Consider the following 53,328-nt stretch of genomic DNA (forward strand, 5'->3'; position numbering starts at 1 on the left):
GAAGTGGCCCTGACTTCGGGTCGCCTTTCTTTGCTTACTTTCTTTGGCGAAGCAAAGAAAGTGAGGCGGCCGCCGGGCCGCAATCCCGGCCTCCGCCCTTCAACAAAGAGCAGAACGATCAGAGCGAAGCGGCAGCACAGCCCCTTCGCAAGCCCGCCCGATCCCGTACCCGCTTGCCCCGTGGGGCAGGGCCGAGCAGCGGAGTGACAGGGGGATAAGGGCTCGCGTCTGTTTGAGCGAAGCGAGTTTAGCGAGACCCCACCTGGCGCGAGCAGCGCAGGGAACCACGAAGTGGCCCTGACTTCGGGTCGCCTTTTCTTTGGCTACTTTCTTTTGGCGAAGCAAAAGAAAGTGGCTCGGCCGCCGGGACGAACCCCCGGCCTCCGCCCTCAACCAAAGAGCAGAACCACCAGAGCGCAGCGGCACCAAAAAGCCACAAGCCAGTGGACAAGGCACACCCACACCAGAGGCCCCGCACCTCATCGCCAGATGAAAAATCCCCTCCAAGCCCAACCACGTCACAACCCAACGGCACAATGCACTCATGCCGTATTTACCTCCCTTCATCGCCCCGACCCGCCATCTCAGCGCCGAATCGGCGTTGCAACAGGTGCACACCATCTACGACCAGCAGATCGCCCACCTGCGCGACAGCATGCAGCGCTTCGTGCAGGGCGAGACCCTGCCGGGCCATGTGCGGGCCTGCTACCCCTTTGTGCGTATCCACACCGAAACCGTGTCGCGCAGCATGCAAAACCCCGAGATCGCCCACCTGGCCTATGGCTTCGTGGCCGGCCCCGGCCACTTTGAGACCACCCTGACCCGGCCCGACCTGTACCACGAGTACTACCTGGAGCAGTTCACCCTGCTGCTGCAGAACCACGGCGTCGAGCTGGAGGTGGGCACCAGCAACCAGCCCATCCCGGTGCACTTCTCGTTCAGCGAGCACGACCACGTGGAAGGCCAGATGAGCGCCGATCGCCGCCAGCTGATGCGCGACGTGTTCGACCTGCCCGACCTGGCCGCCATGGACGACGGCATCGCCAACGGCACCTGGACGCCCAAGCCCGGCGAGGCCCTGCCCCTGTCGCTGTTCACGGCGCCGCGGGTGGATTACTCGCTGCACCGGCTGCGCCACTACACCGGCACCTCGCCGCGCGCCTTCCAGAACTTCGTGCTGTTCACCAACTACCAGTTCTACATCGACGAATTCGTGCGCCTGGGCCACGAAGAGATGAAGAAGCCCGACAGCGAATACATCGCCTTCATCGAGCCCGGCAACGTGGTGACGCGCCGCGTCGATCTGAGTGCCGAACCCGGCGACGAGCTGGGTGCCCCGCCGCCGCGCCTGCCGCAGATGCCGGCCTACCACCTGGTGCGCGCCGACCACAGCGGCATCACCATGGTCAACATCGGCGTGGGCCCGGCCAATGCCAAGAACATCACCGACCACATCGCCGTGCTGCGCCCGCATGCCTGGATCATGCTGGGCCACTGCGCCGGCCTGCGCAACAGCCAGCAACTGGGCGACTACGTGCTGGCCCACGGCTATGTGCGCGAAGACCACGTGCTCGATGAAGAGCTGCCGCTGTGGGTGCCGATCCCGGCGCTGGCCGAGATCCAGCTGGCGCTGGAGGCCGCCGTCAGCGACGTGACCCAGGTGGCGGGCCCCGACCTGAAACGCTTCATGCGCACCGGCACCGTGGCCAGCACCGACAACCGCAATTGGGAGCTGCTGCCCGACAACCAGCCGCAGCGCCGCTTCAGCCAGAGCCGCGCCGTGGCGCTGGACATGGAAAGCGCCACCATTGCCGCCAACGGCTTCCGTTTTCGCGTGCCCTACGGCACCTTGCTGTGCGTGAGCGACAAGCCGCTGCACGGCGAGATCAAGCTGCCCGGCATGGCCAACCACTTCTACCGCGAGCGGGTGGACCAGCACCTGCGCATCGGCATCCGCGCGCTGGAGATCCTGCGCGCCGAAGGCATGGCCCGCCTGCACAGCCGCAAGCTGCGCAGCTTTGCCGAGGTGGCGTTCCAGTGAAACCGCCCGCAGGGGCCCCGCGCCCCTGAGGCCACTGTCTTGCGCTGGCGCAAGGCCGGCCGGATCAGGGGTTTTGCGGGCACGCCAAAGCGGTCACAATGCGCCCATCCGGCCATTCACGGAGGACACCATGGGGACAAGACAAAGCACCATCGACCACCTGCTGGACCAGCTCGCCGCCGCGGGCCCGGTGTCGGTGCGCAAGATGTTCGGCGAGTACTGCCTGTACCTGGCCGGCAAGCCGGTGGGCCTGGTCTGCGATGACCAGTTGTTCCTCAAACCCACCGAGGCCGCGCGCCCGCTGCTCAAGAGCGCCGACGAAAAGCCCCCCTACCCCGGCGGCAAGCCCTACTTCCACATCGATCCCGACCACTGGGACGAGCGCGAGTGGCTGGTCGACCTGGTGCGCACCACCGCACTGGCCCTGCCCGAACCCGCGCCCAAGCCGGCGCCGCGCCCCAAGGCGGGTTGAGAACGGCCGACCCGCAGCGGATGCTTGTTGCGCGGGCCCAACCGGCGCTCGACCTGGCAGTCACACGGCGCGGCCGGGCTTGTGCGCAGGCCACCGGACGCAGATGAACGCCCTGCTGCCTTGAGGCCCGCTGGCGCCGACCAGACGTCAGCACGGCCGCCCGGTCGTTTGCTAGGCTGCGATGACGCCACAGGACCTCGCCATGCCCGTCAGCCCGCACGCCCACCCGACCGCCCTGCCCACCATCCACCCCAGCCCCCGGCCGCCCGCAGGCCACGCCCGGACCTTGCGCTGGGACATCGGTGCCCACCGTTTCGAGCCCCACTTTCACGAGCATTTCTTTGTGGCGGCCATCACCCAGGGTGAATGCCACTTTGACTGCGCCGGGCAGGCCTGGACCGCGCGCCAGGGCGACCTGGTGGTGATCGCCCCGTTCCAGATCCATCAGGCCCTGAGCAGCGAAGGCAGCCGCTACCAGGCCCTGTACCTGGCCGAATCGGACCTGGGGCCGCCGGCGCCCCAGCCTGCACCCGAGCGCCAGCCGCCCCCCTTGGCCTCACCCGGGCTGGCCTGGTGGGGCCAGCCGGTGCTGCCGGCCCACCCCCTGGCCATGGCCCTGGCCCAGGCGCTGGATCTGCAAGACCTGGGCGCCGCCGTGCGCATGGCCCAGACGGTGCTGGGCACGGGCCTGGGCTGGGCGCGCCGCAGCGGCCTGCCGCCCCACCCTCTGCAAAGGCCTGAGTTGCGCGCCTGGCTGGACGCCACGCACAGCCAGCCCACCCTGGCCCTGGGGGCCCGGGGCCTGCAAATGAGCCCGGCCGCCTTCAGCCGGGCCTTCCGCCACACCTTTGGCATGCGGGCGGTGTTCTTCCGCAACCAGATTCGGCTGCAGCAGGCCGAAGACCTGTTGCTGCAGGCGGTACCGGCCGGCCAGGTGGCGGCGCACTGCGGCTATGCGGACCAGGCCCATCTGACGCGCGAACTGAAGAAGTTCCGGGGCGTGACGCCCCGCCACTACCCGCGGCACTACCAGGCCATCCCTGGCCAGGCGCTTGAAGGGCCCGCCGTGGAGTGGCCGGCCGCTGAGCCGGGTGCCCACGCCCGGTTGGCCGATCCGGCAAGAATGTTCAAGACCTGAGCCGACGGGACTGACAACACTGCTCCCCAGCCGCCTGGCCCACGGTGGGCCCGGGCACCAGCCCAGGGAGACAGCCCATGCACACCCCCGCCCTCGCCTCCACAGCCCGGGCCCACACCCCTCAGCACCGCCCCCCACCGGCGGCCAACGCGGCCCTGCGGCCCACCAACGCGCCTGTGGGTGGGCTGCCCAGCAGCGGGCCGCCGTATCCCGGGGCGCTGTACCCCGGGCCGCTGCACCGCCGCCTGGCCACCCTGGGTGACGAGGGTGCCGAGCTGACCTGCAGCATGCACGTCGCCCGGCGCTGGGGCGGCGCCCGCGAGACCGTCGGCTGCGCCTCGTTCGAGGCCGCCCGCGAGCTGCTGCGCACCGGGCAAGCCGACGCGCTGCTGGTGCCGGCCGCCTACCCCCGGCTCAACACCTTCATCATGGACGCGGCGCTGCGCGCCAGCCAGGTGTTCATCATGCCCATTCCCGCCCTGGTGCTGGGCACCCGCGCCGGGCCCGCCGCGCCTCGGCTGCAGCAGCTGATCCACCACGCCGCGGTGGCCCCCTTGCTGCCCGAACTGGGCCTGAGCTGGGAGCAGGCCCGGCAGGCCGGCTCGAACGCCGAGGCCTGCCGGCTGTTGCTGGCCGCCCCCCAGCCCTCGGCCTGCATCACCAATGCCTTGTGCGCCGCCCACTTCGGCCTGAACGTGGTGCGTGAGCTGCGACCGAACCTGGCCATGCCCTGGATCTGCTTTGTGCCCCAACAGCCCGTGGACGCGCATTCGACGCCCGGCCCCACGGAGGCCGGAGCATGAGCGGCAGCGGCATGGGCCACAGCGCCGACAGCGACCGCAGCGAATCAGACCCGATCCGCGGCGACGCCCAGGCCACCCCCGCCCCCTTGCAGCCCTGGGCCCTGCTGGGCTTGACGCTGGGGGTCACGGCCATCGGCGTCGAGGGCCTGGTGATCTCACCCGTGCTGGGCGACCTGGCCAGCACCTTTGAAGCCAGCCCGGCCCAGGCTGGCTGGGCCGTCTCGGCCTACGGGCTGGCGCTGGCGGGGGCCGCCCCCATCGTGGGCCTGTGGGGCGACCGGGTGCCGCGGCTGACCCTGTTGCGGGCTGCGTTGGGGCTGTTCGTGCTGGCGGGGCTGCTGTGCGCCCTGGCCAACAGCCTGGGCGCGCTGGTGGCCGCGCGGGCCCTGTGCGGTGCGGCGGCGGGCGCCTTTTTGCCGGCCTGCTATGCCTATGTGGGCGACTGCACGGCCTTTGCCGACCGGGCCCGGGCCATGGGCCGGGTGATGGCGGGCTGGTCACTGGCCCTCACCCTGGGCATCCCGGTCGGGGGGCTGATCGCCCAGTGGTGGGGCTGGCGCCTGTCCTTTGTGGCCGTGGCGCTGCTGGCGGCGGTGGCGGCCTGGCGGGTGAACCGCATGCCGGCCGCCCCTTTGTTGCGCCCTTTGTTGCGCCCTTCTTCACCCCTTTCACCGCCTCCGGACGCCGCCGCGCCCCCCCTCTCGGCAGCGGGTTCGGGCCCGCCCAGCCGCCCACGGCTGGACCGCGCCGCCCTGCCGCTGCTGGCCCTGAACTTCTTTGACATGCTGAGTTTCTACGGGGTCTACACCTTTCTCGGGGTGACGGTGCAGGCCCGCTTGCAACTGGGCAGTGGCGGCTTCGCGCTGTTCGTTGCCTGCTATGGCCTGGGCCTGATGGCCAGCACGCTCAATGCCGGCGTGCTCGACCGCTTTGGCAAGACACAGGTGCTGCGCGGGGCCTTGCTGCTGCTGGCCTGCCTGCTGCTGTTGCTGGCCCCGGCCACCGGGCACCCCACCACCCTGGCAGCCGCCATGCTGTGCTGGGGGGCACTGCAGGGGCTGGCCCAGACCGGCACCGCCACGCTGGTCACCCAGGTGTCCGAACGCGCGCGCGGCCTGGCCATGGCCTGCCTGAGCTGCACCACCTACCTGGCGGTCAGCCTGGGTTCGTTCGGCGGTGGCTGGGTGTTGACCCACCACGGCTTTGACGCCCTGGCCCAAGGCGCCGCCCTGTGCGCCCTGCTGGCAGGCCTGCTGCTGCAGGGCTGGGTGCGCAAGGCGGCTTGAGCCCCGGGGGCTCCCCAGCCGCCCCCGCACAGCGCCCGCATCAACGCTCACAGCCCCAGTTCGGCGGCCTCGGCGTCGGTGAACACGCGCGAGCGCGTGAGAAACGCCTTTCCCGTGGGCCCCTCCAGCGAGAAGGTGCCGCCGTGGCCCTCGATCACGTCGATGATGAGCTGGGTGTGCTTCCAGTACTCGTACTGGTTGGCGCCGATGTAGAACGGGATGCCGCCGATCTCGCCCAGGTACACATCGCCCGCACCGAGGGTCAGCTCGCCGGGCAGGTAGGCGTTGGCCGCGCTGTTGTCGCAACAGCCGCCCGATTGATGGAAAAAGAAGCTGCCGTGCTCGGCGCGCAGTTGCTCGATCAGCGCCAGCGCCGCGGGCGTGGCGATCACTTTGTCAACCATGGAACACCTCCGTGTCACGAAACAAAAAGCGCCCGGGCACCCGGCCAGGGCCGGGTGACGGGGCGCGTCAAGGAGAGAGAAGTTTCAATCCAGCGTCAGCCGGATCAGAAGAAGCCCAGCTTGTTCTCGCTGTAGCTGACCAGCAGGTTCTTGGTCTGCTGGTAGTGGTCCAGCATCATCTTGTGGGTTTCACGGCCGATGCCCGATTCCTTGTAGCCACCGAAGGCCGCGTGCGCCGGGTAGGCGTGGTAGCAGTTGGTCCACACACGGCCCGCCTTGATGGCGCGGCCCATGCGGTAGGCCACGTTGCCGTTGCGGCTCCACACGCCGGCGCCCAGGCCGTACAGGGTGTCGTTGGCAATGGCCAGGGCTTCGGCTTCGTCCTTGAAGGTGGTGATGGCCAGCACCGGGCCAAAGATTTCTTCCTGGAAGATGCGCATCTTGTTGTGGCCCTTGAACAGCGTGGGCTGCACGTAGTAGCCACCGGCCAGGTCACCGGCCTGGTGGGCTTGTCCGCCACCGGCCAGCACTTCGGCGCCTTCTTGCTTGCCCAGATCCAGGTACGACAGGATCTTGGTCAGCTGTTCCTTGCTGGCCTGGGCACCGATCATGGTGTCGGTGTCCAGCGGGTTGCCCTGCACGATGGCGGCGACGCGCTGGAGCACGCGCTCCATGAACTTCTCGTAGATCGATTCGTGGATCAGGGCGCGCGAGGGGCAGGTGCAGACCTCGCCCTGGTTGAAGGCGAACAGCACCAGGCCTTCGATGGCCTTGTCCAGGAAGGAGTCGTCCTTGTCCATCACGTCGGCAAAGAAGATGTTGGGCGACTTGCCGCCCAGCTCCAGCGTGGCCGGGATCAGGTTGTTGGCCGCAGCCTGGGCGATCACGCGGCCGGTGCTGGTGCTGCCGGTGAAGGCGATCTTGGCGATGCGGCGGCTGCTGGCCAGCGGCATGCCGGCTTCGCGGCCAAAGCCGTTGACGATGTTGAGCACGCCCGGGGGCAGCAGGTCGGCGATCAGCTCGACCAGCACCAGCAGGCTGATGGGGGTGGACTCGGCGGGCTTGAGCACCACGCAGTTGCCAGCGCCCAGCGCCGGGGCCAGCTTCCAGGCCGCCATCAGGATGGGGAAGTTCCAGGGGATGATCTGGCCCACGACGCCCAGGGGCTCGTGCAGGTGATAGGCCACGGTGTTTTCGTCGATCTCGCTCAGGGCGCCTTCCTGGGCCCGCACGCAGCCGGCAAAGTAGCGGAAGTGGTCGACGGTCAGCGGAATGTCGGCGTTCAGGGTTTCGCGGATCGGCTTGCCGTTGTCCACGGTCTCGGCGTAGGCCAGCAGCTCGAGGTTGGCTTCCAGGCGGTCGGCGATCTTCAGCAGGATGTTGGCGCGGTCGGCAGCGGGCGTCTTGCCCCACTTGTCGGCGGCGGCATGGGCCGCATCCAGGGCCAGTTCGATGTCTTCGGCGCTCGAGCGGGCGGCCTGGGTGTAGACGGCGCCCGAGATCGGGGTGATCACGTCGAAGTACTGGCCCTTGACCGGCGGCACCCATTGGCCACCGATGAAGTTGTCATAGCGGGGTTTGTAGACGATCTTGGCGCCAGCGGCGCCGGGTGCAGCGTAAATCATGCGTGTCTCCAGCTGTTGTCAGAAAAAAGTCGCCGGCCCATGCCTGGCGGACAGCACTGCTTCTCAAGAGCTGTGCCACCGGGTGCCGAGAGCGTGCCAAGACCCCGCAAATGCCTGCCCACCCGAACCGCAAGCCCTTGATTGACAATGATTTTTTCCAGCGCTTAAGGACAAACCCGAAGCCTCGAAAAACGGCCCGGACCGCCGTGCCATGCGTCAAAAATCGACGCCCGCGGACAACTCGCGGACGTTGCATCCCAAGACACCTGTCCAAAAATGGAACACTTGGCCCGCGCAAACCCTGGCGTTGTCACACAAACTGTCACACCGCCTAAACTCCATGCCCAGAAGCGCTGCAAGCGCCCAGGAGACAGATGACCATGGCGACCACGCACCCCGTTCCCGGCCCTGTGCTGCGCGAGGCCCGGCTGCGCCTGCAGCAAGGCGGCACCCTGCCGCTGGAGGCGGTGGATGAACGCGTGGCCCGCTCCTGGCAGCGCAGCCTGGCGGCGGGCCTCACGCCTGCCAGCGGCATGCACCATGTGGACCACCTGAGCGGCAGCGAGCTGCGCCAGTCGCTGGCCTGCAACATCGACCTGATCAACCACTCGCAACCGGTGATGGAGTACCTGTTCGAGCAGGTGCGCCACAGCCACAGCATGGTGGTGCTGGCCGACCGCCATGGCACGCTGATGCACACCCTGGGGGACGCCGACTTTCTGGGCAAGGCCGAGCGCGTGGCCCTGCAGGCCGGGGCCTGCTGGCACGAAAGCCAGCGCGGCACCAACGCCATCGGCACCGCCCTGGCCGAGTCCTGCGGCATCGAGATCCACGGCCCCGAGCACTACCTGGAGCGCAACGACTTCCTGACCTGTGCGGCCTCGCCCATTGTCTCGGCCACCGGCGAGCTTCTGGGCATCCTCGACATCTCGGGCGATCAGCGCAGCCACCACCCGCACACCCTGGGCCTGGTCAACACCGCGGCGCGCATGATCGAAAACCGCCTGTTCGCCACCACCTGCCGCCACAGCACCTGCCTGCATCTGCACCCCCAGGCGCACGGCATCGGCACCCTGGCCGAAGGCGTGGTCGCGCTGTCCGAGGATGGCTGGATCATGGGCGCCAACCGGCAGGCCCTGGCCTGGCTGGGCCTGCGCCACCAGGACATCGGCGCCACCCCGATCGCGCGCGTGCTCGACACCCGCATCGACGCCCTGCTGGCCCGCGCCGCCAGCCAGCACGACAGCCCCCTGGTGCTGCACCGCAAGGACGGCTCGGTGCTGCACGCCCTGGTGCGCGCCCAGCCCGGACAGCGCGTGGCGATGCGGTCTGCCTCGCCGCCCCGGCGCAGCACCGGCCCGGCCACGCCCCCCGAGCAAGACGCCCTGGCCCAACTGGACACCGGCGACGCCGCCTGGCGAGCCATTGCCGACAAGGCCCGCCGCGTCTGCGGCAAGCCCATCCCGCTGTTGCTGCATGGCGAATCGGGCGTGGGCAAAGAGTTGTTCGCCCGCGCCGTGCACGACAGCTCGCCGCGCCGCCACCGCCCCTTTGTGGCCATCAACTGCGCCGCCCTGCCCGAGCACCTGATCGAGTCCGAGCTGTTCGGCTACAGCCCTGGGGCCTTCACCGGCGCGCGCAAGGAGGGCAGCCTGGGCCGCCTGCGCGAGGCCGACGGCGGCACCCTGTTCCTCGATGAGATCGGCGACATGCCCCTGGCCCTGCAGACCCGGCTGCTGCGCGTGCTGCAAGAGCGCCAGGTCAGCCCGCTGGGCGGCGGCGCTGCGGTGGCGGTCGACTTTGCGCTGATCTGCGCCACCCACCAGCCCCTGCGCGAGGCGGCCGAGGCCGGCCGCTTCCGGGCCGATCTGTACTACCGCCTCAACGGCCTGACCCTGATCCTGCCGGCCCTGCGCCAGCGCAGCGACTTCGAGGCCCTGACCCGCAAACTGCTGCGCGAGTTGGGCGGCGAGCCCCCGCTGGACATCGCCCCCGATCTGCTGCAGGCCCTGGCCGCCTACCCCTGGCCCGGCAACCTGCGCCAATACGCCAGCGTGCTGCGCACCGCCATCGCCCTGCTGGACGCCGGCGAGACCACCGTCGACTGGCCCCACCTGCCCGACGACATGCTGGCCCTGCTGCGCCCCACCGCCCCCAGCCCCTCTGCACCGGCATCAGTGCCGGCCCCTGCAGCGACCGCCGTCGCGATGGGCAGCGACCAAAAGCTGGCCGACATCTCCCGCGCCGCCGTGCAGCAGGCCATCCAGAACGCCCGCGGCAACCTCTCGGCCGCCGCCCGCCAACTGGGCATCAGCCGGCAAACGCTGTACCGCAAGCTGGGGTGAGGCGGATTGAAATAACACCAGGAAACAGCTGTCATCGGAACGCTCCAGCCGGCCATCGAACGACAGGGCAGAGTCCAAGGCAACACCCAACAATCATCGAATTCATGGAGGCATTCGATGATTGCGTTGGACCGATATCCCTACTTCCCGATGCTCCGGACGCGGCAGGCTGAACTCAAAGGCCTGGAACACCTCCGTCCGGAACAAAAACAGGCCATGCTGCCCATGCTGACCCTGGGCAGGTGGCCCAAAGCCACAGACTTCTCCAAAGGCGCCGAAAAAGCGGCCCAGGTCATGGCCGGCGCACCCTACTGCCTGGATCTGACCCAGGACCTCACCCATCTTCCCGATGTCCAACAGCGCTTGCGCAGCCCGCAGCACGGTTTCAAAGCTTGGCGAGACTTCGTCAAGGATTGGCCCCAAGCCCTGCCGGTACTTCAAACCCACCCAGAGGCCTCATTGCGTGACTGGCTGCAACAGGCACGTGGGCTGGAACAACAGGCCGGCCAGGTGGCCTTCCGAATCACGGACTTCGAGCATCATCCCCCGTTGGTCATCCAGGCCCTCAGCGCCATGGACGATCCAGCAGGCGCGATTGTCTTCATCGATGCCCAGTTCATCCGCGCAGCGCTGCCAACGTACGTTCAAGCCACACTGCTCACAATCAACCACCTTCGAGCAGCCTTTCCGAACCTGTTGATCGTGGTCAGTTCGACCAGTTTTCCAGCCTCGGTCCTGCCATTTGCCGACCCCACTCAAAGCGCGGGAACCATCGACATCCTGGAGCGTGAATTGCACGCACGCATCGGCGGCCATGCCGTGGTGGGCTACGGTGATCATGGGTCAATCCACTCGGTGGTCTACGATGAATCGAGCGCCATGCGCTGGGCAGCCCGTGTCGACTACCCTGGGGAGTTGAGCTGGGAATTCGCACGCAGCCCGAAAGATCACTCCCGCCAGGGCTACATCACTGCAGCACAAGCCATCGCGGCCTCTGACCCCAGCCTGGGCACGCGGGGTCTGTGGGGTGAGGACATGATTCTGCAGGCAGCTCAGGGCCATCCGCACGGGGTCGCTCCTGTGTCGTGGATCGCGGTGCGTGTCAATCTCCACCTTGCGCGGCAGTTGAGCCTGTCTCAGCGCCTGCTGCAAGCCATCGATCAAACGGACGACGATGAATGAGCCCCTGAAACCTGTCTGACCAAGGCCTGCGTCGGCACGGAGAAGCGACTGAGGAAGGCCTGCAGACGGGCCTCGGGGGTGGGTGCCACGAGTCTGCCTTGGCGGGCCTCGGCCACGGCGAGTTGCTGAGCCCGTCGTGGCGCCAATCGATCTTCACGGGCACGCAGGCTGTTCAGCACATGGGCCCGCACCAAGGTCTTGGGCAGGGTGCTGGCCTGGACAAGCAAGGCCTCTCTGGTTCCGTGCACAGGCCGATCTTGGGATCGCAACAGGCGACGCAGCTCAGGCACGGGCAGAAAACTCAACCAATCTTCGAGCCGCTGGCCCCGCAACAGGCGCGGTGAGCGCACCACCTTGAAGCCCTGCTCGGCATCCACTGTCCAAAGCCCCACCTCAGCCGGGGCTTGTGACTGCACAGCGGCCAGGTGCCGCAAGGTGCACACCACCGTGACACGTTCAAAAAAACGGCAATAGCTGTCGAGTTGCCCCGGCAGCCGGGTCAGGCGGTCTCGGTCGCTCTTGATTTCGAAGGCCGCCAGCCGGCCCCCCACCTGCACCAGATCAACGCGGCGGTCAAAGCGGTCAATGCACAATTCGGAGATGTAGGTGGCCGATACCCCCTGCGCCTGCCGACGCAACCGGTCGATCAGCCCCTGACGGATCTCAGCCTCGTTCATCACTGCTGCGCCTGATCTGGATCAGACCCGCCCAGCCCGCTCAAGCCACCCGCGGCTTGACCTTGGAGGCGGCCAGCTTGGCGGTGGCGCGGGCCTGGTCGGTGTCGGTGCCGCGCGCCAGGGCCACGCCCATGCGGCGCTTGACGAAGCTCTCGGGCTTGCCGAACAGGCGCAGATCGGTGCCGGGGATGGCCAGGGCCTCGTCCACGCCGTCGAACACGATGCCCTGGGCCTCGACGCCGCCGTAGATCACGGCGCTGGCGCCGGGGTTGCGCAGGCTGGTGTCCACCGGCAGGCCGAGGATGGCGCGGGCGTGCAACTCGAACTCGCTCTGGTGCTGGGTGCACAGGGTGACCAGGCCGGTGTCGTGCGGGCGCGGGCTGACCTCGCTGAACCAGACCTGATCGCCCTTGACGAACAGCTCGACGCCGAACAGGCCCTGACCGCCCAGGTTGTCGGTGACGGCCTTGGCGATCTGGCGCGATTTTTCGAGTGCGGCCGGGTGCATGGGGTGGGGTTGCCAGCTTTCCACGTAGTCGCCGCTGACTTGCACGTGGCCGATGGGGTCGCAGAAGCTGGTGACGATCTGGCCGTCGGCGCCCACCGAGCGCACGGTGAGCTGGGTGATTTCGTAGTCGAAGTCGATGAAGCCTTCGACGATCACGCGGCCGTGGCTCACGCGGCCGCCGGCCATGGCGTAGTCCCAGGCCTTTTGCACGTCGGCCGGGCCGTCGATCTTGCTCTGGCCCTTGCCCGAGCTGCTCATCACCGGCTTGACGATGCAGGGGTAGCCGATGCCGGCGTCAATCGCGGCCTGCAACTCGGCCAGCGAGTCGCAGAACTGGTAGGGGCTGGTGGGCAGGCCCAGGGTTTCACCGGCCAGGCGGCGGATGCCCTCGCGGTCCATGGTCAGGCGGGCGGCACGGGCGGTGGGGATCACGCGCACCACGCCGGCGGCCTCCAGCTCTTCGAGCATGGGGGTGGCGATGGCCTCGATCTCGGGCACCACCAGGTGCGGGCGCTCGGCTTCGATCAAGGCCTTGAGCTGGGCCGGATCGCTCATGGTGATGGTGCGGGCGTGGTGGGCCACCTGCTGGCCCGGGGCGTTCTCATAGCGGTCGACCGCGATGGTCTCGACGCCCAGGCGCTGCAGCGCGATCAGGACTTCTTTGCCGAGCTCGCCGGAGCCGAGCAGCATGACTTTGGTGGCCGAGGCCGACAAGGGGGTGCCGAGAGTGGTCATGGTTCTGGGGCGCTGTGCGCAGGTAGGGGTTTGAAAACAGAAACTGAAGGGGCGCGATCAAGCCGGGCTGGCGGCGCTGTGGCCCATGGCCTCGCCCATGCGGATGGCGCGGGCCGGGGCCCAGTCGGGGTTGAAGGACAGGGTGTCTTTGGGGAACAGCATCACCACCGTGGAGCCCAGCAGGAAGCGGCCCATCTCGGCGCCCTTGGCGATCACCACCTCTTGCGTGTCATACCGCCATTCGCGCACCGTGCCCGGGCGCGGCGGGTTGACCACGCCGTGCCACACGGTGGCCATGCTGCCCACGATGGTGGCGCCCACCAGGGTGAGCACAAAGGGGCGGCGGGCCTCGTCTTCGAACACACAGACCACGCGTTCGTTGCGGGCGAACAGGCCCGGAATGCCGCGCGCCGTGGCCGGGTTGACCGAGAACAGATCGCCCGGCACATGGATCATGCGCAGCAGCCGCCCGGTGCAGGGCATGTGGATGCGGTGGTAGTCGCGCGGGCTCAGGTACAGGGTGGCGAATTCACCGTCGTCGAACTGGCGCGCCAGCGCGGCATTGCCGCCCACCAGGGTCTGGGTGCTGTACGAATGGCCCTTGGCCTGGAAGATCTGGTCGCGCTCGATGCGCCCGAACTGGCTGATGGCGCCGTCGACCGGGCACACATAGGCCGCATCGGCCTGCGGGCGGGCCCCCTCGCGCAACGGGCGGGTGAAGAACTCGTTGAAGCTGGCGTAATCGCTGGGCTGGCTGAGCTGGGCTTCGGACAGGTCCACGCCGTAACGGGCCACAAAGCGGCGGATGATCCAGTGCGTCAGGGCGCCGGCCCGGGCGCTGGCGACAAAGCCGGCAAATCGGGTCAGGGCCAGCTTGGGAATCAGGTACTGCGGCAGCACCACTAGACGGTCGGACAAGTTGGCCCCTGGAAGTTGATGGAACGTAACCTGCCATTTTATTCAGCCCCGGGGCCGGGTCACGGCGCAGACACGCGCCGGAGCCCCGACTGGGCCACAATGCCCCCATGCAAGAGCCCCTGTTCGAGGCCCAAGGCCTTCAAAAACGCTATGGCGACACCACCGTGGTCGACCAGCTCAGTTTTGCCATCGCCCCGGGTGAATGCCTGGGCGTGATCGGGCCCAATGGCGCCGGCAAGACCACCACCATCCGCATGTGCCTGGGCCAGGTGACGCCCGACGCCGGAGGCATCCGGGCCTTCGGGCTGGCCATGCCGGCGCAGGCACTGGACATCAAGGCCCAGCTCGGCGTGGTGACCCAGTTCGACACCCTGGACCCCGATTTCAGCTGCCTGGAGAACCTGATCGTGTACGGGCGCTACTTCGGCATCCCCCGGCGCACGATGCTGGAACGCGGGCCGCAGCTGCTGGAGTTTGCTGCCTTGTCGCACAAGGCCGATGCCAAGCCCGGCGAGCTGTCGGGCGGCATGAAGCGGCGCCTGAGCCTGGCCCGCGCCCTGGTCAACAACCCGCGCCTGCTGATGCTGGACGAACCCACCACCGGGCTCGACCCACAGGCCCGCCACCTGATGTGGGAGCGCCTGCAGCGCCTGATGCAGCAGGGCAAGTCGATCCTGCTGACCACCCACTTCATGGACGAGGCCGAGCGCCTGTGCCACCGCCTGCTGGTGCTGGACCATGGCCGCAAGATCGCCGAAGGCGCTCCCCGCCAGCTGATTGCCGAGCACCTGGAGCCCGAGGTGGTCGAGGTGTATGGCGCCGGCGCCACCGCCGTGGCCCAAGGCCCACTGGCCACCCTGGCCAGCCGCACCGAGGTCAGCGGCGAGACGGTGTTCTTCTACACCCACCAGGCCCAGCCCCTGCTGGCCGCCCTGGCCCAGGAGCCTGCCCTGCGCACCCTGCACCGCCCGGCCAACCTGGAAGACCTGTTCCTCAAGCTCACCGGCCGCCAGATCCGGGAGGGCGGCTGAACGCCGTCAGCCCCCTGCCCTGCCCCCAGACCCCGATTTTTCTGCCACCGATCATGTCCAGCCCCATCACCGATCACACCCCCCTCAGCTACCCGCCCCCGCCCTCGGTGTGGCGGGCGCCCAGCCTGTCCACCCGCTGGTGGCCCGTGTTCCTGCGCAACCTGCTGGTGTGGCGCAAGCTGGCCATCCCCAGCCTGGTGGGCAACATTGCCGAACCGCTGATGTGGCTGGTGGCCTTCGGCTACGGCATGGGGGCCCTGGTGGGGCAGATCACGGTGCATGGCCCGGACGGCGACACCCAGGTGCCCTACATCCTGTTCCTGGCCAGCGGCTCGATCTGCATGAGCGCCATGAACGCGGCCTCGTTCGAGGCCCTGTACTCAGCGTTTTCGCGCATGCACGTGCAAAAGACCTGGGACGGCATCATGAACGCCCCCGTGGGCCTGGACGACGTGGTGCTGGCCGAGATGCTGTGGGCCGCCTTCAAGGCCTTGTTCACGGTCACGGCCATCATGGGCGTGATGCTGGCGCTGGGCATCAGCCACAGCCCCAAGCTGCTGCTGGCCTGGGGCGTGCTGCTGGGCGTGGGGGCCATGTTCTCGAGCATCGCGCTGATCTTCAATGCCCTGGCCAAGGGCTACGACTTCTTCACCTACTACTTCACCCTGGTGCTGACGCCGATGATGTTCCTGTCGGGCATCTTCTTTCCGCGCGAGCAGTTGCCCGAGCTGGTGCGCATCGCCTCGGATTGGCTGCCGCTGACCAATGCCGTCGAACTGGTGCGCCCCCTGTTCATGGACCGCTGGCCCGAACACGCGCTGCGCCACGGCGCCGTGCTGTGCGGCTACACCGTGGCCGCCTTCTGGCTGGCATTGGCGCTGACGCGCAAGCGCTTCAGGGGGTGAGGCCGGCGCAAATGCGGTCGAGGTGCGGTCGAGGTGCGGTCGAGGTGCGGTCGAGGGGAAACCAACCCAGGTGCGCGGCCTGAAGCGGGCTCGGTTGCGTGCCGCAGGCAGGCCCATCACGTGGGCGCCACCGGCTTTTGCAGGCGTTGCGCCATCGGTGCACAGACGATGGCGGCAAGGCACAGCGCGGCAGGCACGCCCCACATCGTGCTGGGCCAATGGTGCGACAGGCTGCCCATCAGAACGGGCAGCGCACCGCCCGCGATGGCCTGGGCCAGGTTGTAGCTGGCGGCAATGCCGGTGATGCGCAGGGGCGCTGGAAACACCCTGGCCATGGGCGCCAGGACCACCGGCACCAGGCCGGCGTTGAGCGCCCCGAGGGCAGACCAGCCCCAAAACACCGTCGAGGGCGTGACCTGGGCATAGAACCACACGGTGCCGATGATGTTGAGCACGGCGAAGACGGTGATGACCCGTGTGCTGCCAAAACGGTCAGCGGCTGCCGTGGTCAGCACGGTGAAGACCATCGCGCTGGCCGTCAGCCCCATCTGGGCGGAACTCATCAAGGCCCGGGGCCACTGCATCTCGACCTGGAAGTACGCCACCGGGTACAACTGCACCGCCTGGATCAGCCCCCCCGACACCAGCGCCAGGCCGGTGGCCACCAGCAGCTCACGCCGGTAGCGCGTGAACAGCGCCGAAAACGGCAGCCGTTGCGCCGACTGGGCGGCACGGGCCATCTGCACGAACACCGGCGACTCCTTGACGCTGCGCCGCAGATGGACCGAGAGCAGGCCGAACAGCCCACCGGCCAGAAACGGCACGCGCCAACCCCAGGCCAGGTAGTCGGCCTGCGGCAGATGGCTGGACAAGAGCAGGATCATGCCCACCGCCAGCAAAGACCCCAGGCCGAAGCCCACGGTCAGCAGGCCGATGGCCAGGCTGATGCGGTTCTCGGGCACCGTCTCCATCACGTAGGACGCCGCGGCCGGGAACTCCCCGCCCATGGCCAGGCCCTGCCCGGTGCGACAGATCAGCAACAGGACAGGCGCAGCGGCACCGATCTGGGCATAGGTGGGCAACACACCGATGCCCAACGTGCCCAAGGCCATCAGCAGCAAGGTGATGCCGAACAGGCGCTTGCGGCCAATGCGGTCCCCCAGGGCGGCCAGCACCGTGCCGCCCAGCGGCCGCACCAGGTAGCCCACTGCGTAGATGCCCAGCACCTGCAACTGGGCCAGCCAGGGCGCGACATCCGAGGCCGAGAACAGCTGGCTGATCACGGGGCTCATGTGCAGGAAGACCACGAACTCGTAGAACTCCAGCGCGCCGCCCAGGGTGGACAGGCTGAGCACCTTCCAATGCTCGGCGCTGATCGTGCCCGTGCCCGGGCCTGCACCCGTGCCCGCCCCAGCGCCCCGGGCATCGTCAAGAGGTTCAAGTGCGGCCATGTCAGTCCACCTCCACCACAAAGCTCACCACGGTGCCCAGCGAGCCCCCGATGTTGAGGGTCTGAAAGCGCCAGGCCCCCTCGTTCTGACAGGCCCCGGCCTGGCCGGTGACCTGGCGCGCTGCATCCAGCAGCATGCGGGCGCCGGTGGCCCCCACCGGGTGGCCGGCGCCGATCAGGCCTCCGCTGAGGTTGATCGGGCAACGGCCGCCGCGCTCGATGCTGCCGTCGGCAATCGCCTGCCAGCTCTGGCCCGGCGGCGTGAGCCCCAGGTGGTCGATGGCCATGTACTCGGTGCTGGTGAAGCAGTCGTGCGTCTCCACCCCGTGCACGGCATCGATGCCTTCGATGCCCGCGCGGCGCCACGCATCCTCGATGGTCTGGCGGACATGCCCGAACACATAGGGCTGGCCCTGGCTGCGCTCAAGCTTGTCGCGCAGGCGCAGCCCGGCATTGCGGTGGCCCCAGCCACTGATGCGCGCCAGGCCCTGGCAAGAGCGGCCCTGCGCCTGCAAAAAGCGCCCCGAGGCCAGCACCAGGGCGCAAGCGCCGTCGGTGATCTGGGCGCAGTCCTGGCGCCGGCTGCCGGGCTCGATCACCGGGTTGGCCTGGTCGTCGTCCGTGAAACTCAGCGGGTCGAACTGCCAATGCCGGGTCTGGGCCAGCGGATTGAGGCGGGCGTGGCCGTAGTTCAGCTCGGCGATGCGGTTGAGGTACTGCCGATCCAGCCCGTAGCGCTGGGCATAGGTCTGGGCCACCAGACCGAATGCGGCCGGCCACATGAAGCGGCACTCGATGTCCTCCCGGCCCTGCCAGGAGGCCGCGTTCTGGTTGCGCGAGGCCTGGTCACCCGGCAGGTTCTTGAGCTCTTCCACGCCCAGCACCAGCACGCAGTCGTAGCGGCCTGCCTCGATCTCGGCCATGGCGGCCAGCACGGCCAGCGAAGAGGACGCACAGGCGCCCTCATGGCGCATCGCGGGCACGCCCCACAGCTCGGGCACCACCTGGGCCACCATGGCGCCCAGGTGCCCCTGCTGTCGCTGCAGCTCGGCAAAGGCATTGCCCACATGGATGCTGCCGATGTGCTCGGCCCCCACGCCGCTGCCCGCCAGGGCGCCCAGCGTGGCTTCACGCACCATGTCGGAGATGTCCTGCCCCTGGCGCGACCAGGCGCGCGCAAAGTCGGTCTGGTAGCCGCCCAGGATGTAGATGGCTTCGCTCATGAGGGACTCCTTGCCTGTCGTTGAAGAAAGCGCCCACAGGCCAGTCGGTACTCCTGCTCGATCTGGTCCACCACCTCGGACAGGGGCTGGATGGATCGGATGCGGCCCACGCCCTGGCCTGCGGCCCAGACATCGCGCCACTGGCGGGTGCCGCTGTCGTGGCTGTCGTAGTGGCGCTCGGGCGCCGGCGGCAGCCGGTACGGGTCCAGGCCATGGGCGCGCAAGGAGGGCTTGAGCCAGCTGGCCGGTGTGCCGGTGATCGCGTCGCTGACGATGAGGTCGTCCATCTGGGCCTCGACCAGCATCTGTTTGTAGGCTGGCACCGCCAGGCTTTCCTGGACCGCGATGAAACGGGTGCCCATGTACACCGCGTCGGCGCCGGCCGCCAAGGCGCCGGCCACGCCCCAGCCGTCGCTGATGGCGCCGCCCACCACCAGCAGGCCATCGAAGAACTCACGCACCGCACTGACAAAGGCAAATGGGTTCAGAAAGCCGGTATGACCGCCGGCCCCGCCACAGATACAGGCCAGGCCATCGGCACCCGCCGCCACCGCCTTGCGGGCCAGCTTGAGGTTGACCACATCGGCCAGCACCCGGCCGCCATAGCGCTGGACCACGGCCATGGCCGGCGCCGGGCTGCCCAGGGCGGTGACCACCAGCGGTGGCTTGAAGCGGGCCACCAGTTCCAGGTCTTGCGCCAGCCGGGTGTTCGACGAATGGGTCACCAGGTTGGCGCACCACGGGCCCAGGGGATGCGGCCGCGGCTCGTCGCGCGCCTGCGCCAGCCCCTCGGTGATCTGCTGCATCCACTGGCCCAGTTGGGCAATCGGGCGGGCATTGGGGGTGGGGAAGGCCCCCACCACCCCGCTGCGGCAGGCCGCCAGCACCATCTCAGGGCCGGACACCAGGAACATCGGGGCCACCACCACGGGCAGACGCGACTCAGAAGGCCATGGTGTCATCAACGGGCCTCCATGCCGGCCGCCTGCGGGGCCGTGGCGGGATGGACCTGCCGAACCCGCAGCAGCAAAGCCTGCACGGCAGATGCCACACCCTCAGGTGCCTCGTACGGACTCAGGTGCCCTGTCCCAGGCAGCCAACACAACTCGGCACCCGGGATCAAGGCGGCCAGCTCACGCGACAGGTCGGGGGGCGTCACCAGGTCGGCATCGCCACACACCACCTGTACCGGCATCTGCAGCCCACGCAGAAAGCCTCGGGCATCAGGGCGTCGCATCAGCAGACGGTGCTGTCGCGCCGCAGCCTCGGGACCGATGGCACGCAACTGCTCGCGTGCGCGCGCCATCCAGGCATCCTGCTCATGGAAGCGCGGGTGGCTGGCGTAGCGGCTGAGCCCGGCCACCACCTTGTCGAAGTCACGCGCGATGGCGGCCACCGCCTTCTCGCGGGCCAGCAGCAGCTCGGGTGTGTCCGCCTGGGCGGAGGCCCCCAGCAGCACCAGACCGGACACCCGCCCCGGGCACTGCTGCAGCATCTCGTAGGCAACCCAGGCCCCCATCGAGTAACCGCAGACCACCAGGGGCTGATCGGGGTGCAGGTCGTGCAGCTGCGACCAGGCGTCCGCTGCCATCTGGGCCAGCCCCGATTGGCTGGCCACTTCGGCAAGACGGACGTCCAGATCAGGAGGCAGCCAGGGCAGGACATCGGTCCAGATGTCGGGCGTGTTCAACATGCCGGGGATGAGCAGGAGCACAGGTTTCACAGCAGCTTTCAAAACAGGGTGGGCATGGGGCCGGTTGAGGGCAATCAGGCGGCAAAGCGCAGACGCAGCTCGCGCTTGAGCAGCTTGCCCACCGGGTTGCGGGGCAGCTCGGGCAGCACCATCAGGTGTTCGGGCAGCTTGTAGACGGCGATGCGTTGGGTGCGCAGGTAATCGGTGATCACCTCCAGGGTCAGCACATGCCCGAGCACCGGGGCCACGCAGGCACAGACCCGCTCGCCCAGGGTTTCGCACGGAACGCCGATGACGGCCACCTCCTTGATGCCGGGGCAGGCCTGCAGCAGGCCCTCGATCTCTTCAGAAGAGATGTTGACCCCGCCACGGATCACCAGGTCTTTGCAGCGGCCGACGTAGCGATAGAACTGCCCCTGGTCGCCGGCGATCTCGAACAGGTCGCCCGACTTGTAATAGCCCAGCGCATCGAAGGCCTTGGCCGTCAGTGCGGGGGCATTGAAGTAGCCGCTGAACACCGTGGGCCCGTCGAAGCGCAATTCACCGGCTTGGCCGGGTTCGGTGATGTCACGCTCGGTGTCCAGGTCGACCAGGCGGGTCTGCACCCCACGACGCGCAGCCGCCGCACGGGGGAAATACTGGGCCCGCTGCCGCGGGTCAGGCATGTCGAGCGCACCACCGCCCAACGAGGCCCCCTCGTTCGATCCGAAGTAGTTGACGATCTGAACGCCGTAGCGCTCGGCAAAGCTGCTGACCATCCACTCCGACAAAGGGGCCGAACCAGATCCGATGCGCCGCAGGCGCTTGAAATCGATTCCGTTCAGCAGTTGCTCGTTCTGCAACAGCATGTTGAGCACGGCCGGCGGGGCCACGGTGTAGTCGATGGCCTCGTCGCGGATCTGCTGCAGAAACACCTCCAGGTTGAAGGGGTGGTGCTGCACCAGGGTGGCGCCGAGCCGCAGCGCGGTGCAGAACGCCGTGGCGATGCCCGCCATGTTGATCATGGGAAAGGGGTTGAGGATGCGGATGTGGGGCCGCAACTCGGCCACCTCGATCACCCCCGGCAAAAGGCCCAACCACTCGTTGTGGCTGCGTGGCACGGCCTTGGGTGCGGCCTCGGTGCCCGAGGTCCAGCAGAGGCTGAACACATCATCGGCGGTCACGCCCGCCTCGGTGACGCGCTGCTCGACCCGCGCCAGATCACCGGCGGAGAACGGCACCGCCAGGGCTTGCCCGATGTCTCGGACGCCCGACGGGAGGTCCACCCCCCAGGCCAGCAGACGGGTGCCCGGATGCGCCTGCCGCAGCCACGCGTCAAAGAATGCGGCAGCCCGATGGGCGCTGCCCCCCCGCCCGATGCGCGAGCAGGTCACCACGCTGCGAGCGCCGCTGGTGCGCATGATCTGCGACAGCTCATGCTCGCGGTACTGCACCGGCACCGGGGTCACGATGATCCCCAGCCGGGCGCAGGCCAGGTAGACCACGTGCTGCTCGACGCAGTTGGGCAACTGCACCAGCACCACGTCGTCGCGCTGCAAGCCCTCATCGATGAGCAAGCGGCAGAAGGTATCCACCTCCAGGCCCAGTTGAACCCAGGTGAGGCGCCTCGGGGCGCCGTCCATGAAATCGGTGCGGTTGAAGGCATCGACAGCCGCCTCGGCGTCGGGGCGCTCACGGCGCTGGATTTCAAACAGGTCCCAGAGGGTCTGCTGCCCCCACCAGCCCTGCGCCTTGTACTTCGCTGCCTTGTCGGGTGTGACCAGGATCATGTCTACTCCTGTTGAGTGAGGGGTGCTCAATAGCCGCGGCGCAAGCGCGCCGCACTGACCCAGGTGCCATGGAAGCCATGGGGCACGCGGTGCGGCAGGCGGATGCGGGCCACCGGGCCACGGCTGATGTCGCGCGCATCAAAGACCGTCACGAAGGAGGCCCGGCGCTCGTCGTCCCACATGAAGCCGACCAGGTAGCCGTCGTCCTCGGCTTGCGGGTTGTCTGCGGGTGCGAAAGGCGCCTCGCTGAACCAGCGGCCCGTGCCTTCGTGGTAGGTGGTGCACACGTTGCGCTCCAGGTCGTAGCGCACCAGGCCGGCAAAGCGGGGCTCCTCGGGGCGCCGCTGGCGGGCCATGAGCACGTTCCAGGAGTAGCGCGTCTTCAAGCCCTGCATCGCGGAATTGATGACCGCAAACTCCTGGTTGATGATGTCGTCGATGATGCGTTCGCGGGTCTGCCCGGTGCGCAGGTTGAAGCGCCACTCATAGAACATGAAGTCGTTCTCCAGGTGCGCCAGCATCTTGGGAAAGCCCGCCACGTCGGTCTCGCCCCGGGCGTCGCGGGGCAGACGGAAGGGCGTGCCCGTCATCACGATCTCGGTGCCGCCCTGGCCGTCAGGCTCCTCCCAGGCGTTGGAGACGTGGTACATGTAGGTCGGGCTGGCCTCGAACCAGCGGATCTGCTCGGGTGTGCCATGCCGGGGCACCACGGCAAAGCGCGAGGGCAGGTCGTGATAGAACTTCAGCTTGTGCCGGCCTGCGGCAAAGGCATCCATGTCGTAGAACAGCGGGAAGTCGTGCAGGATGGTGTAGTTCGGGGTGATGGCCATGTCGTGCGGCAGACGGGGGCCAGGCAACTCGACGGGCATGAAAGTGGTCAGTTTGTGATGCCTGTCCATCACCCCGTAGTGCATGTAGGGCGCCTCTTTGCCGTAGGCAAAGAACAGAAACTCGCCCGTGCTCTCGTCCACCTTGGAGTGAGCGGAGATCGGCAGCCCCTGAAGGCGCGGATCGAACTCCAGGCGCCCCTCGGTGGACAGGTCGGCGGGGTTGACCTGGTACACCGCCCCACCCAGGTACCACATCGAGATCAGCTTGCCGGCATAGAACTTCACATCGGTGTTCGAGGTGTTCTTCATCGGCATGTCGGGCCGGCTCTTGCGCGGCGGGTCCTTGATGCCCTGCCACAGGGCCTGGCCGGCTGCCAGCTCTTCCTTGAGGCCATCGGTCTGCACCCAGCGGTTCATGTAATGGGCCTTGCCCCCCTCGAAGCGCACCGCGTGCAGCATGCCGTCGCCATCGAACCAGTGGTAGCGGCCCGCAGCCTCGAAGCGGCGGTTGGGCCCGTTGCGCACGTGCATGCCCGACAGATCCTTGGGGATCTCGCCTTCGATGTCGGTCAGCTCCACCGAGTGCTCCTGGTCGATGGGGGCAAAGCCGCCCTGGAGGACGGGGATGTCATTCATGTTCATGGGTGCTCCTTGGCTCGTTGAAAATGGGTGATGGGAGTGATGGGGGTGATGACGGGAGAGGCCTTGCTCAGAAGGTGTGCTTGATGCCCGCATAGATCGATTGCGTGCGGAAGCCCTCCGCACCAGGGGGCAAGGGCAGGTTGTTGGTCGGGTACCAGAAGTCGTAGGCGGCATGGGCCTGGTTGCTGACGGTGGAATAGCTCAGGGCCAGGGCGCTGCGCTTGGACAGCGCGTATTCGTAGCCCACGGAGAACATGCGGGCACCGGAGGCGGCGCGCGGCCGTCCGTCCGCCACGACGGGGCGGGCCTCGCCATAGGTGAGGTGCCAAAGATGGGGCCCCTCGCGGTAGATGAACGGCAGGGCCCAGGCATCGCGGCGCAGCGAGTGTTCGGGGATGGCGGGGCCGGCCACGCGGTTGCGGTCCCACAGCCAGGCGAGCTTGATCCCGTTGTCAAACGCGTACGCCACGCCGAACCGGTTGGCATGCTGATCGTGGGTCAGGTCTCGGCGCTCCCCCTCGCCGCTCTGCCGGGCCCGGTACAGCGTGTTCCAGTACAACACCAGCCGGCCATCGTTGTAGGTGGGGTTGAAGTTGAGGGTGTGCTTGCCCGCCTGTTGCGGACTCTGCTCGTCGAAGCCGTAGGTGGCACTGAAGCCCGTGTGCGCCCAGCGTGGCGAGTCGTAACGCAGCAGGTTCGACAGAATGCCCCCCGCAAAGTAAGACAGGCTGCGACCGATCGAGCCCAACAGGTTCAGGGTGCCGCTGGCATAGGGGCCGGCATCGTAGATGGCGTTGTGGCTCAGGCCCGCATCGGCAGAATGGTAGGTGGACCAACGCCCGACCAGCACCCGGCCCCACTGCGGGTTCTTGAAGCCCACCGCCTGAGTGCGCGGAGGTGACAGCGCCGAGCCCATCTCGCCGGTGTTGACGAGCAGGCCATGCTCCAGGTGAAAGAAGACGCGGGTCTGTCCGTCCAAGGCCTCTTCGCCGCGCACGTAGAACCAGGAGGCGTTGTCGCTCATGATGGTGTTGCGTCCGTTGACGGGCGCCGAGATCGCATCGGTGTGGACACCGCTGTAATGCAAGTGCTGCACCCCCACCTTGATCTGCCCGCCCAAAGCCAGGCCCGGCCCATCCGTCTGCGCCTGGGCCACGGCACACAGGGCCCACCCGCCCAGCGAGCCCAGCGCGGCGAAGCGCTTCATGCCGCGCCTCCCGGCGGCCGCTGCGTTGGCATCGGGCGCCGCACCTGGGCAATGCGAAAGCGCGCGCTCACAAAGGCCAGATCGGTCAGGCAGGCGTTGCCGGCCGGGTTGAGCCCGGTCACGTGGTAATCGCTGTAGGCCGCCGCGAAATTGAGAGGCATCGGGCCGGTGAGGTTGATCGTGAGCTGGGCGCCGGCCATCGCATAGGCCTCTTCAGCCTGGGCGATGAAGCCCGGGTCTTGCGCATAGACAAAGGCGGTGAGGCCGCCCAACTCGGTGACATCGGCGCAGGCCTGCTGCAGGGCCGCCTCGGCGCTCTCACATTCGATGAGAAAGGCCACGGGCCCGAAGCGCTCCTCGCCATACAGGTCTCGCTCGCTGCGCTTGAGCTGGATGAGCAGCGGTGAAGCCGTGCGCGCCTGGGGGTAGTCAGGGTGGACGTAGGGCGTGGCCTGCCGCAGCACCTGGCCGCGGCGCGCACCCTCGCGGCTCAGCGCCTCCAGCAGGGCCAGGGTCTGCGGCGACTGCAGGGTGGCCAGCATCATGGCGGCGCGGCGCGGATCGCCAGCAATCTGATCGATGAAATGCACCAGGCGCTCACCGACTTGCTGCACCGACACCCGCCCCTGGGGGGTGAGCACGCCGTCACGCGGCAGGTAGATGTTCTGCGGGCTGGTGCACATCTGAGCGCTGAACAGGCACAGGCTGGTGGCCAGGCTGCGCAATGCCGCATCCAGGTCATCGGCCTCGGCCAGCACCACGGTGTTGCAGCCCGAGGTTTCGGTGAACACCAGGGCCGGCCCGGCGTTGCGCTCCACCCACTGCCCGAAGCGGGCACTGCCGGTGAAGTCGACGATGGCCGTGGCCGGGTGCTGCACCAGGCGCTGGCCCTGGGGCTCGGCCACGCTGTCCAGGCACAGCGTGACCAGATCGGGGTCGAAGCCGGCCGCCTGCAGCACCTGCCGGAACACGCGCACCGAGATCGCCATCGGCAGCACGCAGGCCGGATGTGGCTTGACGATCACCGCATTGCCGGTGGCCAGGCTGGCCATCATCGAGGGCCAGGCGTTCCAGGTGGGGAAGGTGGCGCAGGCAAAGCACACGGCCACGCCCCGGGGTACCTTGCGGTAGGTTTTTTCAAGGCAGATTTCAGCCGTGCCGAACGGGCGTGCCCAGCGGGCCTGGGAGGGCACGTTCTGCAAGGCCTGGTGCGCATGGACCAGGGCTTCGATGGCCCGGTCCAGGGCATTCACGCCCGAGCCGGTGAAGGCCATGTTGAAGCTCTGCCCGGCGGTGTGCATCACGGCAAACGCCAACTCGAAGAGGTGCCGGCGGTACAGCACATCGACCACCTCCATCAACACGCCAATGCGGGTGTTGACCTCGGCACGGGCCCAATCCGGCATGGCCGCCCTGGCAGCGGTGAACAGGGCATCGGCGTCGGCTTGCGGGTAGACGATGCCGAGGGGCTGGCCGGTGTAGGGCGAACTCTCCTCGCCCAGCCAGGCGCAGGTGCCGGGTTGGGCCAGTTCGAAGGGCTGGCCCAATTGGGCCTGGTGGGCCGCCCTTCCCGTGCGCCGGGCCTCGTCCGCCGATGGGTAGAGCTCGGGGTGGTCCACAAAGGCGCTCCAGTGACCTCGATCACGGCAAGCCGCTTGCGCCGCCTCGAAACGGGGCAGGTGCCGTGCATGCAGCTCTGCGCCACAGAGGGCCTCTGCGGCGGCCTGGTGGGCAGAGCGGGCTGCGGTCTGCGGCAGGTCGGAATGGGTGGTGGTCTTCATTCGGTTTGCTTCCCTGAATGAACCCACTTTAAAAAGCGCTCCAGCCCGGCCGGCCTGGGTTTCCCCGATCACGCTCGCAGCGAGCGGTCAATCGATCAGAGGTACTTGAAGATGCGTTGGAATCACGGCTCCATCGCCTCGATGGGCGCCCTGCTCTCAAGCACCGGGGCGCCGTCCTGGCATGGCGAGGTCGGCAGCAACACCCGCCGACGCGGGGTGTCCAAAGGCCTTCCGCAAAAAGGGGCAAGACCCTTTGAGCGCCCGCGGAGGCCCGTCATCCACCTCAGCCGCGGGCATCGGCGGGCCGCTCATCAGCGCAACACGGACGGGCGGCCTCGGAAAGCGCCCCAGGAAATGTTCACGGCGTACGGTCTGCGCCGCAAGACGTGCTGCCGCCGCGCCCCAACCCTGGAAAAGCGCCCGCTCAATGGCTTTTCAGGTGCGGCAGCAAGGCTTCCAGCAGCAGGGCAGCTGCCCCCGGCGGCAGGTCGTGGCCCATGCCCTCGATGCCCACCAGCTGGGCGCCCCGGATGCGGCGGCGCGTGTCCTCACCACAGGCGTAGGGCACCAGCGGGTCTTGCTTGCCGTGCAGCACCAGCGTGGGCGTGCGGATGGTGCGCAGCTCTTCGGCCCGGCCGCTGTCGCACAGCACGGCCAACAACTGGCGCGAGGTGCCCACCGGGTGGAAGGCGCGCTGCAGGCCCAGCACAATGCGCTCGCGCATCTGCTCCAGGTCGGCCGGAAAGGCCGGGCTGCCGATCAGCCGGTACAGCTTGACGAAATGCTCCAGCGCCTGGGCCGGGTCGGCAGGGGCTGGGGTCACCAGGGCGCCCAGCACCTCAGGCGCGGCCTGGGGCAGGCCGGCGGCGCCGCTGCTGCTCATGATGCTGGTGAGGCTGAGCACGCGCTGCGGGGCGGCCAAGGCCACGCGCTGCGCAATCATGCCGCCCATGCTGACACCCACCACATGGGCCTTGCGCACGCCCAGCGCGTCAAGCACGCCCAGGGCGTCGAGCGCCATGTCGTGCACGGTGTAGGGCGGCTTGACCGGCAGGCCCAGCGGCAGGCGCGCCAGGGCCCAGGGCAGGTTGGGCGGGCCCAGCTCGTCGAAATACTGCGACAGGCCCACGTCGCGGTTGTCAAAGCGGATGACGCGGTAGCCGGCGTCGAGCAGGGGTTGCACAAAGTACGGGGGCCAGGCGATCAGTTGCATGCCCAGGCCCATGATCAGCAAGACGGCAGGGTCGTCGTGCGGGCCCTGGTCTTCCACTTCGATGTTGATGCCGTTGGCGGTGATGTTCATAGGGTGCCTTTCTCTGGGGGGAGGAACAGGCAGACCGGTGCCGGTCTGCCGCTGATCGGCCCCGATCAGGCGCCTGCCTGCGGGACCGAAGCCTCATTGGCCCACAAGGCCCGGCCCGATAGGCCCCCACCCGTCCTCAGACCTTGACCGCCGGCTGATAAAGGTCGGGCTCCACATGCACCCAGCGGCCAAACAGCGCGATCAGCGCGGTGGCCACCAAGCCAGCCAGGGCCACCATGCCGCAGGCCTGGCCCCAGCGGTTGTCAAAGGCACCGAACAGCACGGTGCGGAAGGCCTGCACCACCCAGCTGAAGGGCAGCCACGAGTGCACAGCCCGGAAGAAGCCCGCCGACAACTCCACCGGCAGCACGCCGCCGCCGGCCGACAGCTGCAGGGTGAGCAGCAGCACGGTCAGGATGCGGCCGAACTCGCCGAACACATGCACCATGGCCGACAGCACGGCCAGGAACACCACCGAGGCCAGCACCATGGTCAGGCCCAGCGCCGCCACCCGCGGCGTCTGCACCGACAGCACGAACAACAGCGTGATCTCGACCAGCAGCACCTGCAGCAGCACCACCAGCACCGGCACGGTCATCTTGCCCAGCGTCTTGGCCAGGCGCGGCACGTGGCCGTGCACGCGCAGCACCAGGCTCATGTTGAACAGGTAGCCCGCCATCACGGCGCCGATCCACAAGGCCACCGACACCATGTTGGGGATGAAAGCCGTGCCGTTGTTGGGCACCGGCGCGGCCACCTCCACGCGCAGCGCCACCGACTCGGCCAGGCCCGAGGCATTGCCCTCCAGCTTGGCCAGCGAAGTGGGGATGGCCGCCTCGATGGTCTTGATGCCCGTGAGCAGCTTGTCGGCGCCGTCGGCCAGCTTCACGCCGCCGGCGGTGAACTCGTCCAGTTGGCGATCCGGGGGCAGCTTGCTGGCCAGCTTGTGCACGCCGTCACCCAGGGCCTGCACGCCGTCAGTGAGCTGGCCCAACCCGGTTTCCAGCTGCGCCTGGCCGTTGATCAATTGCCGATTGCCGGCCACGGCCTGCTTGTTGGCGGCACGGGCCTGCTTCAGGCCTTGCTGCAGCTTGTCGGCGCCATCGGCCAGCTGGCCGGCGCCGGCCGCGATGCGGTCGCCCACCAGCCACAGTCCCTCGGTTTCCGACTGCATCTTGCGAGCGCCGCCCAGCAACTGGCCGGCGCCGCCCTCCAGCTGTTCCAGCCCGTTGCCGATCTGGGCCAGGCCGCTGCCCAGCTCGCGCTGGCCGGCGCTCAGTTGCTGGGCCCCGGACTTGAGGGCACGCAGGTCGCTGCCGGCCGGCCAATGCGACTCGATGGTGCGGATGCCGCCGTTCACCTCCTTGAAGCCCTCGCCCACCTGGTGGGCCGCGTCGCGGTACTGGTGGCTGCCCTTGGCCAGGGTGTCGGCGCCTTCGCGCACCTGGCTCAAGGCGCGGCGCAGCTGGGTCAGGCGGTCTTCCGAGGCCGAGGCCGTGTCCAGCACCATGGACCAGCGCTGCTCATTGAGCATCTCGTTGACCTGATGGTCCAGCTCCGAGGCAAAGCGCCTGGCCAGGTTGGCCGAGCTGTAGTTGTTGCCCTCGGAGGTGTAGATCACCATCTGGCCGGCGCCACGGGCCGTACCGGGCACCGCATTGGCGCTGAAGTTGGGCGGAATCAGCAGCGCAAAGGCCAGGTCGCCACGGCGCACCGCCTCGCGGGCGTCCTCCAGCGATTCGTACATGCGAAAGCCGAAGGCCTTGCGCTCCAGCAAGGTGTCGGTCAGGTGGGTGCCCACGTTCGCATCGTGGCCGCGGTAGTGCAGACCCAGGTCGTGGTTGACGATGCCCACGGGCAATTCGGCCGTGTGGCCGCTCGGGTCCCACACGCTGGTGAGGTAGATCAGTGAATACAGGGCCGGCACCACACCCACCGCCAGAATGGCCAGCCACACGCGCGGGTAGCGGCGCAACAGGGCCAGTTCGGCCCGGGCAATGGCAACGGTGCCGTGGAACAGGGATTTCAGGTACTTGAGCATCTTGGGTTGTCAACGGCGTCGGCAGAACCTCAGACGGGCCGATTCGCACCGTGTGGAGTACACCACGGATCGAATTCCCGGGCGAAGTGGCCCCAAAATGCCGTCAGATCTGCCAGTCAAGCCGATCATCGCATCAAGCCCTACCCCTGTGAACCCGTGTGACAAGCGGTCAGCGTGCCTGCCACCGGCCGGGGTGTTCTCGTGAGGGTTCTGGCGGGGCCGCACCTTGGATGTCTGCGCCAGATCAAGTCCGGCAGCGGGCCGGCGCACAACTGTCACGCGGCTTACCAAGGGTGGTGATCGAATCTGGATACCATCTTGGCAACCGTTTTTACTTCAAGGAACAATCACCATGAGCATTCAAACCGTCGGCATCATTGGCGCAGGCACCATGGGCAACGGCATCGCGCAGGCTTGCGCCGTGTCGGGCCTGCAAGTGGTGATGGTGGACATCTCCGAAGCGGCCGTGCAAAAAGGCATTGCCACCGTGGCCGGCTCGCTGGACCGCCTGATCAAGAAGGAGAAGATCACCGCGGCCGACAAGGACGCCGCCCTGGCCCGCATCCAGGGCAGCACCTCGTACGAAGACCTGAAAAAGGCCCAGATCGTGATCGAGGCCGCCACCGAGAACCATGCACTCAAGGTCAAGATCCTCCAGCAGATCGACGCCCTGGTGGCACCCGAGGTGATCCTGGCCTCCAACACCTCGTCCATCTCCATCACCCAGCTGGCCGCCGCCACCAGCCGCCCCGACCGTTTCATCGGCATGCACTTCTTCAACCCGGTGCCGATGATGGCCCTGGTCGAGATCATCCGCGGCCTGCAGACCAGCGACGCCACCCATGACGCGGTCAAGGCCCTGGCCGAAGCCCTGGGCAAGAGCCCGATCACGGTCAAGAACTCGCCCGGTTTCGTGGTCAACCGCATCCTGGTGCCCATGATCAACGAGGCCTTCTTCGTGCTGGCCGAAGGCATTGCCACCCCGGAAGACATCGACGCCGGCATGAAGCTGGGCTGCAACCAGCCCATCGGCCCGCTGGCCCTGGCCGACATGATCGGCCTGGACGTGTGCCTGGCCGTGATGCAGGTCTACCTTGAAGAGTTTGGCGACAGCAAGTACCGCGCTTGCCCGCTGCTCAAGGAAATGGTCGCCGCCGGCCAACTGGGCCGCAAGACCGGCCGCGGCGTCTACACCTACTGAGGCCGGGCCCCTGAGCGGGGCCGGTATCAGGGTTCGCCCCAGGGCCTGGGTGTCGCGCCGGTGAATGCCGGCGCCGCACCTGCCCCCCTAGCATGGGGTCATGAACACCCCCTTCCAACCCCCCACCCCCACGCCGCTGCACCCTGAAGGCAGCATCGACACCGAAGTGCGCGGCAGCGTGCTGCTGATCGGCATCAACCGGCCCAACAAGCGCAACGGCTTCACGCCCAAGATGTACCGTGAACTGGGGCTGGCCTACACCCGTCTTGACGACGACCCCGCCCTGCGCGTGGGCGTGCTGCACGCCTTTGGCGAGCACTTCACGGCCGGGCTGGATCTGCCCACCATCGCCCCGCTGATGCAGCGCGGCGAAAAAGCCGTGCCCCTGGGCCTGGTCGACCCGGTGGACCTGGGCATGCCGGGCTACCGGCGCCGCACCAAGCCGATGCTGGTGGCCGTGCAGGGCATCACCTACACCCTGGGCATCGAGCTGATGCTGGCGGCCGACATCGTGGTGGCGGCCGACAACTGCCGCTTCTCGCAACTCGAGGTCAAGCGCGGCATCATGGCCACCGGCGGTGCCACCCTGCGCATGGCCGAGCGCGCCGGCCTGGGCAATGCCCTGCTGCACCTGCTGACCGGCGACGAGTTCGGCGCGCCCGAGGCGCTGCGCCTGAACTTCGTGCAGAAGGTGGTGCCCGCCGGGCAGGAACTGCCCACCGCCCTGGCCCTGGCCGAGGTGATTGCCGAGCAGGCCCCGCTGGCCGTGGTGGCCACCCGGCAGAACGTGCTCAAGGCCATCGAACACGGGCCTCTGGTCGCCATGCACGACTTCATCGACACCCAGCAACGCCTGTCGCGCAGCGAAGACGCCCGCGAAGGCGTGCAGTCCTTCATCGACAAGCGACCGGCCCGCTTCACCGGCCGCTGAGGCGGCGCCCGCCATTCCACACCCGCAGTGTGGTTTTACCCAATTAAATTGCGAACAATTTAATTGACAGCAATAATTCAGCCCATGGACACCAACGCACCACCCGACACCCCCAGCCCCGCAGCCCTGCGGCTGGACAACCAGGTCTGCTTTGCGCTGTATTCGGCCTCGCTGGCCATGACCAAGCTGTACAAGCCCCTGCTCGACGAGATCGGCCTGACCTACCCGCAATACCTGGTGATGCTGGTGCTGTGGGAGCAGGACGGCCTGACCGTGTCGGCCCTGGGCGAGCGCCTGTTCCTCGACTCGGGCACCCTGACCCCCCTGCTCAAGCGCCTGGAAGGCGCAGGGCTGCTGGGCCGGCTGCGCGATGTGCAAGACGAACGCCGCGTGCGCATCACCCTGACAGCGGCCGGCCGCGCCCTGCGCGACACCGCCGAACGCATTCCGGCCTGTGTGCTGCAGCAAAGCCAGTGCAGCCTGCCCGAACTGCTGGCCCTGACCGAGCAGCTCAAGACCCTGCGCGGCCACCTGGCCGGCGGCTGAGACCCGATCCACTTTTCTGTCTGTTTTTTCAACCACCCACCCGTCTGCCAGTCAGACATTTCACAGGAGCAGCACCATGACCACCCACCTCGACAAAGTTCTGTACACCGCCGACGTCACCTCCACCGGTGGCCGCGAAGGCCGCGCCGTCAGCTCGGACGGCCTGCTGGACGTGAAGCTCAGCCCCCCGAAGGAACTGGGCGGTGCCGGCGGCGCCACCAACCCTGAGCAGCTGTTTGCCGCAGGCTACTCGGCCTGCTTCATGGGCGCGCTCAAGCACGTGGCCGGCGCCGCCAAGATCGCCATCCCGGCCAGCGCCACCATCCAGGCCAAGGTCGGCATCGGCCCGATCCCGGCCGGTTTCGGCATCGAAGCCCACCTGACCATCACCCTGCCCGGCATCGAGCGCGCCGTGGCCGAAGACCTGGTGGCCAAGGCCCACGGCGTGTGCCCCTACTCGAACGCCACCCGCGGCAACATCGACGTGACCCTGACCGTGGTCTGATCACCCCGAGGCCCGTCACAGCCGATCTGGCCGGCTGTGCCCCGCTTCAGGCCGCCACCGCGCGCTCTTCGAGCACCACGCGGTTGCGGCCTTCGTCTTTGGCGCGGTAGAGCGCCTTGTCCGCATCGCCCAGGGCCTTCTCCAGACCGTTGACGCCCATGGGCGCCAGGCCGATGCTCACCGTCATGCCCGGCAGCACCTGACCGTCGGGCAAGGTGAACCGATGCCGCTCCAGGTTGTGGCGCAGGCGTTCGGCCAGTGCCAGGCCGTCGGGCGCATCGCAGCCCACCAGCACAAAGGCGAACTCCTCGCCGCCAAAACGGCAGACCAGGTCCTCCGCGCGCAGTGCCTCGCGCAGCAGCCGCGCACACTGGCGCAGCACCTCGTCACCGGCGGCGTGGCTGTGCTCGTCGTTGACCCGTTTGAAGAAGTCCAGATCGGCCATGCCCACCAGGGCCGGCCGGTGCTCACGCCTCAGCCGGTGCAGCAGCTCGTAGGCCTGTGCCATGAAATGGCGCCGGTTCGGCAACCCGGTCAGGCTGTCATGGTGGGCCTGAAACTCCAGCTGGTGGCGCACCAGCTCGTTTTCGGTCATGGTGGCGGCCAGGGTGTTCAGCGCCTCGCCCAGCACCACCACCTCACGCACCGCAGCGGTGGGCATGGGGGGCAAGGCCTGCCCCGCCTGCAAGCGCAACAGCCCCTGGTGCACGCCGATCAGGGGCTGCAGAACCCGTCGGTGCAACAGCCACAGGAACAACAGGAGGAGCAGACCGGCCGACCCCATGGTGGCCAGCCACTGGTAACGGGCCCGCCGCGCCACCTGGGCCAGCGCGTCGAGATCCTGGCCTGGCAGCTGGGCGGCCTGGGTCAGCAACGCATCGGCGGCCTGCGTCAGGTCACGCGACAGCGGCTCCCAGCGCAAGCGCCAAGCCGCCCGCCCTTGGGGCGAGCGGGCCAGATCGTTCGCGGCTTCGGCCAGCAAGGCGGCCGCCCGCTCAGCCTGACGGGCCGCCTTGGCCTCTTGCTGGACGCTGGGGTGCTGGCTCACCAGGGTGACCAGCAGGAGCGCGTTCTGCCGCTCGGCCTGGGATTCCGAGGCCAACAGGCGATCGCCTTCATGCCCGATCTGCAGCAGATTGCGCCCCAGGCGCTGCAAGCGCACGATCTCCGGCACCATGTCCTGCTGCGCCCGGCTGGTGACGGCCTGGACCTGCTGCTGCTGCGCATCGACCCACCAGGCGGCCATCAGCACCATGAGCATGACAAGCCCGGTCAGCACGGAATACACCCAGATGGATCGGAAGTCGCGTCGTGCGGCCGGCATGGTGGGGCCTTCAGTTGACCCGGATCGACAGGTACTGCGAATTGATCCGGTCGTAGACGCCATTGCGCTCGAGCCGCTCCAGGGCGGCATCCAGCTGGGTCTTGAGCTCGGGCTTCAGGGGCGTGACGCCAAACGAGGCCGCGCCGGACAGCTCCGGGTCACGGCGGGGCTGCACACTGAGGTTCAGCGCCTGCAAGGCGGGGTCCTTCATCAGACCGATCACCGTCATCATCGGCGCCAGCATGCCATCGGCCCGGCCTTGCAGCAGCAGGCCGGCCAGCTCGGCGTTGCTCAGCACCTCCACACGCTGCCACTGGTGCTGCACCGCAAAACGCGCCTGGGCCGAGCCCTGGACCACCGCCACCCGCACGCCGGTCTGCTCGGGCAGCAGGCCCGGGCGGGCCACCCAGGCCGAGATCGAGGTGTAGTAAGGCCGGGCCAGCAGGATCTGGGCGCGCCGCTCGGGCGTGGGCAGCAGGCTCATGGCGGCCACATCGATGCGGCCCTGGCGCAGGTCGTCCACAGCGCCCGCGATGGTCGCGGGCACCAGGCGGCAGTTGCGGCCCATCTCCTTGCAGGCGGCGCGGATCATGTCGACGCTGTAGCCGCTGTACTCCCCCCGGTCATCCCGCAACGACATCGGAGGCGAATGGCCTTGCACCCCCACGATCAGGTCTTCGGCAGCCCGGGCGTCAGTCCCCACCCCCAGGGCCAGGGCCAGGACCAGGCACAGCCAGACGGCCCACAGGCCGGCTCGCCCATGTCGACCCGGTCGCGGGTTCAGTTCAGCCACTTGGCGGCCATGCGCTGGTAGTCGCCCTGGGCCTGGATCAGGTGCAGCCACTGGTCCACATAGGCCTTGGTCAGCGTGTCGCCACGCGGCAGCAGGTAGGCCATCTCGCCGTACTGCAGGGGCTTGTCGGGGTTCACGGCGCACAGGCCGGGGTGCAGCTTCTGCTGCACCAGGGTCTCGGCCGACTCGGTCACGAACACATCGGCGCGCCCACTGAGCACCTCGTTGAAGATGGTCAGGTTCTCGGGGTGGATGGTGAGCTGGGCCGTCTTGAAGTTGGCGCGCGCAAAGCGCTCGTTGCTGCCGCCGGGGTTGGCCACCACCTTGACGCCGGGCTGGTCGATGGCCGCCACGGTCTGGAAGCGCGCCACATCGGCGCAACGCACCAGCGGCGTCTTGCCGTTGACCATGTAGGGCGCGCTGAACCAGGCGCGCTTCTGGCGCTCCAGGGTCACCGAGATGCCACCCACCGCGATGTCGCAGGCGCCCCCCGTGAAGTCGTCCATCATCTTGGCCCAGCTCGTCTTCACGAACTGCACCTTGACCCCCAGCGAGGCGGCCAGCGAGGTCGCCAGATCCACATCCAGGCCCTCGAAACTGCCATCGGGCAGGGCAAAACTGAAAGGCTTGTAGTCGCCCGGGGTACAGGCCTTGAGCACACCGGCCTTCACCACCTCATCCACCCCACCGGCTTGCGCGGCACCGCAGCCGACAACAGCGAGGGCAGCCAGGAGCGCTTTGCGAGAAAACTTTGGCATGGCAACCATCCTTACAGAAATAAACAAATAACGGTGGGGGCATGATAAGTCTGCGCCTGTCGGATGACCCGCCCCAGGAATCAGGCGCTCAGCCGAGCGTAGGTTGCAAGCAACGCGCTCTTGTTGACAACACCGAGCAGCCGGGGGTCTTCCGCGGACTCGATCACCGGCAATCGCTCCCCTCGGTGCGCCATGAAGCGCTGCAGGGCCTCCGACAGGCCCATGTCGGCGGTGAGGGGTTGCAACTCTGCGCTGATCAGATCACCAGCGCGCAGCCGCTCCAGATCGGGCAGGCGCTCGGCAGGGCTGAGGCGCTTCAGAGGCACCACGCCTTGAAAGTGCTGGGCCTCGTCCACCACATACAGGTACTTCACCGGATGATGCAAAAACAGCCGGCTCATCTCGTCCAGGCCGGCCTGCAGGCCCACCACGGTCTGCGCCGGCTCGATCAGCTCGCGCACGCCCAGGGCGCGCAGGCGCTGCTGCTCGGCCTGCCACCCCTGGCGGCGGCGGGTGATGTCGTACATGGCGCCGGCATGGGCCGAGCGGGCCACAAAATAGGCGATCACACTCGCCACCATCAGGGGCAGCATCACCTGGTAGCTCAATGTCATCTCGAAGATCATCAGGATGGCCATCAGGGGCGCCTGCGTGGCCCCGGCCAGAAACGCGCCCATGCCCACCATGGCGTAGGCCAGCGGCGCCGAGGCGGCCTGCGGCCACAAAGCCTGCGCGCCCTGCCCGAACAGGGCGCCAACGATGCAGCCGAAAAAGATGGCGGGCGTGAACACCCCCCCTACGGCACCCGAACCCACCGTGCACAGGGTGGCCACCACCTTGGCCCCCAGCAGCATCAGCAGCAAGGCCCAGGGCCAGTCGGAATGCAGCACCGAATTGACCACGCTGTAGCCATTGCCCCACACCTCGGGCAGGGGCACCGAGATCAGCCCCACCACCAAGCCGCCCAGCGCCAGCCGCAGCGGCAAAGGCAACGGCAGGCGCCCGAACAGCGCACGCGACTGCCCCAGCAGGCGCAGGAACAGCGCCGCGCCCGCCCCCAGCAGCAGGCCCATCAAGGCAAACAGCAGCACCTCGCCCCCGGCCACGGCCGGGAAGGGTGGCATGGCATAGGGCGGTTGGTAACCGGGCATCTGGCGCATCACGATGTTGGCCACCACGGCGGCCACCATGATCGGCCCAAGGCTCTCCATGGCCATCGAGCCCAGCACGATCTCGGCCACGAAGAACGTGCCGGCAATCGGGGCGCTGTAGGCGGCGGTGATGCCGGCGGCCGCGCCGCAGGCCACCAGCAGCCGCAGACGCGCCACCGGAAAGCGCAAGCCCTGCCCCAGCATCGAGGCACTCAGCGCCGCCAGTTGCACCATCGAGCCCTCGCGCCCGATCGAGCCGCCGCTGGCAATGCTCAGCAACGAGGAAGCGCTGCGCAGCAGACTGGACTTCAACGGAATGCGCCCGTCACCCAGCACCGTGGCCTCCATGTAGTCGCTGTGGGCCTGCGGGTGGGTGGCGCGGCGTGCCAGCACCAGCAGCGCCCCGGCCAGCAGCCCGCCCAGCGTGGGCACCCCCACCCGCTCCCAGGCCGGCAGGCTGCGCGCCAGCGCCACCAGGCTGCCGCTCTGGCCCAGCAGGTGGTGGTCCAGGCGCAGCAGGGCCCAGCGAAACGCCTCGGTGGCCAGGGCCCCCAGCACGCCGGCCACCACGGCCCAGCCCAACATCCACTGCCATTCGGCAATGCGAAAGAAATGCTGCAGCCCCGCCCGCACGGTGAGCCAGCGAAAGGCCAGATGCTTCATGGCGTCCGACCATAGCAGAGGCCCCGCCCGGCCGAATCAGGTCGCACCCGGGTCGCCCACCGCCAGCCGCGCCAGCAACATGCCGCGCAGGGCCTGCGCCGCCACCGACAGGGCCTGCCCCTTGCGCCGCGCCAGCACCAGTGGCCGGGCCAGGGCCGGCTCGTTGAAAGGCAGCGCCACCAGGCCTGCATCGCGAAAGTGGAACAGCGTCAGCGCCGGCACCAGGCTCAGGCCCAGGCCGGCGCGCACCAGGGCCGCCAGCGTGGCCAGGTGCTCCACCTCGAGCACGCTGGTGCGCCAGCTTGGCACCGGGTTCAAGCGCTCGATCTGCTGGCGCACGCTGCTGCTGCGGGCCAGGTGGATCAGTTCTTCGCCGGCCAGGTCGTCCCAGCCGGCCCTCGCGCAGCAGCGTGGTGGCGCCCTGGGCCAGGGTGTCGTGCAGGGTGAGTTGCACCTGGGGGTGGCGCTGGCGCCACTCGGCCACCAGCCCGGGCAGCCACACAGCCGCCATCGAGGGCAAGGCCGCCACCGCCACCCGCCCGGCCTGCAGGCCGGCCAATGCCTGCAAGCGGCCCAGTGCCTGCTGCAGCTCCTGCTCCAGGCGCAGCACCTCTTGCGCCAGCAGTTCGCCCTCGGGCGTCAGACTGACCTGACGGGTGGAGCGCTCGAACAGGCGCGCGCCCACCGCCGCCTCCAGCCGGCGGATCTTCTGGCTGAAGGCGCTTTGCGACAGATGACAACGCTCGGCCGCGCGGGTGAAGTGGCGGGTCTGCACCAGGGCCCCAAAGGCCTCCAGGTCGGCCGACGACCAGCGGATCGGATTCAGTGGCTTCATGGATCAATCCATTCAATCAATCCATTTTACAAATGCACGCCCGGCCCACACACTGCAAGCCATGTCTTCTCCACCCCCTCCTTTGCTGATCGGCTGCGGCGCCGGCTTCTCGGGCGACCGCTGGGACGCCGCCGTGCCCGTGGTGCGCACCCTGATCGCGCGCGGCGGCCCCGCCGTGCTGATGTTCGAGACCCTGGCCGAACGCACGCTGGCCCTGGCCCAGCTGCAGCGGCGCCAAAACCCGGCCGCGGGCTTCGAGCCCACGCTGGAGCGCTTCATCCGCCCGGTGCTGGCCGACTGCGTGCGCCATGGCATTCCCATCGTGGGCAACTTCGGCGCGGCCAACCCGCGCGGGGCGGCGGCCTGCCTGCAGGCCTTGGCGGCCGAGCTGGGCCTGGGCGCGCTGCGCGTGGGTGTGGTCGAGGGCGATGACGTGCTGGCCCAGCTGAGCCCCGAACAGCTGGCCCAGGTGCGCGGCCCACGCACCGACGCCCCCGTCAGCGCCAATGCCTACCTGGGGGCCCAGGGCATCGCGGCCTGCCTGCGCGCCGGTGCCCAGGTGGTGGTGACCGGCCGCGTGGCCGACCCGGCCCTGGCGCTGGGCCCGCTGCTGGCGCACTTTGGCTGGGCCGACGACGACTGGGACCGGCTGGCCGCCGGCACCATCGCCGGCCACCTGCTGGAGTGCGGCGCCCAGGTGTGCGGCGGCTACTTTGCCGACCCGGGCCTGAAAGACGTGCCCGACCTGGCCCATGTGGGCTTTCCGGTGCTGGAGGTGCAGGCCGATGGCCGTTTCGTGGTGGGCAAGGCCGAGGCCACCGGCGGCTGCGTGGACGAGCGCACCGTCAAGGAGCAGTTGCTGTACGAGATCCACGACCCCGCCGCCTACCTCACGCCCGACGTGGTGGCCGATCTCAGCGAGGTCACGCTGCAGCCCCTGGGCCCCGACCGGGTGCAGGTGAGCGGTGTGCGCGGCCACGCCCGGCCTGACACCCTCAAGACCACCGCCTGCTTTGAAGGCGGCTGGCTGGCCGAGGGCGAGATCTCCTACGCCGGCCCCAATGCCGTGGCCCGCGCCCGGCTGGCCGCCCAGGTGGTGCGCAGCCGCCTGGCCGAGCTGGCCCCGGGCCTGCAGCCGGTGCGCTGCGACCTGATCGGCGTGGCCAGCCTGTTTGCCGACGACGCCGGCACCTGGGCCGCCGGCCAGGACGGGCTGGAACCCGCCGGCCTGATGCAGGACGTACGACTGCGCGTGGCCGCCCGCGCCACCCAGCGCAGCGAGGCCGAACTGCTGACCCGCGAGGTGCTGGCCCTGTACACCTGCGGCCCGGCCGGCGGCGGCGGCGTGCGCAGCGCCATCACGCCACGCCTGGCCAGCGAGTCGTGGTTCGTGCCCCGGGCCTGGATCAAGGAACACTGGAGCCTGCTGTGACACAATCCGCCCCCATCGCGACCACCCCAGCCCCCCACGCCATGACACCCGACACCGCCACCGTGCCCCTGGCCCGACTGGCCCACGGGCGCACCGGCGACAAGGGCAACACCTCCAGCATCAGCGTGATCGCCTACCAGGCGCAGCACTGGCCCCTGCTGGTGGAGCAGGTGACCGAGGCCCGCGTGGCCGCGCTGTTCGCCAGCCGCCGGCCCACGCGGGTGACGAGGTACCTGCTGCCCAAACTGCAGGCCATGAACTTCGTGCTGCATGACATTCTGGAAGGCGGCGTGAACGACGCCCTGAACCTGGACGCCCACGGCAAAAGCCTGTCGGGCCTGCTGCTGACCCTGGCAGTGCAGGCCCCCAGGGCCTGAGCCACCGCCCCCCAACAAAGACAAGGAGACTTTGCATGAACACACCTCGCCGCACCCTGCTGCACACCACACTGGCCGCCGCTGTCGCCGTCCTGGCCGGCCCCGTGCTGGCCCAGAGCTTCCCCGACAAGGCCATCACCTTCGTGGTGCCCTTCACCGCCGGCAGCGCCACCGACCAGCTGGCCCGTGCCCTGGCCAATGCCATCACCGCCGACACCAAGACACCGGTGGTGGTGGACAACCGCCCTGGCGCCAATGCCTTCATCGGCGCCCAGCTGGTGGCCAAGGCCAAGCCCGACGGCTACACCGTGCTGATCGCCACCAACACCACCCACGCGGCCAACGAGCACCTGTACAAGAAGCTGCCCTACGACCCGGTGAAAGACTTCGAACCCATCACCGCCCTGGGCCGTGGCGGCCAGTTGATGGTGGTGCGCCCCGACTACCCGGCGCGCAGCGTGGGCGAGTTCATCAAACTGGCCAAGGCCCAGCCCGGCAAGCTGTCGTTCGGCGCGGGCAGCTCGTCGAGCCGCATCGCGGGCGAGATGTTCAAGCAGCTCACCGGCACCTACATCCTGGCCATCCCGTACCGCAGCAACCCGCCGGCCGTGACCGACCTGCTGGGCGGCCAGATCGACGTGATGTTCACCGACATGGCCACCGGCCTGCCGCAGGTGAAAGCCGGCAAGCTGCGCGCCCTGGGCGTGACCCCGCGCCAGCGCAGCGCCCTGGCCCCCGAGGTGCCCACCATCGAAGAAGCCGGCGTGAAGGGCTACGAAGCCACCTACTGGTTTGCCGCCTACGCCCCGGCCGGCACCCCCGCCCCGGTGGTGGCCAAGCTCAATGAACTGCTGCACAAGGCCGCCCACAGCAGCGCCCAGGCCGCCTTCTACCAGCCCACCGGCACCGAGACCTACCTGAACACGCCCGAGGAGCAGCGCAAGTTCCAGGCGGTCGAATCGCAGAAGTGGGGCCGCATCATCAAGGCGGCGGGCATCGAGCCCGAGTGAGTTGATCAGCCCGGGTCAGCGGCCTGGCCCGGCGCCCGAACCTCCTGGCGCAGCGCCTTCAGCTCGGCCTGCATCGCATGCAGGTCGGCGCGCAGGTGGCGGATCTCCTTGAGCACCGCGTCGTCCATCTCGCGCTCGTCCACCTCGACCAGCATGGCCGCCACCGAGGCCGTGACCAGCGACAACACCGCCAAGCCCAACAACACCACGGCCACGGCAAAGGCCTTGGACCAATGCGTGGTGGGCACGATGTCGCCATAGCCCACCGTGGCCGCGGTGGTGAAGGCCAGCCACAGGCCGTCCCAGAAGGTGTGCACCCCGGGCTCGACGATCCAGAAGCCCAAGCCCCCCAGGGTCATCATCAAAAAAGCCAGCAGCAGTGAGTACAGCAAGCCCCTGCGACTGATGAAACGAACGTGACGGCGCCTGCGTGTGACCATGCCGGCATTGTGTGCGCCAAGGCGAGGCATGCGCCTTGACCCTCGTCAAGCCGACGGACTCCATTCGCCATCGGGCCGCACAGGCCGCAGGGCGGAGGACAATGGCGCCATGCCTGAAGACTCCATGCCCCGCAGCCCCGCCGCCGACCACGCCCTGCACCCCTACGCCCGACTGATGCCCGACACCGTGCTGGATGCCCTGGCCGGCATCGGCCTGTATGGCGACGGCCGCCTGATGGCCCTGTCCTCGTACGAGAACCGCGTCTACCAGGTGCAGCTCGAAGACCCGGTGCAGGGCCACCGCGTGGTGGTGGTGAAGTTCTACCGCCCGGGCCGCTGGAGCGAGGCCCAGATCCTCGAAGAACACGCCTTCTCGGCCGACCTGCAGGCCGCCGAGGTGCCCGCCGTGGGCCCGCTGACACTGCAGGGCCGCACCCTGCACCAGCACGAGGGCTTTGCGTTTTCGGTCTCGCCCCGGCGCGGTGGCCGCCAGCCCGAGCTGGACGATGGCGAGGTGCTGGAGTGGACCGGCCGCTTTCTGGCCCGGCTGCACCAGGTGGGCGCCCAGCGCCCCTTCCAGGTTCGGCCGGCGCTGAACCTGCACACCTTCGGCCGTGCCGCGGTGGACGGCCTGCTGCAGGGCCGGGTGCTGCCGGCCGATGCCGAAGGCCCCTGGCGCCAGGCCTGCGAGCAGGTGCTGGCGCGCATCGCGGCCCACCCCCTGGTGCTGCCGGACGGGCGCTTCGACGGCCAGCAGATCGAGCTGATCCGCCTGCACGGCGACTGCCACCCGGGCAACATCCTCTGGACCCCCACCGAGGTGGAAGGCGGTGGCCCTCACTTTGTGGACCTGGACGACGCCCGCACCGGCCCGGCCGTGCAAGACCTGTGGATGCTGCTGTCGGGCGAGCGGGCGCAGCAGAACCGCCAACTCGGCAGCCTGATCGACGGCTACGAACAGGTGTGCGAATTCGACCGCCGCCAACTCAGCCTGATCGAGCCCCTGCGCACCCTGCGCCTGATCCACTACAGCGCCTGGCTGGCCAGCCGCTGGGACGACCCGACCTTTCCGATCAACTTCCCGTGGTTCGGCAGCAGCGACTACTGGCATGGCCAGACCCACCTGCTGCACGACCAGCTCGAAGCCCTGGATGCCGACCCCCTGGTGGCCTGAATCGGATAACGAACAAGACTTGACTCACATCAATCGACCACACGGAATCCAGCGAAGAATGGTCATAAATGAGCGACGGTCGGTCTGACGGGTTTCCCAGATCAGAACCGGCTCTGCACGCCCCACGCACCCAGACAAGCTGCCATGGACCCTACCCTGCCCCCGCCCGAACACGACACGCGCAACACCATCCTGGTGGTGGACGACACCAGCGCCAACCTGGCCGTGATGGGCGAGTTGCTGAGTCCCCTGTACCGCGTGCGCGTGGCCAACTCGGGCCAACGGGCCCTGGCGGCGGTGCACACCCAGCCCCGCCCCGACCTGATCCTGCTGGACATCATGATGCCGGGGCTGGACGGCTACAGCGTGCTGGAGCGCCTGCAGGCCGACCCGGCCACGCGCGACATCCCGGTGATCTTCGTCACCGCCATGTCGGGCGATGACGACGAAGAGCGCGGCCTGAGCCAGGGCGCCGTCGACTACGTGGCCAAGCCGATCCGCGCCGCCATCCTGCTGGCGCGGGTGCGCACCCACCTCGAACTCAAGCAGGCGCGCGACAGCCTGCGCCGGCAAAACGAGAACCTGGAACACCAGGTGCAGCAGCGCACCGAGGAAAACGAACTGATCAAGGACGTGAGCCTGAACGCCCTGGCCCTGCTGGCCGAAAAGCGCGACAACGAAACCGGCAACCACCTGCACCGCACCCAGGCCTATGTCGAGTTGCTGATCGAGCACCTGCGCGAGCACCCGCGCTTTGCCCAGGCCCTGCGCCCACCCTACGACAGCCTGATCGCCAAGGCCGCGCCGCTGCACGACATCGGCAAGGTGGGCATCGCCGACCAGATCCTGCTCAAGCCCGGGCGGCTGACGCCTGAAGAGTTCGAGGTGATGAAGACGCACAGCCAGATCGGGGCCGATGCGCTGCAAGAGGCCATCCTGCGCGTGCAGGCCGGCCATGGCCAGGTCTCGCGCGGCCCCGGCCCGGCGCTGGAGTTTCTGCAGATCGCCCAGCAGATCGCCCTGAGCCACCACGAGAAATGGGACGGCAGCGGCTACCCCAGGGGCCTGGCGGGCGAGGACATCCCGGTGGCGGCACGCCTGATGGCCCTGGCCGATGTGTTCGATGCCCTGACCTGCAAGCGCCACTACAAAGAGCCCTTCCCCATCGACCGGGTGGTCCAGATCATCACCGACGGCCGTGGCCAGCACTTCGACCCCGAGGTGGTGGACGCCTTCCTGGCCTTGCTGCCCCGCTTTGTCGAGGTGGCCATGCGCTACGCCGACATCCCCCCACGACACGCGCTGGGCTGAAGCGCCTTCGAGGCCCCACCACAACGACAAGCCCTCCACCATGGCACCCACTCCCGCCTTGCTGCTGCTGAAAAAGCGGGCCAGCCTGTTGCTGCTGTTCTTCGTGCCCATGGTGCTGGCCGCCTGTGTGGCCGTGGCCGTCAACCTGATGGCCCTGCAACGCCTGGTCGAACAGCAGGACCGGCGCCAGGCCGAGGTGCTGGCCGTGACCACGGCCATGACCCACAGCACCCTGCTGGGCCACCAGATGCTGGGCCTGCACCAACGCCTGAGCCAACTGCTCAATCTGGCCCAGGAAGGCCGGTTGACGGTGGACCAGGCCCGGCAGGCCAACACACGGCTGATCGACGAACTGGCCGGGCAAGACCGGCAGCGCGACCAGATGACCCAGGCCCTGGCCATCCTGGGCAATGGCCTGAGCCCGCTCACGGCAGAAACCCTGGAGGCCTACGAGCAGTACCGCGCCTACATGATGATGGCCACCGAACTGCTGTCGGCCTCGCCGCGCCTGGGCCAAGTCCGCGCCGCCGAAGCCCTGGAGCACTACCTGCACTACGTGGGGCACGCCACGCAGCTGACCGGTCAGTTGACCGAAGAGACCGAAAGCCGCCTGGCCGCCATGGCCGGCCAGCGTCACGACTTTGTCTACACCGCCGCCAGCCTCGCCGCCGTCAGCCTGCTGCTGATGTGCCTGCTGTGGCTGCTGATCTCTTGGTGGCTGACGCGCCCGCTCGACCTGCTGGCCGGTGCCCTGGGCCAGCTCAGCCAGGCGGCCCGCTCGGCCCCCTCGCCCGCTGGCGAGGCGGCCATGCCGCTGGACCTGGGCACCCTGTCGCAGGTCGAGGACCTGACCCGCACCCGCAACAGCACGGTGCGCGACCTGGCCCAGGCCGTGGTCAACTTTGTGCGCACCCTGGAGGCGCGCCAGCAGACCCAGCTGGCGCTGGACGCCGAACGCCACCGCCTGAAGAGCCTGGTGCGCGGCATGCCCGACCTGGTCTGGATGAAAAATGCCGAAGGTCTGTACCTGCTGTGCAACCGGCGCTTCGAAGATTTCGTCGGCCACACCGAGACCCAACTGCTGGGCAAGACCGACTACGACCTGGTGACGCGTGACATGGCCGACCTGTTCCGCCAGAACGACCTGCAGGCCGTGCTGGCAGGCCACCCCGTGAGCAACGAGGAATGGTTGACCTTTGCCAGCGACCAGCACCGCGAGCTGGTTCAGACCGTCAAGACCCCTTTGTACGACCAGGACGGCGCCTTGCTCGGCGTGCTGGGGGTGGCGCGCGACATCACCGCCGCGCGCGCAGCCGAACATGCCCTGCGCGACAGCGAAGCCAACCTGCGCCGCACCCAGCAGCTGGCACGCATCGGCAGCTGGACACTGCACATGCGTGACGGCAGCCTGCGCTGGTCCGACGAGACCTACGAGCTGTTCTGGGTGGAAAAAGGGACGCCCATCACCCTGGCCGGTTTCATGGAGATGGTGCACCCGGACGACCGCGAATCCGTGCGCCAGGCCTGGCGTGCCGCCCTCAAGGGCAAGCGCTACGACATCGAGCACCGGGTGGTGATGCAGGGCGTCACGCGCTGGATCCGCGAACGCGCCGAGATGAACCGCGACGAGTCCGGTCGTGTGATCTGGGCCGACGGCATGGCCCAGGACATGACCGTGGTGCGCCAGGCCGGCGAAGCCCTGCGCCAGCGCGAGCAGATGTACGCCGCCGTGATGAGCCAGTCGGACAACGGCATCGTGCTGATCGAACTGGAGACCCTGGCCTTTGTGGAGTTCAACGAAGCCGCCTGCGCCATGCTGGGCTACACGCGCGAGGAGTTCGGCCACCTGTCGATCTACGATGTGACGCCCCCGCAAGGGCGCGAGCAACTGCAGCAGCGCATCCACACCGTGCAGGCCGAAGGCGGCGCACACGACGAAGTGCAGCGCCGCCGCAAGGACGGCAGCCTGCTCGACCTGGCCATCAGCTCGCGCATCATCGAGATCCAGGGCCGGCGTTACATCTCGGCCATCTGGACCGACATCACCCGGCAAAAGGAGGACCAGCGCGCGCTGCTGCGCTTCCAGAACCAGCTGCAGGACATGGTGGCCGAGCGCACCGCCGAGCTGGCCGCTGCCAAGGAGGCCGCCGAAGCCGCCAACCAGACCAAGAGCGCCTTTCTGGCCAACATGAGCCACGAGATCCGCACCCCGATGAACGCCATCATCGGCATCACCCACCTGATCCAGCGCGACCACGTCACCCCGCACCAGCGCAGCCAGCTCGACAAGGTGAACGATGCGGCGCACCACCTGCTGGGCATCATCAACGACATCCTGGACTTCTCGAAGATCGAAGCCGGCCGCATGTCGCTGGACCCGACCGACTTCGAGGTGGAGCACGTGATCCGCAACGTGTGCAATCTGCTGGGCGACCGCGCCGACGCCAAGGGCCTGGAGCTGGTGACCGACATCGCCACCCTGCCCCCCCAGTTGCATGGCGACGGTCTGCGCCTGGGCCAGGTGCTGCTGAACTTCACCAGCAATGCGATCAAGTTCACCCACCGCGGCAGCGTGGTGCTGCGCGGCCGGGTTTCGCGCCAGGAGGGCCACCGACTGTGGGTTCGCTTCGAGGTGCGCGACACGGGCATCGGGCTCAGCCCCGAACAGTTGCAGCGACTGTTCCAGCCCTTTGCCCAGGCCGATGTCTCGACCACCCGGCGCTTTGGCGGCACCGGGCTGGGCCTGGTGATCTCGCGCCGCCTGGCCGACATGATGGGGGGCGAGGTGGGCGTGGAAAGCACCCTGGGCCAAGGCAGCACCTTCTGGATCGAGGCGCCTTTCGAGCAGGCGCAGCACAGCAGCCAGCGCTCGGCGCTGCCCGCGATGGCCCCAGGCACCCGCATGCTGGTGGTGGACGACCAGGCCGATGCGCGCGAGTCGATGACCGACATCCTGACCGGCCTGGGCGCACGCGCCGACGCCGTGGCCTCGGGCGAACAGGCCCTGGAGCGCGTGCAGCAGGCCGACCACCTGGGCGACCCCTACCGTGTGCTGCTGATCGACTGGGCCATGCCCGGGCTCGATGGTCTGGCCACCGGCGACCGCCTGCAGCGCCTGCCCCTGACGGCCCGGCCGCACCAGTTGCTGATGAGCGCCGTGCGCGAAGTCGCCCCCAGCACCCTGAATGACCACGGCTACACCGCCTTTGTGAGCAAGCCGGTGATTCCCTCGGTGCTGGCCCATGCCCTGAGCCAGGCCCTGGGCACCGCCCCCCTGCCCGACCGCAGCCACAGACTGGCCATGAGCGAGGTCGAACAGGCCCTGGCGCAGCACCACCAGTCCCGCGTGCTGCTGGCCGAAGACAACGCGCTCAACCAGGAGGTGGCGCTGGACTTGCTGACCCATGCCGGGCTGAAGGCGGATCTGGCCCAGGACGGCCAGGAGGCGCTGGAGCTGGCCAGAGAAAACCCTTACGACCTGATCCTGATGGATCTGCAAATGCCTCGCCTGGACGGCCTGCAAGCCACCCGCGCGATCCGCCAACTGCCCGGGCACGCCGACACCCCCATCCTGGCCATGACGGCCAACGCCTACGAGGAAGACCGCCAGGCCTGCCTGGCCGCCGGCATGAACGACCACATCCCCAAGCCGGTCGACCCCGAGGTGCTGTACCGCACCCTGCTGCAATGGCTCCCCCCCTTGGCCGCAGGCGATGCCACAGCCACAGCCACAGCCACAGCCCAGGCCCGCACCGCCCGCCACGACACCCTGGCCGCGGCCCCCCTGTCCGGTGACACGCCACGGCTGGGGCAGAGCGAGGCGGTGACCGGCAATCTGCCCACCAATTTGTCCACCGATCTTCCAGCGGCTCTGCGGGCCGTGCCCGGCCTGGCCCTGGGCCCGGCCCTGCGCAATGTGCTGGGCCGGCCGCAGCGGCTGATGACCCTGCTGCACCGCTTCGGCCTGGAGCACGGGGCCGATGCCCAGGCCCTGCAGACCCTGCTGAGCCAAGGCGACACCGAGGGCGCCCGCCGCATGGCCCACACCCTCAAAGGCCTGGCAGGCACCCTGGGCCTGAGCGCGGTGCAGAACCTGGCGGCCGCCCTGGAGCGCGAGCTCAAGAACCGCCTCGCAGCGCCCGAGGGCCACTCAAACACCGACCCAAACACCGACTCAAGCGCCGACTCCAACACCGAAGCACCGGCCCCGACGCCAGCCATTGCACTGCCGGAGCTGGACGAGCTGAGCGCACAGATGAGCCGCCTGCTGCCCTGGTTGCAGGCACTGGCTCAGGCCACCGAGGGCCAGCCCACGGCACCGGCCGCGCCCGCCCGGCCCCCGGCGGCCCTGGCCGGCGCTGTGCACGACTTGCGGCAGCTGCTGAGCACCGACGATGTGCGCGCCACCAGCGCCTTTGCCGCGCTCGAGCACGATCTGCATGCCGTCCACCCGGTGGCCACCGAGCAGATCAGCCAGCAACTGGCCGACTACGCGCTGGACCAGGCCCTGATCACGCTCGACACGCTGCTGGCCGAGGTGCCTGCCCTGCGCCAGGCGTGACCCAAGCCGCCCTCAATGGATGGCGCCGCGCAGCACCAGCTCGACCATGTCGATCTCGCGCATCAGCACCCGGTAAGTCTCGTCGTTGATCTGATGCCGCTCGCGCAGGCCGGCCAACTCTTCGCGCTCCACCTGCAGCGCCATCAGGCGCAGGCGCTTTTCGAGGGCCAGCACCCCTTGCGACACCAGGCGCGACTCTTCATCGCCCACGGCCTCATTGAGGCGGTGGTGGTACAGGTGCCGCACGCGCTGGCGAACATCGTCGGCGGCCTCGCGGGCGGGGCCTTGGGCCGCCTCCGCCACGGCGTCCACCTCGGCCTCGACCTCGGGTGAATGCAGGGCCTGCAGGGCCGCACGCGAGGCGCGCTTGCGCGCCCAGCGCAGCTCGCGGCTGCGCCGCCGGCTGCCCGGCCCGCTGGTCGTGCCCAGGCGCTGCAGCAACCAGGGCAGCCCGATGCTGCCCCCCAGCAAAGACACCACGATGATCATCGTTGCCTGAAAAATCAGCAGCTCACGTGCCGGAAACGGCGTGCCGTCGTTGAGCATGGCCGGCAAGCCCAGCACCGCCGCCAGCGTGATACCGCCCCGGATGCCGCCCAGCGAGGCCACGCCCACCCAGCTCAAGGGAACCGGCCGCACCGTGCCGCGGCGCCAGCGCCTGGGCAACCAGGCCGGCAGGGCCGCGCCCACCGCCAGGCTCACAAAGCGCACCGCCAACAGGGCCAGGGCAATGCCCGCCGTGCTCAGCAACAAGGGGCCCAGCGCATGCCCGTGGTGCACCCGGGCGCCCGCCTCTTTCAGGTCTTGCAGCGGCTCTTGCAGGTTCTGCAGCAGCTCGGGCAATTGCTGGCCCAGCAACACGAACACCAGGCCGGTGAAGGCAAAGCGGATCACCTCCCAGGTGCCCTGGGCCTGCACATGGAAGGCATTGAAGCGCGTGCTGCGCACATCGAACTGGCTGGCCGCCATGCCCGCCGCCACCGCGGCCAGCACACCCGACAGGCCGAAGTGCTCGGCCAGCAGGTAGGGCCCGAAAGGCATCAGCAAAATCACCAGCACCGGCGGTGCCGCCTCAGCCCCTTCGCGCCAGAACAGAAAACGGTCGTGCAGCGCCGCAAACACCCGCGCAAACACCAGGCCCACCAGCACCCCACCGCCCGACATCCACACCATGTCGAGCAAGGCCCGGCCCAGCGAGAACTGCTGGGTGAGCGTGGCCGCCACCGCAAACTTGACCGCCACCAGGGCCGAGGCGTCGTTCATCAGCGACTCGCCCTCGAGAATCGTCTGCAGCCGCGGCGGCATGGGCAGCCGGTGCGCCACCGCCGACACCGCCAGCGCATCGGTGGGCGACAGCACGGCCGCCAGCACAAAGGCCACCGACAAGGGCATGGCCGGCAACAGCCAGTGAATCACGTGCCCCACGCCCAGCACCGTGACCAGCACCAGGCCCACCGCCAGCAGCAGAATCGGCCACATGTTGGCGCCGAACTCGCGCTTGGGCATCTGCCAGCCATCGGCAAACAACATCGGGGGCACCAGCAGCAGCATGAAAGTGGCCGGATCCAGCTCGACCCGCAGGCCCGAGGCCGGCCAGGCGACCAACGCCCCCATCAACAACTGCAACAGCGGCTGCGGCACCCGCGGCCAGAAGCGCGCCATCACACCCGAACAGGCCACCAGCAACAACAAGGCCAAAAGAGAAAGAACACTCTGCATCAACAACCCAGACAAAGCACCCACGGCCGGCGACCGAAGGCCCCGACTTTAGACGCCCGGGGCGCCCCCAGGACGTGAAGCCCAGGCAAAGCGGGGTCAAAAATGTTAACAGGCGACCCTCAGTGCAAGCCCTTTCACCCCTTTGCCAGCACCACTGAACAAGACAAAACCCGCCGCCTGCTGCCAGAATGGCCATGGGAGGTTTTGCACATGGTGTCGAACACCGCCGTTCGTCTCATCCGCCAGTTGCGCCGTCTGTGGGTGGCTCCCGAGCTGGGGCTGCTGTACCACCGGCGCGAGCGGCGCGTGCGCCTGCTGACCAGCGCCATGATGATGTTCATGGGCCTGGTGTGGGGCCTGTTCTTTGCCTCCAAGGGCCTGTGGCTGGTGGTGGCCATGGATGGTGCGCTGTTCACCTTCGGCCTGATCAGCCTGGCCCTGACCGGCCTGAACCGGCGCCAGGCGGCCAACCTGGTCATCTTTGGCAGCCTGCTGGTGATCGTCATCGGCAACGCCGTGCTGCTGGACCCGCCCAACGCCATGGCGCCCCGTTCCACCCACCTGTACCTGCTGGCCCTGGGGGTGGCCGCCCTGGTGGCGTTCCGCGATGACGACCCGCGCCTGCGCTACGGCGTGGCGCTGAGCTGCCTGGGCGCCTTTGTGGTGCTGGCCGCCACCACCGCCAACTTTGTGCCCGGCTACGCCCTGCCCGACGACATCCGCATCCCCGGCACCTGGCTGCAGACCCTGGCCGCCACCACCATGCTGATCCTGCTGGTGCACGTGCTGCTGACCGACGCCACCGAACGTTCCGAACTTGAGGCCGAACTGGTGCAGGCCCTGGTGCTGCACCAGTTCGAACTGCACTACCAGCCCCAGGTGGACGCCCAGGGCCAGGTGCTGGGCGCCGAAGCCCTGCTGCGCTGGCAGCACCCCACGCGCGGCCTGATCATGCCCGGCCAGTTCATCGACCTGGCCGAACAGAGCGGCCTCATCGTGCCCATGGGCCAATGGGTGCTGGAAACCGCCTGCGCCCAGCTGCAGGCCTGGTCGCAACACCCTGTGCGCGCCCACTGGTGCCTGGCGGTGAACATCAGCCAACGCCAGTTCCGCCAGCCCGACTTTGTGCCCCAGTTGCTCGAACTGCTGCAGCGCCACAGCTTCAGCGCCAGCCGGCTGGAGCTGGAGCTGACCGAGACCATGCTGGTCGAAGACATGGACGACATCAAGCTCAAGATGCTCACCCTGGCCGCCTGCGGCGTCACCTTCTCGCTGGACGACTTCGGCACCGGCTACTCCTCCCTGAGCTACCTGAAACGCCTGCCCCTGAACAAGCTCAAGATCGACCAATCCTTTGTGGCCGACGTGCTCACCGAACCCAACAGCGCCGCCATCGTGCGCATGGTGCTGGCCCTGGGCAGCAGCATGAACCTGCAGGTGATCGCCGAAGGCGTCGAAACCCAGGAACAGCGCACCTTCTTGCTGGACAACGGCTGCCAGCAGTTTCAGGGGTATCTGTTCAGCCGGCCTGTGCCGGTGGAGGAGGTGGAGGCCTGGGGGTGGGAGGATTCGGGGCGGCTGGGGCCGTCAGGCGGTCGGGTCTAGGCCGGCTACGGTGGTGTGGGGCGATGCGGCACATGGATACGATTCGTTGGACTCGGCATTTCGCCGCTACGATCCCCCAAATCAGCCCGACACGCCAATGCCGACCATCATCACCCATGCCGTGGTACCCATCGCCATGGCCTTGGCTCTCGGAAAAAAGCGAATAGAGCCCAGGCTGCTCGCCCTGGGCGTCGTCGCATCCATGCTGCCCGATGCAGATGTTCTGGCGTTTCGTCTGCACATCGCATATGCCCATGAGCTCGGGCACCGAGGCGCCAGCCACTCCTTGTTCTTTGCCTTTTTGCTCGGGGTTCTCGGTGCGGTGTTCGCTGCGCGACTGGGGCTGTCACGACTCAAGACCTTGGCCTTCGTCGCCCTCTGCGCTGCATCGCACGGTCTGTTGGACATGCTCACGAATGGCGGCTTGGGCGTCGCTCTCTGGTGGCCGTGGTCGAACGAGCGCCATTTCTTTCCCTGCCCCGTCATGGAGGTGTCACCGCTCAGTTTGAGACGTGTATTCAGCCCCGCCGGATTGAGCGTCTTTCGATCAGAGCTGATCTGGGTCTGGGTGCCCGCGTTGGGTCTTGCCGTTCTGGTCCGCCAGCTAGGGCGCAAAGCCGGCCCAGCCTATTGAGCAGTGGGTGGCCCTGAACAACACGCCTTGCGGCCGCGCCCGTGGGCTGACGGGGCGAGCAGTGCAGCCCAGGAATGGGTAGGGTTTGCAAGCCGGCCAGACTCTGGTCAACGGCATGCCCATCCAACCATGGGAGCGAACACATGACCATCGACGGGGCACTGCAACCGTTCAAGACTGATTGCCTCCTGCCCGGTTCATCCCCACGCCCGTGGGGAATACGCACACGACATCGGCAAGATCGAGGCGTACATCGGGTCATCCCCACGCCCGTGGGGAACACAGGGCCGACACCTGGCCGGTGGTGACCAGTGCCGGTTCATCCCCACGCCCGTGGGGAACACGATCT

The 53,328-nt window shown here is 68.4% G+C and carries 42 protein-coding genes and 1 pseudogene; 21 read left to right on the top strand and 22 right to left on the bottom strand.

Features of this window, described 5'->3' with window-relative positions:
- The first annotated feature begins 544 nt into the window (after window positions 1-544).
- From L880_RS0130595 to L880_RS0130615, 5 genes are all read left to right on the top strand, one after another.
- Window positions 545-2,041 carry an AMP nucleosidase gene (locus L880_RS0130595; RefSeq protein ID WP_027478844.1) on the top strand — a complete coding sequence of 499 codons (1,497 nt, stop codon included), beginning with the start codon at window positions 545-547 and terminating at the stop codon, window positions 2,039-2,041.
- Window positions 2,042-2,171: 130 nt separating this feature from the next.
- Window positions 2,172-2,513, top strand: coding sequence for a TfoX/Sxy family protein (locus L880_RS0130600; protein ID WP_019577174.1), 342 nt, complete (start codon window positions 2,172-2,174; stop codon window positions 2,511-2,513).
- Window positions 2,514-2,715: 202 nt separating this feature from the next.
- The gene (locus tag L880_RS0130605) at window positions 2,716-3,651 is read left to right on the top strand and encodes a helix-turn-helix domain-containing protein (RefSeq protein ID WP_169737823.1); all 936 of its coding nucleotides are present in this window, start codon (window positions 2,716-2,718) and stop codon (window positions 3,649-3,651) included.
- Window positions 3,652-3,728: 77 nt separating this feature from the next.
- Complete coding sequence (locus L880_RS0130610; RefSeq protein WP_027478846.1) at window positions 3,729-4,454, top strand: type 2 periplasmic-binding domain-containing protein; 726 nt, start codon at window positions 3,729-3,731, stop codon at window positions 4,452-4,454.
- Complete coding sequence (locus tag L880_RS0130615; protein WP_084461791.1) at window positions 4,451-5,740, top strand: MFS transporter; 1,290 nt, start codon at window positions 4,451-4,453, stop codon at window positions 5,738-5,740. The genes L880_RS0130610 and L880_RS0130615 overlap by 4 nt, the downstream gene beginning before the upstream one ends.
- A gap of 47 nt (window positions 5,741-5,787) precedes the next feature.
- Here the strand turns inward: L880_RS0130615 and L880_RS0130620 are convergent, their stop codons facing one another.
- Window positions 5,788-6,144, bottom strand: a complete 357-nt coding sequence (locus tag L880_RS0130620) for a DUF779 domain-containing protein (RefSeq protein ID WP_019577179.1) — start codon at window positions 6,142-6,144, stop codon at window positions 5,788-5,790.
- Window positions 6,145-6,248: 104 nt separating this feature from the next.
- On the bottom strand, window positions 6,249-7,769 hold the full coding sequence (adh, locus tag L880_RS0130625; protein WP_027478848.1) for an aldehyde dehydrogenase: 1,521 nt from the start codon (window positions 7,767-7,769) through the stop codon (window positions 6,249-6,251).
- A gap of 380 nt (window positions 7,770-8,149) precedes the next feature.
- On the opposite strand from adh, the gene L880_RS0130630 reads away from it, so the two are divergent.
- Together L880_RS0130630 and L880_RS0130635 are read left to right on the top strand one after the other, a co-directional pair.
- On the top strand, window positions 8,150-10,114 hold the full coding sequence (locus tag L880_RS0130630; protein WP_027478849.1) for a sigma-54-dependent Fis family transcriptional regulator: 1,965 nt from the start codon (window positions 8,150-8,152) through the stop codon (window positions 10,112-10,114).
- Window positions 10,115-10,231: 117 nt separating this feature from the next.
- Window positions 10,232-11,296, top strand: a complete 1,065-nt coding sequence (locus L880_RS0130635) for a beta family protein (RefSeq protein ID WP_027478850.1) — start codon at window positions 10,232-10,234, stop codon at window positions 11,294-11,296.
- Here L880_RS0130635 and L880_RS34675 read toward each other — a convergent pair.
- Genes L880_RS34675 through asd form a run of 3 tightly spaced genes read right to left on the bottom strand, consistent with a single transcriptional unit; the run spans window position 11,275 to window position 14,134 of the window.
- Window positions 11,275-11,973 carry a sce7726 family protein gene (locus L880_RS34675; RefSeq protein WP_027478851.1) on the bottom strand — a complete coding sequence of 233 codons (699 nt, stop codon included), beginning with the start codon at window positions 11,971-11,973 and terminating at the stop codon, window positions 11,275-11,277. The two genes, L880_RS0130635 and L880_RS34675, sit on opposite strands and share 22 nt — an antisense overlap.
- Before the next feature lie 40 nt (window positions 11,974-12,013).
- Entirely contained in the window at window positions 12,014-13,216 is a 1,203-nt protein-coding gene (gene purT / locus L880_RS0130645; protein ID WP_027478852.1) for a formate-dependent phosphoribosylglycinamide formyltransferase, read from the bottom strand.
- Window positions 13,217-13,273: 57 nt separating this feature from the next.
- The gene (gene asd / locus L880_RS0130650) at window positions 13,274-14,134 is read right to left on the bottom strand and encodes an archaetidylserine decarboxylase (RefSeq protein WP_027478853.1); all 861 of its coding nucleotides are present in this window, start codon (window positions 14,132-14,134) and stop codon (window positions 13,274-13,276) included.
- A 107-nt stretch (window positions 14,135-14,241) separates the two neighbouring features.
- On the opposite strand from asd, the gene L880_RS0130655 reads away from it, so the two are divergent.
- Window positions 14,242-15,165 carry an ATP-binding cassette domain-containing protein gene (locus L880_RS0130655; protein WP_027478854.1) on the top strand — a complete coding sequence of 308 codons (924 nt, stop codon included), beginning with the start codon at window positions 14,242-14,244 and terminating at the stop codon, window positions 15,163-15,165.
- A gap of 53 nt (window positions 15,166-15,218) precedes the next feature.
- Window positions 15,219-16,070, top strand: a complete 852-nt coding sequence (locus L880_RS0130660; RefSeq protein WP_027478855.1) for an ABC transporter permease — start codon at window positions 15,219-15,221, stop codon at window positions 16,068-16,070.
- A gap of 116 nt (window positions 16,071-16,186) precedes the next feature.
- On the opposite strand, the gene L880_RS34030 is transcribed toward L880_RS0130660, so the two are convergent.
- The 10 genes from L880_RS34030 to L880_RS0130710 all read right to left on the bottom strand — a co-directional run bounded on the left by L880_RS34030 (window position 16,187) and on the right by L880_RS0130710 (window position 30,009).
- Complete coding sequence (locus L880_RS34030; protein WP_051443715.1) at window positions 16,187-17,521, bottom strand: MFS transporter; 1,335 nt, start codon at window positions 17,519-17,521, stop codon at window positions 16,187-16,189.
- A 1-nt stretch (window position 17,522) separates the two neighbouring features.
- Window positions 17,523-18,743 carry an acetyl-CoA acetyltransferase gene (locus L880_RS0130670; protein ID WP_027478856.1) on the bottom strand — a complete coding sequence of 407 codons (1,221 nt, stop codon included), beginning with the start codon at window positions 18,741-18,743 and terminating at the stop codon, window positions 17,523-17,525.
- Window positions 18,740-19,705, bottom strand: coding sequence for an NAD(P)H-dependent flavin oxidoreductase (locus L880_RS0130675; RefSeq protein WP_027478857.1), 966 nt, complete (start codon window positions 19,703-19,705; stop codon window positions 18,740-18,742). Before L880_RS0130675 ends, L880_RS0130670 begins: the two co-directional genes overlap by 4 nt.
- On the bottom strand, window positions 19,705-20,466 hold the full coding sequence (locus L880_RS34035) for an alpha/beta fold hydrolase (RefSeq protein WP_051443716.1): 762 nt from the start codon (window positions 20,464-20,466) through the stop codon (window positions 19,705-19,707). The genes L880_RS0130675 and L880_RS34035 overlap by 1 nt, the downstream gene beginning before the upstream one ends.
- A 44-nt stretch (window positions 20,467-20,510) precedes the next feature.
- Window positions 20,511-22,205: a class I adenylate-forming enzyme family protein gene (locus tag L880_RS0130685; RefSeq protein WP_027478858.1), complete on the bottom strand. Its 1,695-nt coding sequence runs from the start codon at window positions 22,203-22,205 to the stop codon at window positions 20,511-20,513.
- A 26-nt stretch (window positions 22,206-22,231) separates the two neighbouring features.
- Window positions 22,232-23,677, bottom strand: a complete 1,446-nt coding sequence (locus L880_RS0130690; RefSeq protein WP_027478859.1) for a carotenoid oxygenase family protein — start codon at window positions 23,675-23,677, stop codon at window positions 22,232-22,234.
- 67 nt (window positions 23,678-23,744) lie between these two features.
- On the bottom strand, window positions 23,745-24,884 hold the full coding sequence (locus L880_RS0130695) for a porin (RefSeq protein ID WP_027478860.1): 1,140 nt from the start codon (window positions 24,882-24,884) through the stop codon (window positions 23,745-23,747).
- Entirely contained in the window at window positions 24,881-26,665 is a 1,785-nt protein-coding gene (gene paaN / locus L880_RS34040) for a phenylacetic acid degradation protein PaaN (protein ID WP_051443717.1), read from the bottom strand. The genes L880_RS0130695 and paaN overlap by 4 nt, the downstream gene beginning before the upstream one ends.
- A 424-nt stretch (window positions 26,666-27,089) precedes the next feature.
- On the bottom strand, window positions 27,090-27,968 hold the full coding sequence (locus tag L880_RS0130705) for an alpha/beta fold hydrolase (RefSeq protein ID WP_027478861.1): 879 nt from the start codon (window positions 27,966-27,968) through the stop codon (window positions 27,090-27,092).
- 136 nt (window positions 27,969-28,104) lie between these two features.
- Window positions 28,105-30,009: a YhgE/Pip domain-containing protein gene (locus L880_RS0130710; protein ID WP_027478862.1), complete on the bottom strand. Its 1,905-nt coding sequence runs from the start codon at window positions 30,007-30,009 to the stop codon at window positions 28,105-28,107.
- Window positions 30,010-30,361: 352 nt separating this feature from the next.
- Between L880_RS0130710 and L880_RS0130715 the strand changes: the two genes are divergently transcribed.
- The 4 genes from L880_RS0130715 to L880_RS0130730 all read left to right on the top strand — a co-directional run bounded on the left by L880_RS0130715 (window position 30,362) and on the right by L880_RS0130730 (window position 33,192).
- Window positions 30,362-31,210, top strand: coding sequence for a 3-hydroxybutyryl-CoA dehydrogenase (locus L880_RS0130715; protein WP_027478863.1), 849 nt, complete (start codon window positions 30,362-30,364; stop codon window positions 31,208-31,210).
- A 100-nt stretch (window positions 31,211-31,310) separates the two neighbouring features.
- On the top strand, window positions 31,311-32,141 hold the full coding sequence (locus L880_RS0130720) for a crotonase/enoyl-CoA hydratase family protein (RefSeq protein WP_027478864.1): 831 nt from the start codon (window positions 31,311-31,313) through the stop codon (window positions 32,139-32,141).
- 84 nt (window positions 32,142-32,225) lie between these two features.
- Window positions 32,226-32,687: a MarR family winged helix-turn-helix transcriptional regulator gene (locus L880_RS0130725; protein ID WP_027478865.1), complete on the top strand. Its 462-nt coding sequence runs from the start codon at window positions 32,226-32,228 to the stop codon at window positions 32,685-32,687.
- Between the two features lie 76 nt (window positions 32,688-32,763).
- The gene (locus tag L880_RS0130730; protein ID WP_019577202.1) at window positions 32,764-33,192 is read left to right on the top strand and encodes an organic hydroperoxide resistance protein; all 429 of its coding nucleotides are present in this window, start codon (window positions 32,764-32,766) and stop codon (window positions 33,190-33,192) included.
- Between the two features lie 46 nt (window positions 33,193-33,238).
- On the opposite strand, the gene L880_RS34680 is transcribed toward L880_RS0130730, so the two are convergent.
- The 5 genes and pseudogenes from L880_RS34680 to L880_RS35375 all read right to left on the bottom strand — a co-directional run bounded on the left by L880_RS34680 (window position 33,239) and on the right by L880_RS35375 (window position 38,716).
- Entirely contained in the window at window positions 33,239-34,516 is a 1,278-nt protein-coding gene (locus L880_RS34680; RefSeq protein ID WP_051443718.1) for a GGDEF domain-containing protein, read from the bottom strand.
- 10 nt (window positions 34,517-34,526) lie between these two features.
- Window positions 34,527-35,309 carry a substrate-binding periplasmic protein gene (locus L880_RS0130740; RefSeq protein WP_051443719.1) on the bottom strand — a complete coding sequence of 261 codons (783 nt, stop codon included), beginning with the start codon at window positions 35,307-35,309 and terminating at the stop codon, window positions 34,527-34,529.
- On the bottom strand, window positions 35,297-36,067 hold the full coding sequence (locus tag L880_RS0130745; RefSeq protein WP_027478867.1) for a transporter substrate-binding domain-containing protein: 771 nt from the start codon (window positions 36,065-36,067) through the stop codon (window positions 35,297-35,299). Before L880_RS0130745 ends, L880_RS0130740 begins: the two co-directional genes overlap by 13 nt.
- Before the next feature lie 80 nt (window positions 36,068-36,147).
- Complete coding sequence (locus L880_RS0130750) at window positions 36,148-37,881, bottom strand: ClcB-like voltage-gated chloride channel protein (RefSeq protein WP_043331163.1); 1,734 nt, start codon at window positions 37,879-37,881, stop codon at window positions 36,148-36,150.
- Between the two features lie 36 nt (window positions 37,882-37,917).
- Window positions 37,918-38,716 (bottom strand): annotated as a pseudogene (locus L880_RS35375) (LysR family transcriptional regulator).
- 61 nt (window positions 38,717-38,777) lie between these two features.
- Here L880_RS35375 and L880_RS0130760 point away from each other — a divergent pair.
- The 3 genes from L880_RS0130760 to L880_RS0130770 are packed head-to-tail and all read left to right on the top strand — an operon-like array spanning window position 38,778 to window position 41,535.
- A complete protein-coding gene (locus tag L880_RS0130760; RefSeq protein WP_043331165.1) occupies window positions 38,778-40,148 on the top strand; it encodes an acyclic terpene utilization AtuA family protein in 1,371 nt (456 codons plus the stop codon).
- A 41-nt stretch (window positions 40,149-40,189) separates the two neighbouring features.
- On the top strand, window positions 40,190-40,525 hold the full coding sequence (locus tag L880_RS0130765) for an AtuA-related protein (RefSeq protein WP_027478871.1): 336 nt from the start codon (window positions 40,190-40,192) through the stop codon (window positions 40,523-40,525).
- Between the two features lie 35 nt (window positions 40,526-40,560).
- Window positions 40,561-41,535: a Bug family tripartite tricarboxylate transporter substrate binding protein gene (locus L880_RS0130770; RefSeq protein WP_019577210.1), complete on the top strand. Its 975-nt coding sequence runs from the start codon at window positions 40,561-40,563 to the stop codon at window positions 41,533-41,535.
- A 5-nt stretch (window positions 41,536-41,540) separates the two neighbouring features.
- On the opposite strand, the gene L880_RS0130775 is transcribed toward L880_RS0130770, so the two are convergent.
- On the bottom strand, window positions 41,541-41,927 hold the full coding sequence (locus L880_RS0130775; RefSeq protein ID WP_084461795.1) for a potassium channel family protein: 387 nt from the start codon (window positions 41,925-41,927) through the stop codon (window positions 41,541-41,543).
- A 157-nt stretch (window positions 41,928-42,084) separates the two neighbouring features.
- On the opposite strand from L880_RS0130775, the gene L880_RS0130780 reads away from it, so the two are divergent.
- The 3 genes from L880_RS0130780 to L880_RS34690 all read left to right on the top strand — a co-directional run bounded on the left by L880_RS0130780 (window position 42,085) and on the right by L880_RS34690 (window position 49,021).
- Window positions 42,085-43,149, top strand: a complete 1,065-nt coding sequence (locus tag L880_RS0130780) for a serine/threonine protein kinase (protein WP_027478874.1) — start codon at window positions 42,085-42,087, stop codon at window positions 43,147-43,149.
- Window positions 43,150-43,293: 144 nt separating this feature from the next.
- Window positions 43,294-44,460: a response regulator gene (locus tag L880_RS0130785; RefSeq protein ID WP_027478875.1), complete on the top strand. Its 1,167-nt coding sequence runs from the start codon at window positions 43,294-43,296 to the stop codon at window positions 44,458-44,460.
- Between the two features lie 40 nt (window positions 44,461-44,500).
- Window positions 44,501-49,021, top strand: a complete 4,521-nt coding sequence (locus L880_RS34690; RefSeq protein WP_157463127.1) for a response regulator — start codon at window positions 44,501-44,503, stop codon at window positions 49,019-49,021.
- Window positions 49,022-49,033: 12 nt separating this feature from the next.
- Here L880_RS34690 and L880_RS0130795 read toward each other — a convergent pair whose 3' ends face one another.
- Window positions 49,034-50,740 (bottom strand): Na+/H+ antiporter, encoded by a 1,707-nt coding sequence (locus L880_RS0130795; protein WP_027478876.1) that lies wholly within the window; start codon window positions 50,738-50,740, stop codon window positions 49,034-49,036.
- A gap of 210 nt (window positions 50,741-50,950) precedes the next feature.
- Here L880_RS0130795 and L880_RS34060 point away from each other — a divergent pair, with 210 nt between their 5' ends.
- Both L880_RS34060 and L880_RS0130805 read left to right on the top strand, forming a co-directional pair.
- The gene (locus L880_RS34060; protein WP_043331167.1) at window positions 50,951-52,345 is read left to right on the top strand and encodes a putative bifunctional diguanylate cyclase/phosphodiesterase; all 1,395 of its coding nucleotides are present in this window, start codon (window positions 50,951-50,953) and stop codon (window positions 52,343-52,345) included.
- A 97-nt stretch (window positions 52,346-52,442) separates the two neighbouring features.
- Entirely contained in the window at window positions 52,443-52,979 is a 537-nt protein-coding gene (locus L880_RS0130805) for a metal-dependent hydrolase (protein ID WP_027478877.1), read from the top strand.
- Window positions 52,980-53,328: the final 349 nt, after the last annotated feature.

Source organism: Curvibacter gracilis ATCC BAA-807, assembly GCF_000518645.1.
Taxonomy (GTDB): domain Bacteria; phylum Pseudomonadota; class Gammaproteobacteria; order Burkholderiales; family Burkholderiaceae_C; genus Curvibacter; species Curvibacter gracilis.

Coding starts and splice junctions, on each gene's coding strand:
- L880_RS0130635 (WP_027478850.1), top strand. CDS start 10,232: ATGATTGCGTTGGACCGATATCCCTACTTCCCGATGCTCCGGACGCGG.
- L880_RS0130745 (WP_027478867.1), bottom strand. CDS start 36,067: ATGCCAAAGTTTTCTCGCAAAGCGCTCCTGGCTGCCCTCGCTGTTGTC.
- L880_RS0130655 (WP_027478854.1), top strand. CDS start 14,242: ATGCAAGAGCCCCTGTTCGAGGCCCAAGGCCTTCAAAAACGCTATGGC.
- L880_RS0130600 (WP_019577174.1), top strand. CDS start 2,172: ATGGGGACAAGACAAAGCACCATCGACCACCTGCTGGACCAGCTCGCC.
- L880_RS34680 (WP_051443718.1), bottom strand. CDS start 34,516: ATGCCGGCCGCACGACGCGACTTCCGATCCATCTGGGTGTATTCCGTG.
- L880_RS0130770 (WP_019577210.1), top strand. CDS start 40,561: ATGAACACACCTCGCCGCACCCTGCTGCACACCACACTGGCCGCCGCT.
- L880_RS0130705 (WP_027478861.1), bottom strand. CDS start 27,968: ATGAACATCACCGCCAACGGCATCAACATCGAAGTGGAAGACCAGGGC.
- L880_RS0130660 (WP_027478855.1), top strand. CDS start 15,219: ATGTCCAGCCCCATCACCGATCACACCCCCCTCAGCTACCCGCCCCCG.
- L880_RS34060 (WP_043331167.1), top strand. CDS start 50,951: ATGGTGTCGAACACCGCCGTTCGTCTCATCCGCCAGTTGCGCCGTCTG.
- L880_RS0130805 (WP_027478877.1), top strand. CDS start 52,443: ATGCCGACCATCATCACCCATGCCGTGGTACCCATCGCCATGGCCTTG.
- L880_RS0130730 (WP_019577202.1), top strand. CDS start 32,764: ATGACCACCCACCTCGACAAAGTTCTGTACACCGCCGACGTCACCTCC.
- L880_RS0130785 (WP_027478875.1), top strand. CDS start 43,294: ATGGACCCTACCCTGCCCCCGCCCGAACACGACACGCGCAACACCATC.
- L880_RS34690 (WP_157463127.1), top strand. CDS start 44,501: ATGGCACCCACTCCCGCCTTGCTGCTGCTGAAAAAGCGGGCCAGCCTG.
- L880_RS0130710 (WP_027478862.1), bottom strand. CDS start 30,009: ATGCTCAAGTACCTGAAATCCCTGTTCCACGGCACCGTTGCCATTGCC.
- L880_RS34030 (WP_051443715.1), bottom strand. CDS start 17,521: ATGGCCGCACTTGAACCTCTTGACGATGCCCGGGGCGCTGGGGCGGGC.
- L880_RS0130670 (WP_027478856.1), bottom strand. CDS start 18,743: ATGAGCGAAGCCATCTACATCCTGGGCGGCTACCAGACCGACTTTGCG.
- purT (WP_027478852.1), bottom strand. CDS start 13,216: ATGACCACTCTCGGCACCCCCTTGTCGGCCTCGGCCACCAAAGTCATG.
- L880_RS0130615 (WP_084461791.1), top strand. CDS start 4,451: ATGAGCGGCAGCGGCATGGGCCACAGCGCCGACAGCGACCGCAGCGAA.
- paaN (WP_051443717.1), bottom strand. CDS start 26,665: ATGAAGACCACCACCCATTCCGACCTGCCGCAGACCGCAGCCCGCTCT.
- L880_RS0130725 (WP_027478865.1), top strand. CDS start 32,226: ATGGACACCAACGCACCACCCGACACCCCCAGCCCCGCAGCCCTGCGG.
- L880_RS0130605 (WP_169737823.1), top strand. CDS start 2,716: ATGCCCGTCAGCCCGCACGCCCACCCGACCGCCCTGCCCACCATCCAC.
- L880_RS0130675 (WP_027478857.1), bottom strand. CDS start 19,705: ATGACACCATGGCCTTCTGAGTCGCGTCTGCCCGTGGTGGTGGCCCCG.
- L880_RS0130750 (WP_043331163.1), bottom strand. CDS start 37,881: ATGAAGCATCTGGCCTTTCGCTGGCTCACCGTGCGGGCGGGGCTGCAG.
- L880_RS0130685 (WP_027478858.1), bottom strand. CDS start 22,205: ATGATCCTGGTCACACCCGACAAGGCAGCGAAGTACAAGGCGCAGGGC.
- L880_RS34675 (WP_027478851.1), bottom strand. CDS start 11,973: ATGAACGAGGCTGAGATCCGTCAGGGGCTGATCGACCGGTTGCGTCGG.
- L880_RS0130620 (WP_019577179.1), bottom strand. CDS start 6,144: ATGGTTGACAAAGTGATCGCCACGCCCGCGGCGCTGGCGCTGATCGAG.
- L880_RS0130630 (WP_027478849.1), top strand. CDS start 8,150: ATGGCGACCACGCACCCCGTTCCCGGCCCTGTGCTGCGCGAGGCCCGG.
- L880_RS0130720 (WP_027478864.1), top strand. CDS start 31,311: ATGAACACCCCCTTCCAACCCCCCACCCCCACGCCGCTGCACCCTGAA.
- L880_RS0130760 (WP_043331165.1), top strand. CDS start 38,778: ATGTCTTCTCCACCCCCTCCTTTGCTGATCGGCTGCGGCGCCGGCTTC.
- L880_RS0130695 (WP_027478860.1), bottom strand. CDS start 24,884: ATGAAGCGCTTCGCCGCGCTGGGCTCGCTGGGCGGGTGGGCCCTGTGT.
- L880_RS0130780 (WP_027478874.1), top strand. CDS start 42,085: ATGCCTGAAGACTCCATGCCCCGCAGCCCCGCCGCCGACCACGCCCTG.
- L880_RS0130715 (WP_027478863.1), top strand. CDS start 30,362: ATGAGCATTCAAACCGTCGGCATCATTGGCGCAGGCACCATGGGCAAC.
- L880_RS0130595 (WP_027478844.1), top strand. CDS start 545: ATGCCGTATTTACCTCCCTTCATCGCCCCGACCCGCCATCTCAGCGCC.
- L880_RS0130690 (WP_027478859.1), bottom strand. CDS start 23,677: ATGAACATGAATGACATCCCCGTCCTCCAGGGCGGCTTTGCCCCCATC.
- L880_RS0130765 (WP_027478871.1), top strand. CDS start 40,190: ATGACACCCGACACCGCCACCGTGCCCCTGGCCCGACTGGCCCACGGG.
- L880_RS0130795 (WP_027478876.1), bottom strand. CDS start 50,740: ATGCAGAGTGTTCTTTCTCTTTTGGCCTTGTTGTTGCTGGTGGCCTGT.
- adh (WP_027478848.1), bottom strand. CDS start 7,769: ATGATTTACGCTGCACCCGGCGCCGCTGGCGCCAAGATCGTCTACAAA.
- L880_RS0130610 (WP_027478846.1), top strand. CDS start 3,729: ATGCACACCCCCGCCCTCGCCTCCACAGCCCGGGCCCACACCCCTCAG.